57 protein-coding genes and 1 pseudogene (2 of these 58 cut by a window edge) are annotated in these 55,187 nt (G+C 59.8%); 24 read left to right on the top strand and 34 right to left on the bottom strand.

Features of this window, described 5'->3' with window-relative positions:
• Positions 1-872, top strand: the 3' portion of a protein-coding gene (locus ACA041_RS31375) for a peptidoglycan DD-metalloendopeptidase family protein (RefSeq protein WP_497439270.1). Its footprint begins 25 nt before the window's first position; 872 of the gene's 897 nt are visible here — the last part of the coding sequence; its start codon lies beyond the left edge, outside the window; its stop codon occupies positions 870-872.
• A gap of 115 nt (positions 873-987) precedes the next feature.
• On the opposite strand, the gene ACA041_RS31370 is transcribed toward ACA041_RS31375, so the two are convergent.
• The 3 genes from ACA041_RS31370 to phoB all read right to left on the bottom strand — a co-directional run bounded on the left by ACA041_RS31370 (position 988) and on the right by phoB (position 4,507).
• A complete protein-coding gene (locus tag ACA041_RS31370) occupies positions 988-2,328 on the bottom strand; it encodes a hemolysin family protein (protein ID WP_497439269.1) in 1,341 nt (446 codons plus the stop codon).
• 122 nt (positions 2,329-2,450) lie between these two features.
• Positions 2,451-3,773: a phosphate regulon sensor histidine kinase PhoR gene (phoR, locus tag ACA041_RS31365; protein WP_497439268.1), complete on the bottom strand. Its 1,323-nt coding sequence runs from the start codon at positions 3,771-3,773 to the stop codon at positions 2,451-2,453.
• Positions 3,774-3,817: 44 nt separating this feature from the next.
• The gene (gene phoB / locus ACA041_RS31360; protein ID WP_497439267.1) at positions 3,818-4,507 is read right to left on the bottom strand and encodes a phosphate regulon transcriptional regulator PhoB; all 690 of its coding nucleotides are present in this window, start codon (positions 4,505-4,507) and stop codon (positions 3,818-3,820) included.
• Between the two features lie 152 nt (positions 4,508-4,659).
• On the opposite strand from phoB, the gene ACA041_RS31355 reads away from it, so the two are divergent.
• Entirely contained in the window at positions 4,660-5,046 is a 387-nt protein-coding gene (locus ACA041_RS31355) for a COG4315 family predicted lipoprotein (protein ID WP_497439266.1), read from the top strand.
• A gap of 127 nt (positions 5,047-5,173) precedes the next feature.
• Here the strand turns inward: ACA041_RS31355 and ubiA are convergent, their stop codons facing one another.
• Positions 5,174-6,064: a 4-hydroxybenzoate octaprenyltransferase gene (gene ubiA / locus ACA041_RS31350; RefSeq protein WP_497439265.1), complete on the bottom strand. Its 891-nt coding sequence runs from the start codon at positions 6,062-6,064 to the stop codon at positions 5,174-5,176.
• Positions 6,064-6,627 (bottom strand): chorismate--pyruvate lyase family protein, encoded by a 564-nt coding sequence (locus ACA041_RS31345; RefSeq protein WP_497439264.1) that lies wholly within the window; start codon positions 6,625-6,627, stop codon positions 6,064-6,066. The genes ubiA and ACA041_RS31345 overlap by 1 nt, the downstream gene beginning before the upstream one ends.
• Before the next feature lie 200 nt (positions 6,628-6,827).
• Here ACA041_RS31345 and ACA041_RS31340 point away from each other — a divergent pair, with 200 nt between their 5' ends.
• The 3 genes from ACA041_RS31340 to ACA041_RS31330 all read left to right on the top strand — a co-directional run bounded on the left by ACA041_RS31340 (position 6,828) and on the right by ACA041_RS31330 (position 8,631).
• Positions 6,828-6,995, top strand: coding sequence for a rubredoxin (locus ACA041_RS31340; RefSeq protein ID WP_007954349.1), 168 nt, complete (start codon positions 6,828-6,830; stop codon positions 6,993-6,995).
• A 19-nt stretch (positions 6,996-7,014) separates the two neighbouring features.
• Positions 7,015-8,163, top strand: a complete 1,149-nt coding sequence (locus ACA041_RS31335) for an NAD(P)/FAD-dependent oxidoreductase (RefSeq protein WP_497439263.1) — start codon at positions 7,015-7,017, stop codon at positions 8,161-8,163.
• Positions 8,164-8,355: 192 nt separating this feature from the next.
• Positions 8,356-8,631 (top strand): HU family DNA-binding protein, encoded by a 276-nt coding sequence (locus tag ACA041_RS31330; protein WP_003177201.1) that lies wholly within the window; start codon positions 8,356-8,358, stop codon positions 8,629-8,631.
• 320 nt (positions 8,632-8,951) lie between these two features.
• Here ACA041_RS31330 and ACA041_RS31325 read toward each other — a convergent pair whose 3' ends face one another.
• From ACA041_RS31325 to ACA041_RS31310, 4 genes are all read right to left on the bottom strand, one after another.
• Positions 8,952-9,569 carry a GAD-like domain-containing protein gene (locus ACA041_RS31325; protein ID WP_497439262.1) on the bottom strand — a complete coding sequence of 206 codons (618 nt, stop codon included), beginning with the start codon at positions 9,567-9,569 and terminating at the stop codon, positions 8,952-8,954.
• A gap of 85 nt (positions 9,570-9,654) precedes the next feature.
• Positions 9,655-10,272: a GAD-like domain-containing protein gene (locus tag ACA041_RS31320; protein ID WP_497439261.1), complete on the bottom strand. Its 618-nt coding sequence runs from the start codon at positions 10,270-10,272 to the stop codon at positions 9,655-9,657.
• 10 nt (positions 10,273-10,282) lie between these two features.
• Positions 10,283-11,632 carry a DUF6861 domain-containing protein gene (locus ACA041_RS31315; RefSeq protein ID WP_497439260.1) on the bottom strand — a complete coding sequence of 450 codons (1,350 nt, stop codon included), beginning with the start codon at positions 11,630-11,632 and terminating at the stop codon, positions 10,283-10,285.
• Positions 11,633-12,106: 474 nt separating this feature from the next.
• A complete protein-coding gene (locus ACA041_RS31310; RefSeq protein ID WP_497439259.1) occupies positions 12,107-12,388 on the bottom strand; it encodes a DUF6124 family protein in 282 nt (93 codons plus the stop codon).
• A 517-nt stretch (positions 12,389-12,905) separates the two neighbouring features.
• On the opposite strand from ACA041_RS31310, the gene ACA041_RS31305 reads away from it, so the two are divergent.
• Positions 12,906-13,289, top strand: coding sequence for a helicase (locus tag ACA041_RS31305; protein ID WP_497442205.1), 384 nt, complete (start codon positions 12,906-12,908; stop codon positions 13,287-13,289).
• Positions 13,290-13,583: 294 nt separating this feature from the next.
• Here the strand turns inward: ACA041_RS31305 and ACA041_RS31300 are convergent, their stop codons facing one another.
• From ACA041_RS31300 to exbB, 6 genes are all read right to left on the bottom strand, one after another.
• The gene (locus tag ACA041_RS31300; protein WP_497439258.1) at positions 13,584-14,984 is read right to left on the bottom strand and encodes an aminoacyl-tRNA deacylase and HDOD domain-containing protein; all 1,401 of its coding nucleotides are present in this window, start codon (positions 14,982-14,984) and stop codon (positions 13,584-13,586) included.
• Positions 14,985-15,062: 78 nt separating this feature from the next.
• Positions 15,063-17,138, bottom strand: coding sequence for an ATP-dependent DNA helicase RecG (recG, locus tag ACA041_RS31295; RefSeq protein WP_497439257.1), 2,076 nt, complete (start codon positions 17,136-17,138; stop codon positions 15,063-15,065).
• A gap of 9 nt (positions 17,139-17,147) precedes the next feature.
• Positions 17,148-18,077, bottom strand: coding sequence for a hydrogen peroxide-inducible genes activator (locus ACA041_RS31290; RefSeq protein WP_497439256.1), 930 nt, complete (start codon positions 18,075-18,077; stop codon positions 17,148-17,150).
• A gap of 181 nt (positions 18,078-18,258) precedes the next feature.
• Positions 18,259-19,008, bottom strand: coding sequence for an energy transducer TonB family protein (locus ACA041_RS31285; protein WP_497439255.1), 750 nt, complete (start codon positions 19,006-19,008; stop codon positions 18,259-18,261).
• Entirely contained in the window at positions 19,005-19,433 is a 429-nt protein-coding gene (exbD, locus tag ACA041_RS31280) for a TonB system transport protein ExbD (RefSeq protein ID WP_154849310.1), read from the bottom strand. The genes ACA041_RS31285 and exbD overlap by 4 nt, the downstream gene beginning before the upstream one ends.
• A gap of 6 nt (positions 19,434-19,439) precedes the next feature.
• Positions 19,440-20,414 (bottom strand): tonB-system energizer ExbB, encoded by a 975-nt coding sequence (gene exbB, locus ACA041_RS31275; protein ID WP_497439254.1) that lies wholly within the window; start codon positions 20,412-20,414, stop codon positions 19,440-19,442.
• 189 nt (positions 20,415-20,603) lie between these two features.
• On the opposite strand from exbB, the gene ACA041_RS31270 reads away from it, so the two are divergent.
• Entirely contained in the window at positions 20,604-21,461 is an 858-nt protein-coding gene (locus tag ACA041_RS31270; RefSeq protein WP_497439253.1) for an SDR family oxidoreductase, read from the top strand.
• Positions 21,462-21,539: 78 nt separating this feature from the next.
• On the opposite strand, the gene ACA041_RS31265 is transcribed toward ACA041_RS31270, so the two are convergent.
• From ACA041_RS31265 to ACA041_RS31240, 6 genes are all read right to left on the bottom strand, one after another.
• The gene (locus tag ACA041_RS31265; RefSeq protein ID WP_497439252.1) at positions 21,540-22,280 is read right to left on the bottom strand and encodes a hypothetical protein; all 741 of its coding nucleotides are present in this window, start codon (positions 22,278-22,280) and stop codon (positions 21,540-21,542) included.
• A 56-nt stretch (positions 22,281-22,336) separates the two neighbouring features.
• Entirely contained in the window at positions 22,337-22,717 is a 381-nt protein-coding gene (locus ACA041_RS31260; RefSeq protein ID WP_003229509.1) for a RidA family protein, read from the bottom strand.
• A 37-nt stretch (positions 22,718-22,754) separates the two neighbouring features.
• Positions 22,755-24,860: a bifunctional GTP diphosphokinase/guanosine-3',5'-bis pyrophosphate 3'-pyrophosphohydrolase gene (gene spoT / locus ACA041_RS31255; protein ID WP_497439251.1), complete on the bottom strand. Its 2,106-nt coding sequence runs from the start codon at positions 24,858-24,860 to the stop codon at positions 22,755-22,757.
• A gap of 57 nt (positions 24,861-24,917) precedes the next feature.
• Positions 24,918-25,181 (bottom strand): DNA-directed RNA polymerase subunit omega, encoded by a 264-nt coding sequence (gene rpoZ, locus ACA041_RS31250; RefSeq protein ID WP_007894670.1) that lies wholly within the window; start codon positions 25,179-25,181, stop codon positions 24,918-24,920.
• Between the two features lie 167 nt (positions 25,182-25,348).
• Positions 25,349-25,969, bottom strand: coding sequence for a guanylate kinase (gmk, locus tag ACA041_RS31245; protein WP_497439250.1), 621 nt, complete (start codon positions 25,967-25,969; stop codon positions 25,349-25,351).
• A 12-nt stretch (positions 25,970-25,981) separates the two neighbouring features.
• A complete protein-coding gene (locus ACA041_RS31240; RefSeq protein ID WP_497439249.1) occupies positions 25,982-26,845 on the bottom strand; it encodes a YicC/YloC family endoribonuclease in 864 nt (287 codons plus the stop codon).
• 270 nt (positions 26,846-27,115) lie between these two features.
• On the opposite strand from ACA041_RS31240, the gene rph reads away from it, so the two are divergent.
• The 3 genes from rph (at position 27,116) to gltS (ending at position 29,777) form a co-directional block, all read left to right on the top strand.
• On the top strand, positions 27,116-27,838 hold the full coding sequence (rph, locus tag ACA041_RS31235) for a ribonuclease PH (protein WP_059403877.1): 723 nt from the start codon (positions 27,116-27,118) through the stop codon (positions 27,836-27,838).
• Between the two features lie 29 nt (positions 27,839-27,867).
• Positions 27,868-28,236, top strand: a complete 369-nt coding sequence (locus ACA041_RS31230) for a DUF4870 domain-containing protein (protein ID WP_307334689.1) — start codon at positions 27,868-27,870, stop codon at positions 28,234-28,236.
• A gap of 335 nt (positions 28,237-28,571) precedes the next feature.
• Positions 28,572-29,777: a sodium/glutamate symporter gene (gene gltS, locus ACA041_RS31225; protein WP_497439248.1), complete on the top strand. Its 1,206-nt coding sequence runs from the start codon at positions 28,572-28,574 to the stop codon at positions 29,775-29,777.
• A gap of 102 nt (positions 29,778-29,879) precedes the next feature.
• Here gltS and crc read toward each other — a convergent pair whose 3' ends face one another.
• Positions 29,880-30,659, bottom strand: a complete 780-nt coding sequence (crc, locus tag ACA041_RS31220; RefSeq protein ID WP_007934608.1) for a catabolite repression control protein Crc — start codon at positions 30,657-30,659, stop codon at positions 29,880-29,882.
• A gap of 82 nt (positions 30,660-30,741) precedes the next feature.
• Here crc and pyrE point away from each other — a divergent pair, with 82 nt between their 5' ends.
• Positions 30,742-31,386 carry an orotate phosphoribosyltransferase gene (pyrE, locus tag ACA041_RS31215; protein ID WP_253433763.1) on the top strand — a complete coding sequence of 215 codons (645 nt, stop codon included), beginning with the start codon at positions 30,742-30,744 and terminating at the stop codon, positions 31,384-31,386.
• Positions 31,387-31,589: 203 nt separating this feature from the next.
• Here the strand turns inward: pyrE and argB are convergent, their stop codons facing one another.
• The 5 genes and pseudogenes from argB to coaBC form a co-directional block, all read right to left on the bottom strand.
• Complete coding sequence (argB, locus tag ACA041_RS31210) at positions 31,590-32,495, bottom strand: acetylglutamate kinase (protein WP_008007602.1); 906 nt, start codon at positions 32,493-32,495, stop codon at positions 31,590-31,592.
• Positions 32,496-32,535: 40 nt separating this feature from the next.
• Positions 32,536-33,939, bottom strand: a pseudogene (locus ACA041_RS31205) (phosphomannomutase/phosphoglucomutase); the annotation flags it as partial.
• Positions 33,933-34,208, bottom strand: a complete 276-nt coding sequence (locus tag ACA041_RS31200) for a hypothetical protein (protein WP_497439247.1) — start codon at positions 34,206-34,208, stop codon at positions 33,933-33,935. The gene ACA041_RS31200 and the pseudogene ACA041_RS31205, both read right to left, overlap by 7 nt.
• A 33-nt stretch (positions 34,209-34,241) precedes the next feature.
• Positions 34,242-34,697, bottom strand: a complete 456-nt coding sequence (gene dut, locus ACA041_RS31195) for a dUTP diphosphatase (protein WP_497439246.1) — start codon at positions 34,695-34,697, stop codon at positions 34,242-34,244.
• A gap of 5 nt (positions 34,698-34,702) precedes the next feature.
• On the bottom strand, positions 34,703-35,911 hold the full coding sequence (gene coaBC / locus ACA041_RS31190; RefSeq protein WP_497442204.1) for a bifunctional phosphopantothenoylcysteine decarboxylase/phosphopantothenate--cysteine ligase CoaBC: 1,209 nt from the start codon (positions 35,909-35,911) through the stop codon (positions 34,703-34,705).
• 135 nt (positions 35,912-36,046) lie between these two features.
• Between coaBC and radC the strand changes: the two genes are divergently transcribed.
• Positions 36,047-36,721, top strand: coding sequence for a RadC family protein (gene radC, locus ACA041_RS31185; protein ID WP_497439245.1), 675 nt, complete (start codon positions 36,047-36,049; stop codon positions 36,719-36,721).
• Between the two features lie 135 nt (positions 36,722-36,856).
• Here the strand turns inward: radC and ACA041_RS31180 are convergent, their stop codons facing one another.
• Positions 36,857-38,443, bottom strand: a complete 1,587-nt coding sequence (locus tag ACA041_RS31180; protein WP_497439244.1) for an ABC transporter substrate-binding protein — start codon at positions 38,441-38,443, stop codon at positions 36,857-36,859.
• Positions 38,444-38,889: 446 nt separating this feature from the next.
• Between ACA041_RS31180 and rpmB the strand changes: the two genes are divergently transcribed.
• Positions 38,890-39,123 carry a 50S ribosomal protein L28 gene (gene rpmB, locus ACA041_RS31175; RefSeq protein ID WP_003176907.1) on the top strand — a complete coding sequence of 78 codons (234 nt, stop codon included), beginning with the start codon at positions 38,890-38,892 and terminating at the stop codon, positions 39,121-39,123.
• Positions 39,124-39,134: 11 nt separating this feature from the next.
• Entirely contained in the window at positions 39,135-39,290 is a 156-nt protein-coding gene (gene rpmG, locus ACA041_RS31170; RefSeq protein ID WP_007894709.1) for a 50S ribosomal protein L33, read from the top strand.
• A gap of 245 nt (positions 39,291-39,535) precedes the next feature.
• On the opposite strand, the gene ACA041_RS31165 is transcribed toward rpmG, so the two are convergent.
• Together ACA041_RS31165 and ACA041_RS31160 are read right to left on the bottom strand one after the other, a co-directional pair.
• Positions 39,536-39,748 (bottom strand): hypothetical protein, encoded by a 213-nt coding sequence (locus tag ACA041_RS31165; protein WP_497439243.1) that lies wholly within the window; start codon positions 39,746-39,748, stop codon positions 39,536-39,538.
• A 191-nt stretch (positions 39,749-39,939) separates the two neighbouring features.
• Positions 39,940-40,302, bottom strand: coding sequence for a cupin domain-containing protein (locus ACA041_RS31160; protein WP_150745156.1), 363 nt, complete (start codon positions 40,300-40,302; stop codon positions 39,940-39,942).
• Between the two features lie 238 nt (positions 40,303-40,540).
• Between ACA041_RS31160 and ACA041_RS31155 the strand changes: the two genes are divergently transcribed.
• Complete coding sequence (locus ACA041_RS31155; RefSeq protein ID WP_497439242.1) at positions 40,541-42,034, top strand: aldehyde dehydrogenase; 1,494 nt, start codon at positions 40,541-40,543, stop codon at positions 42,032-42,034.
• Between the two features lie 192 nt (positions 42,035-42,226).
• Complete coding sequence (locus tag ACA041_RS31150; RefSeq protein WP_497439241.1) at positions 42,227-43,372, top strand: MFS transporter; 1,146 nt, start codon at positions 42,227-42,229, stop codon at positions 43,370-43,372.
• Between the two features lie 26 nt (positions 43,373-43,398).
• Here the strand turns inward: ACA041_RS31150 and ACA041_RS31145 are convergent, their stop codons facing one another.
• Together ACA041_RS31145 and ACA041_RS31140 are read right to left on the bottom strand one after the other, a co-directional pair.
• Complete coding sequence (locus tag ACA041_RS31145) at positions 43,399-44,964, bottom strand: phospholipase D family protein (RefSeq protein ID WP_497439240.1); 1,566 nt, start codon at positions 44,962-44,964, stop codon at positions 43,399-43,401.
• A gap of 60 nt (positions 44,965-45,024) precedes the next feature.
• Positions 45,025-46,458 (bottom strand): aminotransferase-like domain-containing protein, encoded by a 1,434-nt coding sequence (locus tag ACA041_RS31140; RefSeq protein WP_497439239.1) that lies wholly within the window; start codon positions 46,456-46,458, stop codon positions 45,025-45,027.
• Positions 46,459-46,637: 179 nt separating this feature from the next.
• Between ACA041_RS31140 and ACA041_RS31135 the strand changes: the two genes are divergently transcribed.
• Positions 46,638-46,883, top strand: coding sequence for a DUF1127 domain-containing protein (locus ACA041_RS31135; RefSeq protein WP_497439238.1), 246 nt, complete (start codon positions 46,638-46,640; stop codon positions 46,881-46,883).
• Between the two features lie 87 nt (positions 46,884-46,970).
• Here ACA041_RS31135 and ACA041_RS31130 read toward each other — a convergent pair whose 3' ends face one another.
• Positions 46,971-48,284 carry an NAD(P)/FAD-dependent oxidoreductase gene (locus tag ACA041_RS31130; protein ID WP_497439237.1) on the bottom strand — a complete coding sequence of 438 codons (1,314 nt, stop codon included), beginning with the start codon at positions 48,282-48,284 and terminating at the stop codon, positions 46,971-46,973.
• Positions 48,285-48,431: 147 nt separating this feature from the next.
• Here ACA041_RS31130 and ACA041_RS31125 point away from each other — a divergent pair, with 147 nt between their 5' ends.
• Entirely contained in the window at positions 48,432-48,785 is a 354-nt protein-coding gene (locus tag ACA041_RS31125) for a YkgJ family cysteine cluster protein (protein WP_007947437.1), read from the top strand.
• A 140-nt stretch (positions 48,786-48,925) separates the two neighbouring features.
• Here ACA041_RS31125 and ACA041_RS31120 read toward each other — a convergent pair whose 3' ends face one another.
• The gene (locus ACA041_RS31120) at positions 48,926-49,414 is read right to left on the bottom strand and encodes an Lrp/AsnC ligand binding domain-containing protein (protein WP_003176896.1); all 489 of its coding nucleotides are present in this window, start codon (positions 49,412-49,414) and stop codon (positions 48,926-48,928) included.
• 156 nt (positions 49,415-49,570) lie between these two features.
• Between ACA041_RS31120 and dadA the strand changes: the two genes are divergently transcribed.
• The 6 genes from dadA to ACA041_RS31090 form a co-directional block, all read left to right on the top strand.
• The gene (gene dadA / locus ACA041_RS31115; protein WP_497439236.1) at positions 49,571-50,875 is read left to right on the top strand and encodes a D-amino acid dehydrogenase; all 1,305 of its coding nucleotides are present in this window, start codon (positions 49,571-49,573) and stop codon (positions 50,873-50,875) included.
• Complete coding sequence (locus ACA041_RS31110) at positions 50,847-51,200, top strand: RidA family protein (protein WP_497439235.1); 354 nt, start codon at positions 50,847-50,849, stop codon at positions 51,198-51,200. Before dadA ends, ACA041_RS31110 begins: the two co-directional genes overlap by 29 nt.
• Positions 51,201-51,297: 97 nt before the next feature.
• Positions 51,298-52,371: an alanine racemase gene (alr, locus tag ACA041_RS31105; protein ID WP_497439234.1), complete on the top strand. Its 1,074-nt coding sequence runs from the start codon at positions 51,298-51,300 to the stop codon at positions 52,369-52,371.
• A gap of 128 nt (positions 52,372-52,499) precedes the next feature.
• Entirely contained in the window at positions 52,500-53,048 is a 549-nt protein-coding gene (locus ACA041_RS31100) for a cupin domain-containing protein (RefSeq protein WP_008150195.1), read from the top strand.
• A gap of 171 nt (positions 53,049-53,219) precedes the next feature.
• Positions 53,220-53,645, top strand: a complete 426-nt coding sequence (locus tag ACA041_RS31095; protein WP_497439233.1) for a c-type cytochrome — start codon at positions 53,220-53,222, stop codon at positions 53,643-53,645.
• Positions 53,646-53,778: 133 nt separating this feature from the next.
• Positions 53,779-55,187, top strand: the 5' portion of a protein-coding gene (locus ACA041_RS31090) for an acetyl-CoA hydrolase/transferase C-terminal domain-containing protein (protein WP_497439232.1). Its footprint extends 514 nt past the window's final position; 1,409 of the gene's 1,923 nt are visible here — the first part of the coding sequence; its start codon is at positions 53,779-53,781; its stop codon lies beyond the right edge, outside the window.

The following is a 55,187-nucleotide window of genomic DNA, read 5'->3' as shown; positions in this document are numbered from 1 at the left end:
GTGGTCTTTTCCTGGCCTCCACCTCGGGTGTGGCCATGACGATCTACAAGTCCAAAGACGCCAATGGCGTGGTCTCCTACAGCGACCGCCCCACGAAGGGCGCCCAGGTGTTCGTTTTTCGTGATCGCATGGTCGAGCACCTCGACCGTCAGGTGTACCTCGACATCAAGAAGCTCAAGGGCATGGACAGCGTGTTCGTGCGCAACGACCTGTACGCCCCGGTCGAGGTAGAGTTGAGTTTCGCCGGGTTGAAGAACGTCAGCGGTGCACCGAGCCGGCCGATCCGCCGGGTGATGCCGGCGCGCAGCAACATTCGCCTGGCGCTGCTCACGGCGACGCAAGCGGGAAGGCCGCTGGCGTATACCCCGCAGTTCAAGTATTCCCTGGGCGACCCCTCAGGGACCGCCATGGCTTATCGTTATCCTCTGCCCTGGCGTGGCGGGCCATTTCGCTTGAGTCAGGGCGCCAATGGTCAATACAGTCACTTCGGCGCCAAGAGCCGTTACGCGATGGACATCGCCATGCCTGAAGGCACGCCGATCATCGCGGCGCGTGGCGGGGTGGTGGTGAAAACCGAGAACCGTCAGACCGGGCGCGGCACCGACCCGTCGGGCAATTTCGTGCGGGTGCTGCACGATGACGGGACCATGGGTGTGTACCTGCACCTCAAGCAAGGATCGGTCAGCGTACGGGAAGGTCAGAAAGTGGCGGTGGGCAGTGCGCTGGCCCTATCGGGCAACACCGGTAACAGCAGCGGTCCGCACCTGCATTTTGTGGTGCAACGCAATACCGGGTTGGGGCTGGTGTCGATTCCCTACCAGTTCAATCAGCCGGTGGGGGCGTTGCCCAACTTTGCGTTGGGCAAGCAATGAGGTGTCGTTTGGGCGGACGCCTTCGCGGGCAAGCCTCGCTCCTACAGGTTAATTTACGTATCTGTAGGAGCGAGGCTTGCCCGCGAATGGCGCGACGCCGACCCGGATCAGTCGATCAATCCAGCATCAACACCTTGGCCAGAATGATCTTCGGCCCTTTCATCTTCTTGATGATGATCCGCAACCCTTCGACTTCCAGCACTTCTTCCTCTTCCGGCACCCGTTTCAGGGTTTCGTAGACCAGCCCGGCGAGGGTTTCGGCTTCGATGTGGTCCAGGTCGATCCCCAGCAACCGTTCGACCTTGAACAGCGGCGTATCACCCCGTACCAACAGCTTGCCCGGCTGGTAAGCGAGGATCCCGCGTTCGGCCTTGCGGTGTTCATCCTGAATGTCGCCCACCAGCACTTCCAGCACGTCTTCCATGGTCAGGTAGCCGATGATGTTGCCGTCGGCTTCTTCGACCAGGGCGAAGTGCGAGCCGCCCTTGCGGAACTGCTCCAGCAACTGCGACAGCGGCATGTGCCGCGACACGCGCTCCAGTGGGCGGGTCAGCTCGGCGAGGTTGAACGATTCGGGAATGTGGTCCAGGGCCGCCAGTTCCAGCAGCAGGTCCTTGATGTGCAGCAGGCCGACGAACTCCTGGCTTTCGCTGTCGTACACCGGGTAACGGCTGAACTTGTGGCGACGGAACATCGCCAGGATTTCCTTGAGCGGTGCGTTGAACTCCAGCGTCACCAGGTCTTCCCGGGAGTTGGCCCAGTCGACCACTTCCAGCTCGCCCATTTCCACCGCCGACGCCAGGACGCGCATGCCTTGGTCGCTCGGGTCCTGGCCACGGCTGGAGTGCAGGATCAGCTTCAGTTCTTCACGGCTGTAATGGTGCTCGTGATGCGGGCCGGGTTCACCCTGGCCGGCGATCCGCAGGATGGCGTTGGCGCTGGCGTTGAGCAGGTAAATGGCCGGGTACATGGCCCAGTAGAACAGGTACAGCGGCACCGCCGTCCACAGCGACAGCAGCTCGGGCTTGCGGATGGCCCAGGATTTCGGAGCCAGCTCACCGACCACGATGTGCAGGTACGAAATGATGAAGAATGCCGTGAAGAACGACACGCCCTTGACCACTTCGGCGGACTCTACGCCGGCGGCGCTCAGCACCGGCTCGAGAATGTGCGCGAACGCCGGCTCGCCGACCCAGCCAAGGCCCAGGGAGGCGAGAGTGATACCCAACTGGCAGGCCGAGAGGTAGGCATCGAGCTGACTATGGACGGTGCGCAGAATGTGTCCGCGCCAGCCGTGCTTTTCAGCGATGGATTCAACCCGGGTCGAGCGCAGTTTGACCATGGCGAACTCTGCCGCAACGAAAAAGCCGTTGAGCAAAACCAGGATCAGAGCAAAAAGAATCATGCCGAAATCGGCGAAGAGTGTCGCGAGGGTCAAGCCAGGGGAAGGGTCCATGATGGAGTTTTGCGGGTTCCGTGTATTCGAAAAGGGGTCAATGCGGTGCCTGAAGGGCAGGCACAAGTCAGCCAATGTAGCGGCTGACCAGGTGATTGACTAGTGGCGAGTGCTGGCCGGTATCAGTCGGTGGCACTGATGACCCGGGATTTGCTGACCTGGGCCGGCGCAAAATGGCAGGTAAAGGTGCTGCCATGGCCCGGCACACTGCTGATTTCCATCCGCGCTCGGTGACGCAGCAGCACGTGTTTGACGATTGCCAGTCCCAGGCCTGTGCCGCCTGTGTTGGAGTTGCGGCTGGAGTCGACGCGGTAGAAACGTTCGGTTAGGCGCGGCAGGTGCTTGCTGTCGATGCCGATCCCGGAATCCTGCACGCTCAGGTGTGCGCCTTGCTCATCGCCCCACCAGCGAATGCGGATATTGCCTTCGGCCGGGGTGTATTTCACCGCGTTGAACACCAGGTTGGAAAATGCGCTGCGCAATTCGGCTTCACTGCCCTTGAGCAGGATCGTCGGATCGGCTTCCAGGGTGATCGTTTGATTACGCTGGCCGGACAATTGCTGGGCATCGCTCTTGATCGATTGCAGCAAGCCGTCGATGGCCACCGGCTGGTTATCCGACGGGTAATCGGTGGCTTCCAGTTTGGCCAACAGCAGCAAGTCGTTGAGCAAAGTCTGCATGCGCCCGCCTTGCTGCTGCATTTGCTGCAGGGCACGGGACCAGCGCGGGTTCACTTCCTCGACATTATCGAGCAGGGTTTCCAGGTAACCGCAGATCACCGTCAGCGGCGTGCGCAGTTCGTGGGAGACGTTGGCGATGAAGTCTTTGCGCATCTGCTCCAGCTGGTGGATGCGTGTCACATCACGCACCAGCATCAGGTGTTCGTTGTTGCCATAGCGGGTGATGTACAACTGAATGCGCAGGCGATCATTGATCGGCGACGGGATTTCCAAGGGCTCGGCATAACTGTCCTGCTCGAAGTATTCCTTGAAGCGCGGATGACGCACCAGGTTGGTCACCGGCTGGCCGCTGTCCTGGGGCGTCTTGAGGCCGAGCAGGGTTTCGGCGGCGCGGTTCCACCATTCGAGATTGCCGTCGCTGTCGAGCATGATCACAGCGTCTTTCAAGGCAGCGGTGGATTCCTGGACCCGGTCGATGACCGCTTGCAGGCGCCCGCGCACGCGTTGGTCGCGGCGTTGCAGGTGGTAGATGCTGTCGAACACTTCGCCCCACAGGCCATAGCCATCGGGCGGTGCTTCATCGGGTTTGTGCAGGCGCAGCCATTCGTGCAGGCGCAGCAGTTGCTTGAGGGTCCAGGCCAGGTACAGGCCCAGGCCCGCGGCGAGGCTCCAGCCGTAATAGCCGGAAATCAGGCCGATCACCAGGCAAGCGGTGACCAGCAGCAGCATGTGGCGGATCAGGGTGCCATGCCAGTTTTGGTTCACTTGAAGCGCGTCCTTGTCAGCTTGTCGGGCGGGAAAAATCCGGATCAGGCTTTGGTAGAAAACCGGTAGCCGGTGCCACGCACGGTTTGTACCAGATTTTCATAGGCGTCACCGAGGGCTTTGCGCAGGCGGCGGATATGCACGTCGACGGTGCGTTCCTCGACATAGACGTTGCCGCCCCAGACCTGATCCAGCAGCTGGCCGCGGGTATAGGCGCGTTCCTGGTGAGTCATGAAAAATTGCAACAGACGGTATTCGGTCGGGCCCATCTCGGCGGGTTTGCCATCGATGGTCACGCGGTGGCTGATCGGGTCCAGCAGCAGGCCGCCGATTTCGATCGGCGCTTCACCGTCGGTGGGCCCGGCACGGCGCAGCACCGCCTTCAGGCGCGCCACCAGCTCGCGTGGGGAAAAGGGTTTGGTGATGTAGTCGTCGGCGCCGACTTCCAGGCCCTGGATCTTGTTGTCCTCTTCGCCCTTGGCGGTGAGCATGATGATCGGGATGTCCCCGGTGAGTTCATCACGCTTGAGGCGACGGGCCAGCTCGATGCCGGACGTGCCCGGCAGCATCCAGTCCAGCAGAATCAGGTCCGGCTTGCGGTCGACGATGATGGCGTGGGCCTGCTGCGCGTTCTCCGCCTCCATGCAGTCGTAGCCGGCCATTTCCAACGCAACGGCGATCATTTCGCGAATGGGCGCTTCGTCGTCGACGATCAGAATGCTCCTGCCAACCATGCGTTAATCCTCTTGTCATTTAACTGTCTTGCGCCGCATTAGATAACGGAATTATTGCAGTCGTGTGACAGTATTTTAGTCGCCCGGCGATTGTCATGATCCTGAACTAAGCTCTAAGTCCGAATCCTGACAACCACAAAAGGAAGGTTTCCATGAAGCACATCGCTCAATCCTGGAAGGCTCTGCTGGTCACTGCCGCGCTAGCACTGCCGACCATGGCATTCGCCGAAGACCCCGGCATGGTCAAAGACGGCATGTTGGTCGACCACAAGGGCATGACGTTGTACACCTTCGACAATGACTCGGGCGGCAAGTCGGCTTGCACCGGCAAGTGCGCGGAAAACTGGCCACCGCTGAAAGCCGCTGCGGCCGACAAGGGTGAAGGCAAATGGTCCATCATCAAGCGTGACGATGGCACCATGCAGTGGGCGTTCGACGGCAAGCCGCTGTACTACTTCGTTCAGGACAAGAAGCCAGGAGACATGACAGGCGACAAGAAAATGGACAAGTGGCACGTCCTCCAAGGGCCGAAGATGTAGCTTTCTGCAGGAGCGAGCTTGCTCGCGATGAACGTGAACGATGACGCGGGCTGTCTGGAAAAATGCGTCGCCCTCAAGTTCATCGCGAGCAAGCTTGCTCCTACATGGCGCGGTTAACCTCGTTGCCTCAGCGCAATCCATAATCCAGCACAATCCCCACAAAAATAGCCAACCCGGCCCAGTGGTTGTGCAAGAACGCCTTGAAGCAGCGCATCCGGTCCTTGCCCCGGGTGTACCAGAACTCCCACGCAAAACATCCCGCCGCGGCCAGCAAGCCAAGATGGAACCAGCCGCCCAACTCGAATTTCGATCCTGCCAGCAGCAGGCAACCCAGCGCCAATCCCTGCAGGGTCAGAATGATGACGCGGTCCGCCTCGCCGAACAGAATGGCCGTGGATTTCACGCCGATTTTCAAATCGTCGTCGCGATCGGTCATGGCATAATACGTGTCGTAGCCTACTGTCCACAGCAGGTTGGCGATCCACAACAACCACGCTGCGGCGGGAAGTTCGCCGGTTTCGGCGGTGAACGCCATCGGCATCCCCCAGGAGAACGCCGCACCCAGCACTACCTGCGGGTAATAGGTGTAGCGCTTCATGAATGGATAACTGAACGCCAGCGCCAGGCCGCCAAACGAGAGCCAGACCGTGGTTGCGTTGGTGCAGAGCACCAGCAGGAAGCTCACGCCCATCAGCAGGGCGAAGAACGCCAGGGCTTCTCTGGAACTGATCTTGCCGCTCACCAGCGGTCGCTGTTCGGTGCGCTTGACGTGACCGTCGACTTTACGGTCCGCCCAATCATTGATCACGCACCCACCGGCCCGCGTCAGCACCACGCCGAGGACAAAAATCACGATGTTGGTCAGTGAGGGTGAACCCTTGCCGGCAATCCACAGTGCCCACAACGTCGGCCACAGCAGCAGATAGATGCCGATCGGCTTGTCCATGCGCGTCAGCTGAATGAAGTCCCAGGCCCGAGGATTCAAGCGGTTCAGGGACTTGAGCAGGCTCTGGTACATCAGCAATTCTCCGGATGGGCGCGGGCGGCGCGCCACAAGGTCGGCAGGAAAATCTCGGCCACCAGCACGCTCAGGGCGCCCCGGTCGAAGCGCGAACGGCGGCCCCACAACCCAGGCGCTCGGGAATCGGCCGGCAGCCACTCCTGAGGATAGTGACAAACCTCGATGGCCCGGCGCTGGAACGCCTGATCGCAAAACAGCAACTCACCCAGCGAGCGGCTGCCCAGTTCGTCCATATGCAAACCATCGCCCTGCAACGCACTACGCGACGCGACGCTACGGGCGAATACCCAGGCTTCGCCATGCCCGCGCAAATACACTTCGCGCACCCAGCCCTCACTGCCTTCGGCCAGGTCCAGCGCGGCACATTCGTCGGTGCGCAGTGGCTGCCAGCCTTCGAACAGCGGCGTGACACTGAAACCGTCATTCGACAGACGGGTCAGCCGCCGGGTCAGCGAACCTTCATCGAACAACCAGTCGAGCGTAGACGCGTCGGGTAGGGGCGCCAGTTGGCTTTGGGAAAGCCAGAGCGACGTCGCGCAGGGGGATTTTGAGTGTTGCACAGTGAGTCATTATTGGCCGCAAATGAGGCGGCGAGCTTACCATGGCAGTCGGCGATTTTGATTGATCCGCCCCTCGTTGTGCCGACAGGCTTGCATCTGTCGGGCCCGATCAGTACAAAACGCCCCTGAGCCGGACGGCAGCGCTTCCCACCATCGACCGTTCGTGCCGGCAAAAGTCTGAATCCTGAGGATGTACCTGAATGAAAAAGTGGCAATGTGTGGTTTGCGGCCTGATCTATAACGAAGCCGACGGCTGGCCGGATGACGGCATTGCGCCGGGCACCCTCTGGCAGGACGTGCCGGAAGACTGGCTGTGCCCGGATTGCGGCGTGGGCAAGATGGACTTCGAAATGATCGAAATCAACTAAGACACCAGAGGAGTAAGGAATGAACGCACCTGTCGTGATCGTCGGCACCGGGCTGGCTGGCTACAACCTGGCCCGGGAGTTTCGCAAACTCGATGGCGAAACCCCGCTGCTATTGATTACCGCAGATGACGGACGCTCCTACTCCAAGCCGATGCTTTCCACCGGCTTTGGCAAGAACAAGGACGCCGACGGCCTGAGCATGGCCGAACCGGGCGCCATGGCCGAACAGCTGAAGGCCGAAGTGCGTACCCACACCCGGATCAGCGGCATCGATCCCGGCCACAAACGCTTGTGGATCGGCGAAGAATCGGTGGTCTACCGCGACCTGGTGCTGGCCTGGGGGGCAGAAACCGTGCGCGTGCGCATCGAAGGTGATGCCGCCGATTGTGTGTTCCCGATCAACGACCTGGAAGACTATGCCCGCTTTCGCGTGGCAGCCGCCGGCAAGCGCCGGGTGTTGTTGCTCGGCGCCGGCCTGATCGGTTGTGAGTTCGCCAATGACCTGATCGTCGGCGGTTACGAGGTGCAACTGGTCGCACCCTGCGAGCAGGTAATGCCGACCTTGCTGCACCCGGCGGCCGCCGCGGCGGTCCAGGCCGGTCTGGAAAGCCTCGGTGCACGTTTCCACCTCGGGCCGGTGCTCAACCGCCTGCAGCACGTCGCTGACGGGCTCGAAGCGCATCTGTCCGATGGCCAGGTCATCCTTTGCGATGTGGTGGTGTCGGCGATTGGCCTGCGTCCGCGCATCGACCTGGCAGCCGCTGCCGGCGTGCAGGTCAATCGCGGTGTGGTGGTCGACCGCCACCTGAAAACCTCCCATGCCAATATCTACGCGTTGGGGGATTGCGCCGAGGTCGATGGGCTGAATCTTCTGTACGTCATGCCCCTGATGAGCTGTGCGAGAGCGCTGGCACAGACCCTTGCCGGAAATCCCGTCGCCGTGAGCTATGGCCCCATGCCGATCACCGTGAAAACCCCGGTTTGCCCATTGGTGGTATCGCCGCCGCCACGGGGCACCGAAGGCCTCTGGACAGTCGAAGGGCAGGGCACCGACCTGAAGGTTTTATGCCGCGATGCCAATGGAAAATTGCTCGGTTATGCACTGACAGGCGCGGCAGTCATGGAAAAACTCGCACTGAATAAAGAGCTTCCGCCACTGCTGGCGTAAATACCGGTCGTTCTGTCGGAATCACCCCGCTTTTGCCCCTACAAAGGTCGCGCCGAGACTGGCGCGGCTCTTCCGTGCGTGCCATCCTCACTCCCGTCTGCCGCAGAGTAGAGCACCTGCGGCGCCTTAGGCGCTGTTCCAACGAGAACAGCACGGACATAACAACAAAAAACCGTCAAAGGGGCTTCACTAATGCGTAAACCAGAACTCGCCGCTGCAATTGCGGAAAAAGCAGACCTCACCAAAGAACAGGCCAATCGCGTTCTCAACGCCGTCCTCGAAGAAATCACCGGCGCTCTGCACCGCAAAGACAGCGTCACGCTGGTGGGCTTCGGCACCTTCCTGCAACGCCATCGCGGTGCACGTACGGGCAAGAACCCGCAGACCGGTGAGCCAGTGAAAATCAAGGCCAGTAATACCGTTGCGTTCAAGCCGGGTAAATTTTTGAAAGATAGCGTTAATCCGTAATCCGTCCCGACTTCCGCGTAGCGGGAGAGCGGGATAAAAAATGGGCACGCCAACGAGGTTGGGTGCCCATTTTTTATCCGGCACGACGCTGGTCTTTGTAGGAGCTGGCTTGCCAGCGAAGGCGGTGTGTCAGGCGACATCAATATTGAGCGATGCGCCGCCATCGTCATTTCGGGCTCATCAGATGATCCGGCACTCGCTCCACCAACAAAATGCACCCCCGTCGGCCATGCGACTGAGCGCCAGGGCTCAGAGTGGTGTGAATTGTCCACATCTTCAGCGATGGCGCTGATGGACTGTGGATCTTCTGAGCGGATCTCTCAAAGGTCTGAAAAGCTGTAGGGCTGAAGCTCGGCGATCTGAGACAGAAGTGTCAGATGCTCCACCGCCTTTACTTTCTCTAGATAAGCGAGAGTGTCCGGACCGCCGAACATCAGCGCTGGAACAAAACCGTACATCTCGTCGTGACGCAGGGTGCCGAGCTTTTTCTTTGCCGGTTTGAACAGGTCGCCATAATCGTTGGAGTCCACATTCCTAGAGAGCACAAAACTTTGTAGTTCTCTGTCCATCTCCTCACTCGTAATGTCGAATTTTTTAATAACAACTCGAGAAAGAACACTGGTTATCTTAATCGAAAATCCCGTCTTTTCACCCCAGAGGTACAAGTCGCCAAAGGCGCTACGGGCAATCAGGTGATAGGTATCAAAAGTTTCAAATTCCGTCCCCTCAAGCCAGGACGCCACCACTCCCTCGTACTCTTGAGGATTCACTATCCAGAAAATGCCGTCACCGTAACCGCACCAGCCGTGTTCGGCCCAATATTCCAACAACTGATTAGGCAGCTTGCCTCTATAGCGTTCGATGCTTGACGCGGGCACTTCCTGCCGATCAACAGGTCCGCCAAACGTCTCCAGAAAAATTGAAAACACCTCATCCATCGCTTTTTCCTTAACATTTATGAAATCTGACAATGAGATAGGTGTTAATGATCGGTGATTTCTTGGAAGTCTGCGCTTTGATGCTTTAAAGATCTGAAAAGCTATACGGCTGAAGCTCGGTGATCTGAGACAGCAGCGTCAGATGCTCCACTGCCTTTACTTTCTCTAGATGACCAAGGGTGTCCGGGCCTCCGAACATCAGTGCTGGAACAAAGCCGTACATCTCATCGTGTCGCAGGGTGCCGAGCTTTTTCTTCGCCGGCTTGAAAAGGTCGCCATAATCGTTAGCATTCACATCGATCGACAACAGGAAGGACTGAAGGCCCTTATCCATTTGGTCTCCTGTATATATAGAAGTGTGTGTTGCATAACGAGAAAGGTGGCTTGTTATGTCAAGAGAAGCTCCCGTTTTCTCACCCCAGAGGAACAAATCGCCAAAGGCGCTACGGGCAATCAGGTGGTAGGTGTCAAAACCCTCAAATTTCGTCCCCTCAAGCCAGGATGCCACCACCCCCTCGTATTCTTGAGGATTGACTATCCAGAAAATGCCTTCGCCGTAACCGCACCAGCCGTGTTCGGCCCAGTATTCCAGCAACTGATTGGGAAGCTTCCCTTTATATCGCTCGATGCTTGACGCCGGAACTTCCTGCCGATCAACTGGCCCGCCAAACGTCTCCAAAAAAATGGAAAATATCTCATCCATTGTTTTCCCCTTAACATCTGTGAAGTTTGACATTGAGATATACGTCGCTGCGTAAGGTCGCTGGCACTGTCTCTGCGGCCTTTTTCAAATTCGCAATTTTTGGCCTCCACTGAGGGCCAATGCTGGAGTTGACTTGTCGATCACCGAAGTCCGCAATGATATCTCTGCCGCCAGCGCGAAGATCTGGATTATGCAGTCCCGCAAGATTTGACATCGTTTCCTTGGCTTTTCTCACACTCTCTGCTTTCGCAACTCTGGCATTCATCGTTTGCAAAAACTCTTCGTTAAATCGTCTTTGCAAGGTGGTTTGTAAGGTTTTGCGAGCTTGTCTCGCAGCCGCCTGGCTACGTTTCACCGGATTAGCAATATTCTCCAGGTACTCACCAACCGTCAGCCGATTCAGCCCATCCTGTTGCCCCTTCAATTGCCGCTCGAACTCTCCAATTTTAGACGCTGGCAGCTTGTCCGCTTTGAAACATTCGACTTTATGAAGCGGCATCGCGTTCGGTTTGTCACGGGGGGAGTCTTTTTCTTTTCCTGATGGACGGTGTGCGGGTGGCCCCGGGTCCTGCGGGCCAAGTGCGCCTTTGCGCGGTGCCGAGGTTTGCAGGTCGGGTCGTTTTTTCAGTGCGGCTTCATGCTTGAGCATCCATTCGCCCAGCCGCGCACCCTTGGGGCTTGCTCGCATTTCCTGGGCAAGGACGTGGGCATTGCCTCGTCCACGGGTGATGTAAGCAACGATGGCGCCCAGCAGCAGGGCGACGACCTCCACATGCCCCAGCGCGATGTCATGTGCGGCGCTTCTTTGGGCGAACGGATCGTCCCGGCCGAACGGGTTTAACCCTTCCTCGCCGCGTGGGCCTTCCCACGCGATGTTGATGCCGGTCAGGTAATACTCGCCAATGCGCGGCAAGCCTTCGACGAAAAACTCGGCGATGGACGTCAGGCCGAGTATCCCCAGTATCCAGGTGCTGACTTGCAACCCCATCGCGGCGCCGGCGGCTCCCATGGGAATGGCGCCAGCCCCGCCCAAAAACGCGCCTGCACCTGCACCGATTGCCCCACCGGTCAGCACACTGCCGGCAACGATCATTGCCATCTGGGTGACGACGCCGATCAGTTCGTTGAGGATGCTGGCGATGTCGAGGTCAGCGAACCGTTGCCTCAATAGGCGGCCAGTTTCCCACTCCGCCTGGATGAACGCTGACCTGACGCTATTGATGCGACGGATGTTGAGAGAGAGTGAGGGGGCCGGCTCGTTGGAATGTGTGCGATAGCTGGCTCCTCCCTGGAACCCCATCTCATGCGTTATACGGTTTTCAATCTCGTGCCACGTGGGCACGATGTGCAGTAAAAACATTCGAGAGTCTTCCTGACAATTCGCCCGTTAGTGCGTTGATAATTCCGGTGTCCATTACCGAATTACGCTAACAAGTTATTGAAAGGGGTGATGTAGGAAGGCTCTTTTGCCACTGTGGGAAACTTCCCTTATTTCGGGATGTTGCATCCGCGACCAGCAATGGCACGCTTCGAACTGTAATTTGTTTGAGTGCCGCTGGGCTGTATGACGCGTGTTGTTTCTGAAGCGAGCTTGCTTGCGATGGATAGGTAGGCGGCGCATTTTTAAAGGCAGTACGCGTAATCGTTCTCGTCCATCGCGGGCAAGCCCGCTCCTACAGGATTTTGTGTCGGACACAATCTTGGTGCGCGGCAGCGATTCCTGTGGGAGCGGGCTTGCTCGCGAAAGCGGACTGACATCCGACATTGATGTCGGCTGACACGGCCTCTTCGCGGGCAAGCCTCGCTCCTACAGGTGAATAACCCTGATATCTCTTTACGCCTTGCCCGGAGGTGCCGCCGGATTGGATGAGTTGATGTGATCCAGTGCTCGTTCCACCAGTAGATACACGCCGTCGGCCATTCTGCTGATTGCCAAGGCAACGGAACGGCTTCGGCCTTCTACGTCGTCGGCCAGGTCTGCGGCGATGGCACTGATGGACAGCAGGTCTTCGGAGGCGTTGGCCAAGAGGGCTTCGGTCTGGATGTCTGGAGAAACGGTGAAGAGATGGCCGTTTCGGGGGCTGGGTCTTGGGGGGTTGGGTGTTGGTTTGATCATTGGAGTAGTACCGATATTAAGGGGCTAACACCAATTCGCTTGCACTTCGAAAGAGGTGGCAGCTGTGTATAGGTGTGCAAGACCGGAATCGGCAAACCGGCAGACCCGAAGGTCTCCCACACACAGCCGCCATAACAATCCGCGAGCATAGAAAAACGCTCGATGAATAGCCATAAACGATTGTGCCGATTCAGGACTTGCACGTCCGAGTCACCAATCTTTCGGTGACGGCCAGAGGTTATCGGCGAAAGCAAGGGGCGGGTAGTTCATGGATGGCGCCGCGTATTGCAGGAAATTTCCGAAAAGATTGAGGGAACCCAGAGTCAAAAGATTTCAGCCTGCGGCAACTCCTACGCAAAGGTCGGAGTCGTCGCCGCTGTGGTGAGTTCCGTCAATGACTTGGTAGTCATCGGCGTCAAAAAGTAGGGCATCTTCTTCTAACGTAACGCAATGATGGTGTTCTCGCTTGAAGCCGCTACACTGCGCCGGCCGTTCATTTTTAATTGAGGCTGTGCGTATGAAATTTCGTTTTCTTCTATGGGTTTTGGGTCTGTTGATGGGTAAGGCCAGTCGGACTAATCCTGCGTTTCAGCAGCAGTTGGCTGACAAGGATCTGGTGTTCCAGCTGCAGACACTGGATGGAAAAGTGGCGCGGCATTTCCGGGTGAAGGATCAGCGCATTACCAGCAAGGCCGGTGTGTATGCCGAGCCGGCGTTTGCGATTGCTTTTAAAGACGCCGCCTATGGCTTTGCCACGATGCAGGCGAAGAATAAGCAGTTGGCGTTCATGACGGGGATTCAGGACAAGTCGATCCAGATCAAGGGCAATCCGGCGCTGGTGATCTGGTTTCAGGGGTTGACCAAGTATTTGAAGCCGAGGAAGGCGAAGGCCAAGGCTTGAGTTCGAGTAATTTAAGGCTGTGGCGAGGGAGCTTGCTACCGCTGGGCTGCGAAGCGGCCCCAAAAATCTGGGATTGGGTTGAATCAGGCATATCGAGTTGGCTGGTTTGCGACTGCTGCGCAGTCGAGCGGGAGCAAGCTCCCTCGCCACAGGGGATGGGGTGTTTCAGTTAGACCAAGGTGGGTTCATCGCGGGCAAGCCACGCTCCCACAGGATTTGCGTCGTTCCCAAATGGGTTGAACGACACGATCCTGTGCGAGCGGGGTTGGTCCGGCGGCGATCCGACGATGCTTTTCAGGCCGGGGTGAATTGCGAAGCCAGTTCGCGCAACAACATTTCAGCCTCAAGCACTTTACTGACGACATCATCGGCTTTGTCCCGACTCAGACCCAGGCGTTCCAGCAGGACGTCGGGGATGTCTTCGACCGGGCCGGAGCCGACGCCGCGGCTGCGCAGCAGACGCACTGCCAGGCATACGAGGTTCGGGTATTCGGCGTAAGCGCCGTCGTAGCTCGGGTCGTGCTGGAAGCGCAGGGCGGTGGCCAGTTCATCGGGCATGTCCCAGTAGCGCATCAGCCACGCGCCGATCTGTTCGCGACTGATGCCCAGCAGGTGTTGCTCTACAAAACTGTGGCTCAGGTGCGGGTTGACCTCCAGGTGGCGGCAGATCAGCGAGAAGTGCGGTGGGAACACGTGGGCCAGCAGCAGGTAGCCGAAGTTGTGCAGCAAGCCCGCGAGGTAGGTCAGGCCGGCTTCGGGGCGCTGGGCGCGGGGCATGGCGCGGGTCAGGCCTTCAATCACGGCGGCGGTGTAGATCGACTGTTGCCAGTATGGCGTGGTCTGTTGCGGGTGATCCTTGGGCAGGCTCAGGGTTTTGCCCAGGGCCAGGCCCAGCGCCAGGTTTATCACCAGGTCGAAACCCAGCACCCGGACGATAGCGTCTTCCACCGAGCGGATCTTGCCTGGCGAGGCGTAGTAGGGTGACGCCGCCCAGCTGACGACTTGCGCGGCCAGGGCCGGGTCGGTTTCGACGACGCCGGTAATGTCGTCGATGGTGGCGTTGGGGTCGACCCGCAGCTTGATGATTTTTTGCGCGGTCGTAGCCAGGGGCGGAATTTCGATGGTCGCTTCCAGGCGTTGCTGAATGCGTCGTGCAGTAAACGCCTGGACGGCCTGGGTGATTTCCTGGCGGTCATCGTCGGGCCGATCGAGGTTCGGGCGGATGCTGGTCAGGGTTTCGCCGAAATGGGCAGCGCTGGCTTTGCTCAGCAGTGTTTTGAAGTCTTCGCTGCTGACTTCGAGCAATACACCGGGCGCACCCGAGTTGATCAACAACTTCGGTTCGCGCAGCAGGCTTTCTTCGTACAGGCACGGCGAGCTGGCCAGCGCCGGCAGGCCGGGTAGCAGGCTCAGGTTGTGTTTGCCGAGCATTTTTACCCGGCGTTCGGTAGACACGGCGGTCAGGCGGCGGCCTGTGAGTTCGGCGAGTCGGTTGAGGTCCAGCAATTGGTTTTGAGCAAACAGCACCATGAGTGTGCCGACCGCATCGTCGACCAGAACCGCCTGCACTTTGCGCGCGGCGTTCAGGCCCTGGTGGTCGAGAACTTCATCAAAGGCAATGCCCAGCTTGCCCAGCAGCAGCCGAATTGCAGACGAAGTATGCGGGGTTTCGGGGGCGAGGGCAGCGTCAGTCATGAGATGGATCCGGTCTCGAACAGTTGCAGGAGTATAACCATCATGTTTAACACGGTGGTCCGGAAACTGCGACGGTGCTCACACTTGGCCGTATTGCTGTCCATGACGTAGCCAGCGGTCGAGTAACGGGCTGACGTGATCGGGCCAGCGTTCCAGCAGCGCCTGCGCAGCGTCGCGCACGGCAGGCAACAGGTCGGCGTCGCGCATCAGGTCCGCGACCTTGAATTGCAGCAGGCCGGTCTGGCGTGTGCCGAGCATCTCGCCGGGGCCGCGCAGTTCGAGGTCCTTTTCGGCGATGACAAAACCGTCGTTGGTTTCGCGCATGATGCCCAGCCGCTGGCGACCGATTTGTGACAGCGGTGGATGGTAGAGCAATACGCAATGGCTGGCGGCACTGCCCCGTCCGACTCGACCGCGCAACTGGTGCAGCTGCGCGAGGCCCAGCCGTTCGGGGTTTTCGATAATCATCAGGCTGGCGTTCGGCACGTCTACGCCGACTTCAATCACCGTGGTGGCAACCAGCAGTTGCAGGTTGCCGGCCTTGAATTCGGCCATGACGGCGGCTTTCTCGGCGGGTTTCATGCGACCGTGGATCAGCCCGACCTTTAACTCGCCAAGGGCGGCTGTGAGGTCTTCGTAGGTGGTTTCGGCAGCCTGGCAGGTCAGCTCTTCCGACTCTTCGATCAGCGTGCACACCCAATAGGCCTGCCGCCCCTCGGCACAGGCACCGCGCACCCGTTCGATGACTTCGACGCGCCGGGTGTCGGTGACCAGCACCGTGTTGACCGGCGTGCGGCCGGGCGGCAGCTCGTCGAGGATCGAGGTGTCGAGGTCGGCGTAGGCGCTCATGGCCAGCGTCCGCGGAATCGGGGTGGCGGTCATGATCAACTGATGCGGACACATCCGTCCGCCGACGCCTTTCTGTCTCAGCGCCAGGCGCTGTTGCACGCCGAAGCGGTGTTGTTCGTCGATGATCGCCAGCGCGAGGTTCTTGAACTGCACTTCGTCCTGGAACAGCGCGTGGGTGCCGACCACCATCGGCGTGCCGTTGGCGATTTGTTCCAGTGCGGCCACGCGGTTCTTGCCCTTGAGCTTGCCCGCCAGCCACGCCACTTCGATGCCCAGCGGTTCGAGCCAGCGCTTGAAGGTGATGAAGTGCTGCTCGGCGAGGATTTCGGTGGGCGCCATCAGCGCCACTTGATACCCGGCCTCCAGCGCCTGTAGGGCGGCGAGGGCGGCGACCACGGTTTTGCCTGCGCCGACGTCGCCCTGAATCAGCCGTAACATGGGTTCGTGCTGGCTGAGGTCGTAGGCAATCTCGTTGCCGACCCGTTGCTGGGCACCGGTCGGGGTGAAGCCGAGGTTGGCCAGGTATCTGGCTGGCAACCGGGTGGCTTTGGGCATCGCCGGCGCGCGCAGGGAGCGCATGCTTTCGCGCAGGCGCTGCTGGGACAGTTGATGGGTCAACAGTTCTTCGAAGGCCAGACGGTGCTGCGCCCAGTGATGACCGAGGGCGAGCTCGTCGACATCGGCATCGGCTGGCGGGTGATGCAGGTAGCGGATCGCATCGGCCAACGGCGCCAATTGATAGTCCCGCGCCAGTTCGGTCGGCAGCCAGTCGGGCAGGCTGGTCGGGCCGAGCATCGTCAGGGTTTGCATGCACAATTGGCGCAGGCGCTGCTGGGTCAGGCCTTCGGTGAGCGGGTAGACGGGGGTCAGGGTTTCGTCCACCGGCGCAGGCTCGTCGCCGGTGATGGCGCGGTATTCCGGGTGGTAGATTTCCAGCCCGGAGGCACCGGGCCGGGCTTCGCCGTAGCAGCGAATCCGCGTGCCCCGTTTGAGGCCTTCTTTCTGGGCGTTGCTGAAATGGTAGAAGCGCAGGCTGAGCCCGCCGGTGCCATCTTGCAATCGCACCACCAGGCTGCGGCGTCGACCCATGACCACGTCGGCGCCGCTGACGGTGCCTTCGATCACTGCATCTTGCCCGGGTCGCAAGTGGCCGATCGGGACCACCCGGGTACGGTCCTGATAGCGCAGGGGCAGGTGAAACAGCACGTCCTGGAGGTTTTCCAGGCCGACCTTGGCCAGCTTCTCGGCCATGGCTTCGCCGACACCCTTGAGTGCCGTCACCGACACTTGCGACAACTCGGTCATGGCTGCGGCTTACCCGGCAACCACCGGCGCTGGCGGCTTGGCCACCGAGCACAGGCGTATCGAGTCAGCGAGGATCTCGATGGCTTTGGGCCGCGGAAAGCTCGCGCGCCAGGCGATGGCCACGGTACGGAACGGCACCGGTGCCGTCAGTGGGCGTACTTCGATCACGCCGGGGGCGTAATGATGACTGTCGACGGCCGAGAGCGGCAGGATCGAGATGCCGAGGCCGGAAGCGACCATGTGGCGGATGGTTTCCAGGGAGCTGGATTCCACCGTGGTGTGTTTGGCGCCGTCGTTGCCTTTGGCCAGGGTCGGGCAGGCTTCCAGCACTTGATCGCGGAAGCAGTGGCCTTCGCCGAGCAGCAGCAGGCTCTTGTCGTTGAGCAGCGCGGCGTCGATGGATTCTTTCTGGGTCCACGGGTGCTGGGCCGGCATCAGGACGTAGAACGGCTCGTCATAGAGCTGCAAGGTCAGCACGTCGGCTTCGTTGAACGGCAAGGCGATAATGATCGCATCGAGCTCGCCGTTGCGCAGTTTGTCGCGCAGCACGTGGGTGAAATTTTCTTCGATGTACAACGGCATCTGCGGGGCGACCCGGTGCAGTTGCGGAATCAGGTGCGGGAAGAGGTAGGGACCGACCGTGTAGATGGCGCCGACTTTCAACGGCGCGGTCAGCTGGTTCTTGCCGGCCTGGGCCAGTTCGCGGATGCCTTGGGCCTGCTCCAGGACTTTCTGCGCCTGGGCGACGATGCCTTCGCCGACCGGGGTCAGGCGCACGGCGCTTTTGCTGCGCTCGAAAATCAGCACACCGAGTTCATCCTCGAGCTTTTTCACGCCCACCGACAGCGTCGGCTGGCTGACATGGCAACGCTCGGCCGCATGGCCGAAATGCTGCTCTTGGGCGAGGGTAACGATGTAGCGTAATTCTGTCAGAGTCATAGCGAGCGTCCATGAAGTTGCGGGCCAAGCATACCGGCTGCAATCGATAGACGCACGTTATCAGACGTAGGAGCAAGCTTGCTCGCGAAAAACCTGAGACCGCCGCGGGGTTTCAGGTTTCGAGCGTTATCGTTCGCCTCCTTCGCGAGCAAGCTCGCTCCTACAGAAGTTCAGCGGTGTTTTAACGCCGGCGTTTTTCCAGCGAGTAAACAAAGGGTGCAACAATTTCGATGGAGCCGTTGTTCAGCATGTCGGCCGGAGGCTTGGGCAGCGGCTGGGCGCGCTTGATCATTTCCAGGGTGGCCCGGTCCAGATCGGCGTTGCCGGAGCGGCCCACCAGTTCGAACGACAATACGTTACCTTCGGCGTCCACCACGAAGCGCAGACGGTTCAAACCTTCCTTGCCCCGCGCCTGAGCACTGGCCGGGTACTTTTTGTACTTCGCCAAGTGAGCGAGCAGGGTGCCCTGCCAGCTGGCCTTGGCCGCTTGTTGCGCCGCCGAGGGGCCCGGTGCCGGTTGTGCGGATTTCTCCGTCGGTGCCTGGGTCGGCTGGGTGTCGGCCGGTTTTTCCTCGGAAGGTTTTTCCTTCGGCGGTTCCGGTTTTTTCTCCACAGGCTTGGGCGGTTGAGGCTTGGGCTTGGGTTTGACCGGCTTGGGCACGGCAATCTCGGCCTTCGGCGCTTCAGCCAGTTTCGGGATCGGCAGTTCTTCCACCGGGGCCGGTGGCTGTGGTGGCGTTATCACCTTGGGCGGTGCCGGCGGTGGCGGGGCTGGAATCGGCGCCAACTCGACCATCATCGCCTGCGGCGGCAGCTCGATCGGTGGGCGTGACGTCCAGTTCAGCGCCAGCGCAATGGCCAGCGCATGGACGCCCAGCACCACGGCCAGGCTCCCGCTGTAACGCGTCAGCTTATGGCGCGTCGTGATCATTTCTTGACTGCCGTCTCAAGTCCGACCAGACCCACCTTCAGGTAACCGGCGGAACGCAGGTTATCCATCACGCTCATCAGGTCGCCGTAATCCACACCTTTATCGGCCTGGAAGAAGATCGTCGTGTCTTTCTTGCCCTTGGTCCTGGCGTCCAGCGTGGCACCGAGCGTTTCGGCCTTCACTTCTTCTTCACCGAGGAACAGGCGTTGGTCGGCTTTCACGCTGAGGAACACCGGTTTCTCTGGCCGAGGCGCAGGTTTGGCGGTGGAAGCTGGCAGGTCGACCTTGATGTCCACGGTGGCGAGCGGGGCGGCCACCATGAAGATGATCAACAGCACCAGCATCACGTCGATGAACGGCGTGACGTTGATTTCGTGGTTCTCGGCCAGATCGTCGTCTGCGCCTTCTTTCAAATGCAGGCCCATGGCCGATTACCCCACTTTCACCATGTGCGGTTGCGAGCTGCGCTCAGGCTGGTGGTCGAGGTCACGGCTGACCAGCAGCAGGACTTCTGCCGACGCGTCGGACACCTGCGCCTTGTAACCGGCGATGGAGCGGGCGAACACGTTGTAGATCACCACCGCTGGAATCGCGGCCACCAGACCCAATGCGGTTGCCAGCAGTGCTTCGGCGATGCCGGGCGCAACGACCGCAAGGTTGGTGGTCTGGGTTTTGGCGATACCGATGAAGCTGTTCATGATGCCCCAAACGGTCCCGAACAGGCCGACGAACGGCGCGGTGGAACCGATGGTGGCGAGTACGCCGGTGCCGCTGCTCATGTTGCGACCGCAGGCTGCAACCAGGCGCTCGAGGCGGAAGGCGACACGCTCCTTGATGCCTTCTTTCTCGCGGCTGTTGGTCGACAGGCGCATTTCTTCCAGGGCGTCGTGCACCAGCAGGTTGGCGAGGGTGCCGGCCTTGGCGGCCGACGCGCTGGCTTCTTTGAGGGTGGTGGCTTTTTTCAGGTGCACGATCTCATTGCGCAGACGACGCTTGGCGCCCATCAGCTCGAAGCCCTTGGCGATCCAGATGGTCCAGGTGATGATCGAGGCAATGGCCAGACCGATCATCACGATTTTCACAATGATGTCGGCGTTTTGATACATGCCCCATGGCGACAGGTCATGGGCCATGCCCAGGGTGTTGTCGGCCTCGAGGACTTCAGGAGCGTCTTCGGTGATGGTGTCTACAGCCTGGGCCGGGTCAGTCGCGGCCGGGGTCACGGCAGGAGCGGCAGCTGGAGCCTGGTCGGCGGGTGCAGCAGCCGTAGCGGCCGGGGTGGCGGGCGCTTGTGCGTCAGCGAAAGCGGCGGTTGGCGCCAGCATCAGGCTGAGCAGCAGGGCGGCCACTGCGCTCCAGGCGCGAGGTCGTTTGGTTGGCGAAGCGGGGAATTGATTGCGTGTCATGCTGGCCGGACCTGAGAAAGAAAAACGGTAGATGCTCTTCCAGGCCTCGTGAGGCCGAGAACAAAAGTGGCGGGCATTATTGCAAGTAATTCTTGTTAACAGAAGTAATAGAGTATCTTTTTTTCCTTCATTGCTAGCCGCTCGTCCATTGCCGGCGCTAGTCTGTGGCTTTGTGATAGGAGTTTTTTGATGTCCGTTCCTTCTGTTTTGATCGCCGGCTGCGGTGATGTCGGCAGTCGTCTGGCCACGCAATTGCTGGCCTCAGGGTGGGAGGTCCATGGCTTGCGGCGTGACGTCTCGCGCCTGCCCGAGGGAGTCATTGGCGTTGCCGGCGACTTGTTCAAGGAAGACTGCCCGGAGACCTGGCCGGTCGGTGCAGTGGATTACCTGGTGTATTGCGCGGCGGCCACCAATCACGACGAAGCGGGTTACCGTGCCGCCTATGTCCAGGGCTTGCAGCATGTGCTGGAGTGGCTGAACGACTACGGGCAGGTGCCAAATCGCCTGCTGTTTGTTTCCAGCAGCAGTGTGTATGGCCAGCAGGGCGGCGAGTGGGTCGACGAGACTTCGCCAACCATTGCCGAAGGTTATTCGGGCCGATTGATGCTGGAGGCTGAGCAAATAGCACTCCAAAGCGGCATCCCGGCGAGCGTCGTGCGCCTGACCGGCATTTACGGCCCGGGCCGCGAATGGCTGCTGACGCAGGTGCGTCGCGGCTATCGCGTGGCCGTTGACCCGCCGCTGTACGGCAACCGCATCCACGCTGACGATGCGGCGGGGTTGATGGCGTTTCTGCTTGAGGCGGATAGACGCGGGGTGGCGTTGGATGACGTCTACATCGGCGTGGACGACGCGCCTGCGCCCTTGGCCGAAGTGGTGGGCTGGTTGCGTGAGTATCTGGGCGTGACCGAGTGGGCTGACGACGCGAGCGTGCGGCGCACAGGCAGCAAGCAATGCAGCAATGCCAGGGCGAAGGCCTTGGGCTGGGCGCCGAAGTACCCGAGCTATCGCGAAGGCTACGCTGCCATCCTCGAAGGCCGCTGCTGACTTCCCATCACCACAAACCAAATGTGGGAGCGAGCAGGCTCGCTCCCACATTGGTTTTGTGTTGGCTTCAGGGTCGGGTTACTGCTTTTCCAGCAACCACTTGCGCTCACCGGGCGTGAACTGCGGCATTTCATCTGCCTTCGCGGTGTTCACAGCCTGGAGAATCTCCAGCTCCTTGCCCTTGCGCGCAAAGATCCAGGTGTTGCCCTGGCCGTTTAGTTGCAACCACATGTTGTCGTTACCGCCGCTCATCGAAGCGCAATCGCCAGCCAGGCACAGGGCATAACGATCCGCACCAGGCAGGCCGGCAACCTGACCGTCAGCCTGGAATTGCACGGTATTGCCTTCACCGGGGCCGCTGACGACTTTCCAGCTGCCGCCCATGTAGCCCGAATACAATGCGCGTTCAAAGCTGGCGCCGAACGGCGCGCCGTCCGGCACCGGGATCAGCGCGCGGTCGAAGACCTGCTCTGGTTCGTTCTCGCTCGCGGATTGGCTCAGTTGCTTGCCATCGCGCTTCAGCTCGCTACCGGAGCTGCCATAAAAATCGACTTTCCAGGCACCGGACTCTTCGCCCAGCAGCTTGCCGTCGACGTTTTCAAAACCGTTGGTGTAGCGGGCTTGGCCGGCCTTGGTGTTGACGTCCCATTCCAGGTTCGGGCCATAGGCCTGGAGTGCTTCACGCAGGGGGGCGCCTTTGGACGCAGCATCGATCGCCACCTGGTTGATCCAGGTGCCGCTGATGTCACGGTCGGCAGGGTTGCTGGCACATCCGCCCAAGAACAGGGCGAGCAGCGAGAGAGCTAGCGCTTGGCGCATGGTGGAATCCTTTCAGAACAGAATCGGCGCAGCCTCAAAAGACTGCGCCGGACGCATTACTCGATGACCAGAATGGCATCCATTTCAACCTGCGAACCCTTTGGCAGGGCGGCCACACCGATGGCGGCGCGGGCAGGGTAAGGCTGGTCAAAGTACTTGCCCATGATCTCGTTGACCTTGGCGAAGTGGCTCAGGTCGGTGAGGAAGATGTTCAGTTTGACGATGTCCTTGAACGAGCCACCGGCAGCTTCGGCCACGGCCTTGAGGTTCTCGAACACCTGGACGGTCTGGGCTTCGAAGCCCTCGACCAGTTCCATGGTTTTTGGGTCCAGAGGAATTTGACCCGACATGTAAACGGTGTTGCCAGCCTTGATCGCCTGGGAATAAGTACCGATGGCGGCCGGGGCCTTGTCGCTGGTGATAACAGTCTTGGTCATTGATGACTCCTTGTAATGGGTTGGCTACGTTGGCGAGCTATGCACGCATGCGGGTGATGCGGATCACCCCGGTCAGGGCGCGCAGTTTCTTGATCACGCGGGCCAGGTGCACGCGATCGTGCACGCTGACCACCAGTTGGACCACGCTGATGCGACCGTCGCGTTCGTCCATGCTGATTTTTTCGATATTGCCATCGGCCGCGTTGACGCTGCTGGCCAGCAGGGCGATCAAGCCGCGCTGGTGTTCCAGCTCGACGCGCAGTTCGACGTTGAATTCGCCGGTGACATCCTTGGCCCACGAGAGCTGGATGCATTTTTCCGGGTTGTGGCGGATTTCACTGATGTTGCGGCAGTTGTCCAGGTGCACGACCATGCCTTTGCCCGCAGACAGGTGGCCAACGATCGGGTCGCCCGGGATTGGCGTGCAGCATTTGGCATAGCTGAGCACCAGGCCTTCGGTGCCGCGGATCGCCAGCGGACCTTCCGCGCTCGGCAGTTGTTCGCCTTCGCCGAGCAGGCGGCGGGCGACCACGTAAGCCATGCGGTTGCCCAGGCCGATGTCTTCGAGCAGGTCTTCGATCTGGTCGAGGCGATACTCGGTGAGCATGGCTTTGACGCGCTCGGCCGGGACCTTGTCCAGGGCGCTGTCGAAACCGTTGAGGACCTTGTTCAGCAGGCGTTCGCCAAGGCTGATGGACTCGGAGCGGCGTTGCAGTTTCAGTGCATGGCGGATGTGGGTCCGTGCCTTGCCGGTGACCACGAAGTTGAGCCAGGCCGGGTTCGGCCGTGCACCCGGAGCGCTGACGATCTCGACCGTGGAGCCGCTTTGCAGCGGTTCGGACAGCGGTGCGAGACGACGGTTGATCCGACAGGCAATGCAGCTGTTGCCGACGTCGGTGTGCACCGCGTAAGCGAAGTCGACCGCCGTGGAGCCTTTGGGCAGCTCCATGATCCGGCCTTTGGGCGTGAACACGTAGACCTCGTCCGGGAACAGGTCGATCTTCACGCTCTCGATGAATTCCAGCGAGTTGCCGGCGCGTTGCTGCATCTCCAGCACGCCCTTGACCCACTGGCGGGCGCGGGCGTGAGTGCCTTTTGGCTGCTCGTCGCCGCTGGATTTGTACAGCCAATGGGCGGCAATGCCGTTGTTGGCCATCTCTTCCATTTCACGGGTGCGGATCTGGATCTCGATCGGAACACCGTGCATGCCGAACAATGTGGTGTGCAGCGACTGATAGCCGTTGGCCTTGGGGATCGCGATGTAATCCTTGAAGCGGCCCGGCAGTGGTTTATATAAGTTATGCACAGCACCCAGCACGCGGTAGCAGGTATCGACCTTGTCGACGATGATCCGGAACGCGTAGACGTCCATGATCTCGTTGAAGGCCCGACGCTTGCCGCGCATTTTCTTGTAGATGCCGTAGAGGTGTTTCTGGCGACCGCTGACCTCGCCCTGGATGCCGTCGATGGCCAGGCAGTGGCTGAGGGATTCTTCGATCTTGTTGACGATTTCCTTGCGGTTGCCCCGGGCGCGTTTGACCGCCTGGTTGATCCGCGCGGAACGCATCGGGTGCATCGCCTTGAAGCCGAGGTCTTCGAATTCTATGCGGATGGCGTGCATGCCCAGCCGGTTGGCGATGGGCGCATAGATTTCCAGGGTTTCCTTGGCGATGCGCCGGCGCTTCTCACCGGACAGTACTTCCAGGGTGCGCATGTTGTGCAGGCGGTCGGCGAGCTTGACCAGGATCACGCGAATGTCGCGCGCCATGGCCATGGCCATTTTCTGGAAGTTTTCGGCCTGGGCTTCGGCTTTGGTCTCGAAGTTCATCTGGGTCAGTTTGCTGACCCCGTCGACCAGTTCGGCCACGGTTTCGCCGAACTGCGCTTGCAGCGCTTCCTTGGCAATGCCGGTGTCTTCGATCACGTCATGCAGCATGGCCGCCATCAGGCTCTGATGGTCCATATGCATGTCGGCAAGAATGTTCGCAACCGCCAGTGGGTGCGTGACGTACGCCTCACCGCTGCGGCGGCGTTGGCCGTCGTGGGCTTGTTCGGCGTAGAAGTACGCTCGGCGGACCAGGTTGACCTGGTCCTTGCCGAGGTAGGTCGATAAGCGATCGGCGAGGGCGTCTATGCTCGGCATGATGACTCCTGCCGTTCGCTGTGACCCCGCGCCGTGCTACGTCGACCAGGCATAGGCTTAGACGGCCTCGTTGGACTCGTCCTCGAACGCTGCGAACAGCGGTTCGTCTTCGACGATTTCAGCATTGGCGATGAACTCATAGCTCATCAGGCCTTCAGCGATTTCACGCAGCGCTACAACGGTAGGCTTGTCGTTTTCCCACTGAACCAGTGGCTCTTTGCCGCCGGTGGCCAGTTGACGGGCACGTTTGGTGGACAGCATGACCAGCTCAAAACGGTTTTCCACGTGGTTCAGGCAGTCTTCAACGGTTACGCGGGCCATGGTATTCCTCGGAGCGAATGCAATATGCGCGCTGCCCGGTTGGGCGAGCGGACTCAACAGTTTAAAAAATCACCAGCGTTTAGGGAAGCGCTGATTTTTTGACCAAGCCCTTCGACGCGCTGCATGTGCCAATGTAAAGCCCTTGCAACGGTTTTGGGAAGAGCTGTTTAGCCGAGCAATTCGGCCAAAAGTTTTCCGTTACGCTGCTGCTGACGCTTCTGATGCAGCTGATTGGCACGGAAAATCGCCTGCAAGTCCTTCAGGGCATGGGCGAAATTATCGTTGATGATCAGGTAGTCGTAGTCGACGTAATGGCTCATCTCGCTGACCGCTTCACGCATCCGGCCATCGATGATCTCGTCGCTGTCCTGGCCGCGGTTGGTCAGGCGCTGGTGCAGGGCCTCAAGTGAAGGCGGCAGAATGAAGATCGAGCGCGCCTGAGGCATAAGCTTGCGCACTTGCTCGGCGCCCTGCCAGTCGATTTCCAGAATCAGGTCGTGGCCTTCGTCCAGGGTCTGCTGCAGGTGGCTTTGCGAAGTCCCGTAGAGGTTGCCGAACACTTCGGCACGCTCGAGGAAATCGCCGTGCTCGATCATCTTCACGAACTCGCCGCGCTCGACGAAGTGATAGTTCACGCCGTTCACTTCACCGGGGCGCATGGCCCGGGTGGTGTGGGAGACCGAAACGCGGATCTCCTGATCAGCGTCGGTCAGGGCCTTGACCAAACTGCTCTTACCCGCGCCCGAAGGGGCGGAAATGATGTACAGGGTGCCGGTGCTGTGGGTCATGTCGGGGTAGCCTTACTCAATATTCTGCACTTGTTCGCGCATCTGCTCGATCAACACTTTGAGGTTGACCGCAGCCTGGGTGCTGCGCGGGTCAAAGGCTTTGGAGCCCAGTGTGTTGGCTTCGCGGTTGAGTTCCTGCATCAGGAAGTCCAGGCGCCGACCGGCAGCGCCGCCCGACTTGAGTACCCGGCGGACTTCGATGATGTGGGTGCTCAGGCGATCCAGTTCTTCGGCGACGTCGCTTTTTTGCGCGAGCATGACCATTTCCTGCTCCAGTCGCTGCGGATCCATCTCGGCCTTCATGTCGGCAAAGCGGTCGAGGACTTTCTGGCGCTGGGTAGCGAGCATCTGCGGGACCAGTTCACGCAGGGTCAGTACATCGCCTTCGATGGAAGACAGTCGATCGTTGATCAGTCGCGCCAACTCCGCGCCTTCGCGTTCCCGGCCGGCCTTGAGTTCTTTCAAGCCTTCGTTGAACAGCGCCAGGGCTTCGGCATTCAGGGCTTGCGGGTCCGTCGCGTCGCCCACCAGCACCCCAGGCCAGGCCAGGACTTCCAGCGGGTTCAGGGCCGCCGGATTCTTGATCAGGCCGGCGATGGTCTCGGCCGCCGCAACCAATTGCGCGGCGCGCTCGCGGTCGACTTGCAAGGGTTTGTCGGTGTTTTCTTCGGTGAAACGCAGGGTGCACTCGAGCTTGCCCCGGGAGATTCCCTGGCGCAGCGCTTCGCGGACCGCGCCTTCGAGCTCGCGAAACGATTCCGGCAGACGCAGGTGCGGCTCCAGGTAGCGGCTGTTGACCGAGCGCAGTTCCCAGCTCAGGGTGCCTTGGGCGCCTGCTTTTTCGACGCGGGCGAAGGCGGTCATGCTGTGCACCATGGAGGTACCTCGCAAAATGCAGGTTCTTGCGTTACCAAAGGTTTCGCAGACCCGATCAATATGAATTTAAGCCCAGAGGCAGCAAAGGCGCAGGATTGTAGCGCAGTGGGGGGAATGGGCCCAAACACACAGTGTCACAAAGAGCTGCAGGCCGTCGGCTATGCTCTATTGCGGGCCTTCAGTCGTCGGCTGGATTTTTTAGAAGTGCCCAGGCGCGGCCCACGGCTCTATAATGTTCGGCAGTTTTCCGTCCCCGTACAGGTATTCCCTATGAAACGTCCAAGTGGTCGCGCTGCCGATCAGCTCCGCTCGATCCGCATTACCCGCAACTACACCAAACACGCCGAGGGATCTGTACTGGTCGAGTTCGGTGATACCAAAGTCATCTGCACCGTCAGCGTCGAGAACGGCGTGCCACGGTTCCTCAAGGGTCAGGGGCAGGGCTGGTTGACTGCCGAGTACGGCATGCTGCCGCGCGCCACCGGCGAGCGTAACCAGCGTGAAGCGAGCCGCGGCAAGCAAGGCGGCCGCACCCTGGAAATCCAGCGCCTGATCGGTCGTTCCCTGCGCGCTTCGCTGGACATGTCCAAGCTGGGCGACGTCACCCTGTACGTCGACTGCGACGTGATCCAGGCCGACGGCGGCACCCGCACCGCGTCCATCACCGGTGCCATGGTTGCGCTGGTCGACGCCTTGAAAGTGATCAAGAAGCGCGGCGGCCTGAAAGGTGGCGACCCGCTCAAGCAAATGATCGCTGCCGTTTCCGTTGGCATGTACCAGGGCGAGCCTGTGCTCGACCTCGACTACCTGGAAGACTCGGCTGCCGAGACTGACCTGAACGTGGTAATGACCAGCACTGGCGGCTTCATCGAAGTCCAGGGCACCGCCGAAGGTGCACCATTCCAGCCTGAAGAACTGAACGCCATGCTGGAGCTGGCGAAGAAAGGCATGAACGAAATCTTCGAACTGCAAAAGGCTGCACTGGCCGACTGATCGAACCCGCTCCAGGCAAGGAGGACGTTATGAGTGACGAGCAACAGCTACTTCCCACGCCGAGCAAAGAGGTGCGGCAATGGGCGATGTTTTGTCACCTGTCCGCCTTGCTGGGGATCTGGATTCCTTTCGGTACGCTGATCGGCCCGCTGATTCTCTGGCAGATCAAGCGTGAGATGGACCCGTTTGTTGATGCGCAGGGCAAGGAGGCCCTGAACTTTCAGATTACCGTCGCGATTGCCTCGGCCATTTCCATCTTGCTGATGGTGGTGGTCATCGGGTTCTTCCTGATCGGTCTGGTGGCGATCGGTGCGCTGGTGCTGACGATCATTGGTGGCGTGAAGGCCAATGAAGGGGTGCCTTATCGGTATCCCTTCACCTGGCGGTTGATCAAATAAAGATCAACACAGTTACCCGCGGCTTAAAGCAAATGCCCCGACTAGTCGGGGCATTTGCTTTTTTGAAATTAGATGAGCCTCTCCAGTTGTGTGCGACGGTGGATTACACTTTTAGTCACAACTGCACAGCTTCAGCACCGTCTATGTGCTTGGCAATGACGCTCGGCGATTGATAAAGTTGTACTAAGTAATATTTATCAGAAAATATTTCGATCCTTTCAGACCATAGACGGTCCCTGAATCTAAAACCAATCAGTGTTGATACCCATCAACCTGTTCAAGAGGCGTGTCCGGGTAAAAAGTTCGCCTCTGAATGTATATCCAAGAATATCCCAATGCTTCAGCTCGATTTTTACGGAACACTTGTGGCCGCCTCTTTAGTACTTTTGCTGGGGCGCGGACTTGTCGCACGTGTCGGTTTTTTACGCGTTTACAATATCCCCGAGCCTGTAGCAGGCGGCCTGGTAGTTGCCCTGGTTCTCCTGGCCATGCGAGCGCTTGATATTGAAGTTCGATTTGATACTTCACTGCAGACACCCTTGATGTTGGCGTTTTTTGCCACCATTGGCTTGAGCGCAGACTTCGCCAGCCTGAAGAAAGGCGGACGCGTAGTGGGGATTTTTCTACTGGCGGTCATCGGGCTGTTGGTGGTCCAGAATGCCATGGGCATCGGGCTCGCGAAGGCGTTGGGGCTCGATCCGTTGATGGGCCTGCTGACAGGCTCGATTACCCTGGCGGGCGGGCACGGTACAGGCGCTGCGTGGGGGACGACGTTCAGTGAGAAGTACGGTCTGGCGTCCGCCTCTGAGCTTGCGATGGCCTCTGCGACCTTTGGCCTGGTGCTGGGCGGCTTGATTGGTGGTCCGGTCGCTCGCCTGCTCATCAAGCGTGTGCAGACACCCGGTTGCGAGCACGAAAAGCCACGGCTGCCAAAGGGCTTTGAGCAGCCGAACAAAGAGCGCTCGATCACGCCATTTTCGTTCATCGAGACACTCGCTCTGATTGCCGTCAGCCTATTGGCAGGCTCCCTGCTGAATAGTCTGCTCCACGAGACCGCGTTTGAGTTGCCGACGTTCGTTTGCGTCTTGTTTGTGGGTGTACTTTTACGCAACGGACTTTCAGCACTTGGCCTGTATCAGGTGTTTGAGCGTGAAGTTTCGGTGCTGGGAAATGTCAGCTTGTCGCTGTTTCTGGCGATCGCCCTGATGTCGCTCAAGCTGTGGGATCTGGCGGCACTGGCGTTGCCGTTTTTAATCATTCTGGCTGCGCAAACCTTGGTCATGGCGCTGTTTGCGATTTTCGTGACGTTCAGAGTAATGGGCAGTAACTATGATGCGGCAGTACTGGCGGCCGGACACTGCGGTTTTGGACTAGGTGCCACGCCAACGGCCATCGCTAACATGCAAGCAGTGACACAGCGTTACGGGCCTTCGCAGATAGCGTTCCTGGTGGTGCCAATGGTGGGGGCTTTCTTCATCGACATCATTAACGTCATCGTGATCAAGTTGTACCTTGCGCTGCCGTTTTTCGCCGCTGCTTGAAGTTCAGGTCGCTGAGCTTGCATAAATAAAAAATGCCCGTATCTCGCGATACGGGCATTTTCTTCAGTCTGGGCAATGTCGCTTTTAGCTGCGAAACGACGCTTAAATGGTCAGCGTCCAGTCGTAGTCCACGATCAGCGGCGCATGCTGCGAGAACCGTGGCTGGCGTGGCAGGCGTGCGCTACGTACGAAGCGGCGCAGGCCCGGGGTCAGCAACTGGTAGTCGAAACGCCAACCGAGGTTGAGCATTTCCGCCTGTTCGTTGTCCGGCCACCAGCTGTACTGGTCACCTTCACGGCTGACTTCGCGCAGGGCATCGACATAGCCCATGTTGCCGACAATCTCGTCCATCCAGGCACGTTCAGGTGCCAGGAAGCCCGGGGATTGCTGGCTGTCGCGCCAGTTCTTGATATCCAGCTTCTGTTGCGCCACGTACAGCGAGCCACAATAAATGTACTCGCGACGTTTGCGTCGCTGTTTATCCAGATAACGGGCGAAGTCGTCCATTAGCTTGAACTTCTGGTTCAAGTCTTCATCGCCGTTCTGCCCCGAAGGGAGCAGTAAGGTCGCGATGCTGACCTTGTCGAAATCGGCTTGCAGGTAGCGCCCGTAGCGGTCGGCCGTCTCGAAGCCGAGACCGCTGATGACTGCCTTCGGTTGCAACCGCGAATACAAAGCCACGCCACCTTGGGCGGGAACTTCGGCTTCGCAGGCATAAAGGAAGTAGCCATCCAGTTGGAAGGCTGGATCGTCCAGTTCAAAGGCGGAGGCGCGGGTGTCCTGCAGGCAGATGACGTCGGCATTCTGTGCTTGCAGCCAACTGAGCAACCCTCGCTCCACTGCAGCCTGAATACCATTGACGTTCACACTGATGATCCGCATAAATGGCCCCAAAAATCGCGTGCGTGTATGATACACGGCGTCAACCTAATTAGCTAAATCCGTGGTATTTGGGGTTTTTTTCATGCAAGCGTATCAGCGCGATTTCATTCGTTTTGCCATCGATCGCGGCGTTTTGCGCTTCGGCGAGTTCACCCTGAAGTCCGGGCGCACCAGTCCTTACTTCTTTAATGCCGGGCTTTTCAACTCGGGTTCGGCCCTGGCGCAGCTGGGTCGTTTCTACGCGGCAGCCATCGTCGAGAGCGGCATTCCCTTCGACGTTCTGTTCGGTCCGGCCTACAAAGGCATCCCTTTGGCGGCAACCACCGCTGTGGCCCTGGCCGAACACCATGAACGTGATTTGCCATGGTGCTTCAACCGCAAGGAAGCCAAGGCCCACGGCGAAGGCGGCAGCCTGGTAGGCGCACCCTTGACCGGCGACGTGCTGATCATCGACGACGTGATCACCGCTGGCACCGCCATCCGCGAAGTGATGCAGATCATCGCGTCCCAGGACGGTGCCAAGGCGGCCGGTGTGCTGATCGCGCTGAACCGCCAGGAGCGTGGCAACGGCGAGTTGTCGGCGATCCAGGAAGTGGAGCGTGACTTCGGCATTCCGGTGATTAGCATCGTTTCGCTGAACCAGGTGCTGGAGTTCCTGGCGGACGATCCGCAGCTCAAGCAGCATTTGCCGGCTGTTGAAGCCTACCGCGCCCAATTCGGCGTCTGACCCAATCCCCCTGTGGGAGCGAGCTTGTATGGCGAGGGAGCTTGCTCCCGCTGGGCTGCGTAGCAGACCCAAGGATTTTGTGAGCGCTGCGCACTCAAGCGGGAGCAAGCTCCCTCGCCACAAAAAGTGGGTTGCCACAGGGATCGCAGGCAAAAAAAGACCCCGCTCAGCCAGGCTGAGCGGGGTCTTTTTGTACGTATTGCTTAGTGACGCTTGCGATTGCTGATCAACGTACCCACACCGGTATCGGTGAAGATCTCCAGCAGAATCGCATTAGGCACCCGGCCATCGATGATCAACGAGCTGCCCACGCCACCTTGTACCGCTTCCAGTGCGCAACGGATCTTCGGCAGCATGCCGCCGTAGATGGTGCCGTCGGCGATCAGATCGTCGACTTGCTGGGTGGTGAGGCCGGTCAGGACCGTGCCCGACTTATCCATCAGGCCGGCGATGTTGGTCAGCAACATCAGCTTCTCGGCTTTCAGCGCTTCGGCGACTTTACCGGCCACCAAATCGGCGTTGATGTTGTACGACTCGCCGTTGGCGCCGACGCCGATCGGCGCGATCACCGGGATGAAGTCGCCTTTGACCAGCAGGTTCAGCAGGTCGGTGTTGATCCCCACCACTTCACCCACCTGGCCGATGTCGATGATTTCCGGCTGGGTCATCTCTGGCGTCTGGCGGGTCACGGTGAGTTTTTTCGCACGAATCAGCTCGGCGTCTTTACCGGTCAGGCCGATGGCGCTGCCGCCATGGCGGTTGATCAGGTTGACGATATCCTTGTTGACCTGGCCACCGAGGACCATTTCCACCACGTCCATGGTCTGCGCGTCAGTGACGCGCATGCCATCGATGAAGTGGCTCTCGATCGACAAGCGCTTGAGCAGGTCGCCGATTTGCGGGCCGCCGCCGTGAACCACCACCGGGTTGATGCCGACAGCTTTCATCAGCACGATGTCGCGGGCGAAGCCGGTTTTCAGCTCCTCGCTTTCCATCGCGTTGCCGCCGTATTTGATCACCAGCGTCTTGCCGACATAGCGGCGAATGTAAGGCAACGCTTCGGACAGGACCTTGGCGGTGTTGGCGGCGGCTTCGCGTTCGAGGGTCATTCAGGGCTCCGGCACTTCGATAAAAAGGCGCTTCAATAAATCAAAACGGTAGTTGGAGATCAGGTGCAACACGCTTCAACTGGACTTTGAACACGTCCTTGATGCGCTGCAATTCCGCCTCGTCATCAGCCTCGAAGCGCAGCACCAGCACCGGTGTGGTGTTGGACGCGCGCACCAGGCCCCAGCCTTTGGCGTAGTCGACTCGCACGCCGTCAATGGTGGTCAGGTCGGCGCCTTCGCCCCACTTCGCGTCGTGCAATGCATCAATGATGCTGAATTTGCTCTCTTCGGTCACATGGATATTGATTTCAGGCGTAGAAATATCGTTCGGGAAGGTCGCAAACAGCTCTTCCGCGGTGGATTTCTCTTTGCTGAGGATCTCCAGTAGGCGCGCAGCGCTGTAAATGCCGTCGTCAAAACCGAACCAGCGCTCCTTGAAGAAGATGTGCCCGCTCATTTCGCCGGCCAACAGGGCGCCGGTTTGTTTCATTTTCTTTTTGATCAACGAGTGACCGGTCTTCCACATTAGCGGACGACCGCCGTATTCCTTGATCAATGGCGTCAGGCGGCGGGTGCATTTGACGTCGAAGATGATTTCCGCGTCAGCGTTGCGCGCCAGTACGTCACGGGCGAACAGCATCAGCAGGCGGTCCGGGTAGACGATGCTGCCGGTGTTGGTCACCACGCCGACGCGGTCGCCGTCGCCGTCGAAGGCCAGGCCCAGGTCAGCGTTGGTTTCCTTGACCTTGGCGATCAGGTCGACCAGGTTTTCCGGCTTGCCCGGATCCGGGTGGTGGTTCGGGAAGTTGCCGTCGACTTCGCAGAACAGCGGGATGACTTCGCAGTTCAGCGCTTCGATCAATTGCGGGGCGATCACGCCGGCGGCGCCGTTGCCGCAGTCGACCACGACTTTGAGGCGGCGAGCCAGTTTGATGTCCTGGACGATTTCGGTGTTGTAGCGATCGAGGATTTCGACCTGGGTGATGCTGCCCTTGCCGCTGCTCAGATTGTTGGTCTTGAGGCGTTCGTGCAGGGCCTGGATCTGTTCGTTGGCCAGGGTGTCGCCCGCGATGACGATCTTGAACCCGTTGTAGTTCGACGGGTTGTGGCTGCCGGTGAGCATGACACCGGATTTGCCGGCCAGTACGTTGGCGGCGTAATACAGCGCAGGCGTTGGCACCAGGCCGACGTCGCTGACGTGGCAGCCGCTGTCGGCCAGGCCCTTGATCAGTTGTTCAACCAGCTCCGGGCCGGACAGGCGCCCGTCGCGGCCAACCGAAACGTTGGGTTCGCCCTGGGCCAGGCTCTGGGAACCGATGGCGCGACCAAGCCAATAAGCTGTTTCAGCGTTCAAGAATTCCGGGACGGTGCCGCGAATGTCGTAGGCGCGGAAGATGCTGTCGGGGAACTTGGGTGCGACTTGTGCTGGGGTGCTCATTACTGGAAATGCTCCATCTCTAAAGTGGCTGGACCTGCCGGCGAAAAACTCGCCAGCTGGCTCAAACTGAAGGGTATGACGGTGTTTTCGGCAGAGAGTTCGTGGTGTGTAAAGGCCATGCCACCTGCATTTGCGAGGAAATCACCGGCCAATGCCTTGATTTTGAGCCGTAGACCTTTCAGATGAACTTTGTGCAAATTGTGGCAAGGGAGCTTGCTATCGCTTGCGTGAGCAGCATTCACAGAATCGGGCCGCTTCGCAGTCAGCGCGAGCAAGCTCCCTCGCCACAAGGGGTGCCATCTTTCGGATCAGTGGCTACCGGAATGACCAAAACCGCCGGTACCGCGCTGGGTTTCGACGAACTCATCGACCATCTCGAAGTGCGCTTGAACCACCGGCACCAGCACCAGCTGAGCCAGGCGTTCGCCGACAACCATGTTGAAATCGGTCTGGCCACGGTTCCAGCACGACACCATCAGCGGGCCCTGGTAATCGGAGTCGATCAGACCGACCAGGTTGCCCAGCACGATGCCGTGCTTATGGCCCAGGCCGGAGCGCGGCAGAATCAGTGCCGCCAGACCCGGATCGCCGATGTACACCGACAGGCCGGTAGGAATCAGCAGGGTTTCGCCGGGCTTGATGACGGTGTCTTGTTCCAGCATGGCGCGCAGGTCGAGGCCGGCGGAGCCTGGCGTGGCGTATTGCGGCAGCGGGAAATCGGTACCGATGCGAGGGTCGAGGATCTTGGCTTGCAAAGCGTGCATGTAAATTAAACCTGGGTCAGACGTTCGGCGATAAAGGTGATCAGCTGGCGGGCAATCTTGCTCTTGCTGGTCTGGGCGAAAAGTGTGGCGTGCAGTTCACGGTCGATCACGCTGCAGGCGTTTTCTTCGCTGTTGAAGCCAATGCTCGGATTGGCCACGTCGTTTGCGACGATCAAATCGAGGTTTTTGTCTTTCAACTTGCGCGCAGCGTAATCGAGCAGGTGTTCGGTTTCGGCGGCGAAACCGACACTGAACGGACGGTCGGGGCGGGTGGCGATGGTGGCCAGGATGTCCGGGTTGCGCACCATCTGTAGCAACAAGCCGTCGCCGTTCGTAGGATCTTTCTTGAGTTTCTGTGGGGCGACGACTTCGGGGCGGTAATCTGCGACGGCTGCCGAGGCGATAAACAGATCGCAGGGGATCGCCGCCTCGCAAGCGGCGAGCATGTCCCGGGCGCTGACCACGTCGATGCGGGTGACGCGATCCGGCGTTGGCAGGTGCACCGGGCCGGTGATCAGGGTCACACGGGCGCCGGCTTCTACCGCGGCTTCGGCCAGGGCAAAGCCCATTTTACCGGAGCTGTGGTTGGTGATGTAGCGCACCGGGTCGATGTTCTCCTGGGTCGGGCCGGCAGTGATCAGCACGTGTTTGCCGGTCAGTGCCTGGCGCTGGAAGCAATCCGCCGCGCATTGGGCGAGGTCGGTGGCTTCCAGCATGCGACCAAGGCCGACGTCGCCGCAGGCCTGGCTGCCAGAGGCTGGGCCGAAGACTTTGAGGTCGCGGTTTTCGAGGGTCTGCAGGTTGGCCTGGGTCGCCGGATCGCGCCACATGGCCTGGTTCATCGCCGGTGCAACTGCGACCACGGCGTCGGTGGCCAGCACCAGCGTGGTCAGCAGATCGTCGGCAATCCCTTGGGCCAGGCGGGCGATCAGGTCCGCGGTGGCGGGGGCGATCAGCACCAGGTCGGCCCATTTGGCCAGTTCGATGTGGCCCATGGCAGCTTCGGCCGCAGGGTCCAGCAAATCGAGGTGGACCGGGTGCCCGGAGAGGGCCTGCATGGTCAGCGGTGTGATGAACTCGCTGCCGCCACGGGTCATGACCACGCGCACTTCGGCGCCCTGGTCCATCAAGCGGCGAACCAGGTCGGCACTCTTGTAGGCAGCAATGCCGCCGCCGACGCCCAGAACGATGCGTTTCCGATACAGCCGCTGCATAGGTCTGCCTTTCATTTCGTTGATGACTGCAGGGCGATACCCCCTCCCCAGGGATGAAATCGCCCGCAAAAAGATGGGCTACGATATCACAGCGACCGCTACGGAGCAGCGGCGCCCACATACCAGGGAGGTGCTATGAGTATTCGTGATTGGCCGGCGACCGAGCGGCCGCGGGAGAGATTGCTTCAACTGGGGGCTGCGAGTCTTTCGGATGCCGAACTGCTGGCCATTTTTTTACGCACTGGCGTGTCCGGCAAAAGCGCGGTGGACCTGGCGCGACATTTGTTGAACCAGTTTGGCAGCCTGCGCTCGTTACTCGAAGCTGATCAGACAGCGTTCAGCAGGCAGTTGGGGCTCGGGCCGGCAAAATTCGCTCAGCTGCAGGCGGCACAGGAAATGGGCCGGCGGCATTTGGCTGAACGTGCGCGGCAAAAATCGGCACTGGAAAATCCGCAGGCGGTCCGTGATTACCTGAAGTCGATGCTGCGCCACGAGCCTCACGAAGTGTTTGGCTGTCTGTTTCTGGATTCCAGGCATCAAGTGCTGGCCTTCGAGGCGTTGTTTCGCGGATCGATCGACAGCACAAGCGTTCATCCCAGGCAGGTCGTCAAGCGGGCCCTGGCCCACAACGCCGCAGCGTTGATCCTGTGCCACAACCATCCATCCGGCAATACCAACCCCAGCCAGGCGGATCGCACGCTCACCAAGCGCCTGCAAGAGGCGCTTGAGCTGATCGATGTGCGGGTGCTTGACCATTTCATCATCGGTGATGGCGAGCCGCTGTCCATGGCCGAGTATGGGTGGATGTGAGGAGGGCGGTGGAGCTGAGCAAGTCCCTGTGGGAGCGAGCCTGCTCGCGAAGGCGTAGTGTCAGTCGATATCAATGTCTACTGACAGAATGCTTTCGCGAGCAGGCTCGCTCCCACAGGTTTTGTATCGGGCGGATTATTTGAGGTTGACCTTGGAGTAGTCCTGGCGACCAAACGGGCTCACCGAGTACCCCTCGACATCCTTGCGCGTCAGCGCGAAGGCGGTCGGGTGGGCCAGCGGCAGCCAAAGCGCCTGCTGCTGGATCTGCGCCTGGGCCTGTTCGTAGAGCTTGGTGCGCACACCTTGCTCGCCGGTGGTCTTGCCGGCACTGATCAACTTGTCCAGATCCTGGTTGCAGTAGCGGGCGAAGTTGGTGCCCGACTTGACCGCAGCGCAGGAAAACTGTGGCGTGAGGAAGTTGTCCGGGTCCCCGTTGTCACCGGCCCAGCCCATGAACAGCAGGTCGTGTTCGCCAGCCTTGGCACGGCGAATCAGCTCGCCCCATTCGATCACCCGGATCTCGGCCTGAATGCCGATTTGCGCGAGGTCGGACTGCAGCATTTGCGCGCTGAGGCTCGGGTTCGGGTTCAGCAGGCTGCCGGAAGGGCGGGTCCAGATGGTGGTCTTGAAACCATCATTGAGCCCGGCCTTGGCCATCAGAGCCTTGGCCTTCTCGACGTCGTACGGATAGCCCGGCAAGCCTTTGGCGTAGCTCCAGGTGTTGGGTGGGTACGGGCCGGCGGCAGGCTCGGCGGTGTCTTCGAACACGGCTTTGACGTAGTTGGCCTTGTCGAATGCAAGGTTGATCGCCTGGCGCACTTCAGGTTTGTCCAGCGGCGGATGCTGGCTGTTGATGCCGACGAACGCCGTCATGAAGGCGTCGGTCTTTTCGACTTTCAGCGTCGGCTCTTTTAACGCTGCCTGTACGTCCAGGGGCTTGGGCGACAGGGCGATCTGGCACTCATTGCGGCGCAACTTCTGCAGGCGCACGTTGGCATCCGGGGTAATGGCGAAGATCAGCGGGTCCACCGAAGGCTTGCCACGGAAGTAATCTGCGTTGGCCTTGTAACGGATCGAGGCATCTTTCTGAAAACGCGTGAAGATGAAAGGGCCGGTGCCGATCGGCTGGTTATTGAGCTTCTCCGGGGTGCCGGCCTTCATCAGTTTGTCGGCGTATTCGGCAGAGTAGATCGAAGCGAAGCCCATGCTCAGGGTTGGCAGGAAGGTCGAGTCGGGATGGTCGAGGGTGAAGCGCACCGTCAGCGGGTCCAGCGCGTCGATCTTCTTGATCAATGCTGGCAACTGCATCGACTGAGCATGCGGGAAGCCGCTCTGGGCCACTTTGTGCCATGGGTTTGCAGGGTCGAGCATGCGGTCGAAGCTGAACTTCACGTCTTCGGCCGTCAGGTCGCGAGTGGGGCTGAAATAGTCGGTACGGTGGAACTTCACCTTCGGATGCAGCTTGAAGACATAGGTCAGGCCGTCGGGGGTGACTTCCCAGCTGTCCGCGAGGCCGGCGATCACTTTGCCGCTGGTCGTATCGAAATCCACCAGGCGGTTCATCAGCACGTCGGCCGAGGCGTTGGTGGTGGTCAGCGAGTTGTATTGCACCACGTCGAAGCCTTCGGGGCTGGCCTCGGTGCAGACACTCAAGGCCGCTGCCATAGCCTGTGGGGCCAGCAGAAGCGGGGCAAGCAACAGCGGTAGGGCAGCGAGGCGCATGGTCGGATTCCTTTACAGATCGAAGGCCCATCTGCAAGTGCAGTCTGGAAAAGGCTTACCCTAGTGGGCTCTTTTGTAAATGACTATCCCCTTTTTCATTTTAGGGGGACTATAGGCGATTGATTTACGCGTGCGGCGGTTGGCAAAAACCTGGATTGGTAGCCCGGTCGATTTTCTGCGACGAGCGGTCGCTATCGACGATAGCCTTTGTCCTAGGCGCTCGGAGCCCGAAAAAAGGGGTTTTTATCAACTCGGCGCACACTGAATGTTGTTGCTCTTCAGTCTTTCTGGTATAAAGCAGCGCTCTTTTCTAGGGGCCCGGTTCCTTCGTTTGTAGGTGTAGCCGGTAAGACCCTTAAAGAAACGCGGCGCCTGGCGCCAAATGACTGAGAGATTAAGCGGCCAACCCATGCCGGGTTGGGCATGTGGTTTTAGAGGGCTGAGGCATGTCGAGAGTCTGTCAAGTTACCGGTAAGGGTCCGGTGACTGGGAATAACATTTCCCACGCAAACAACAAAACCCGTCGTCGTTTCCTGCCGAACCTGCAGCATCACCGCTTCTGGGTTGAAGAAGAGAAACGTTTTGTGCGTCTGCGCGTATCTGCCAAAGGCATGCGTATTATCGACAAGCGTGGCATCACTGTCGTGCTGGCCGAAATCCGCGCCGCTGGCAAGATCTAAGGGAGCTAATCATGCGTGAATTGATTCGTTTGATTTCGAGCGCCGGTACTGGTCATTTCTACACTACCGACAAGAACAAGCGTACTACCCCGGACAAAATCGAGATCAAGAAATTTGATCCGGTTGTTCGCAAGCACGTGATCTACAAGGAAGGCAAAATCAAGTAATTGATTTTTGCTCTCTTACAAAAAAGGCCCGTATCTCGCGATACGGGCCTTTTTTGTTCAGCGCAAAAAACTGCCGGTTTTTTAGCCGCACTGAATGCTGACGATGATTTTGTTGGCATCGGTCAGTAGGCTGATACTTGCCATGCGAAACGCCCGACGCAATACATCGGGTGTTTCGTATTGCTATGTGCGCCTGTCCACATCAGTCCGTTCCAGGGCCAATGAGTGCATGGCGCAGGGCGGAATCAATTGCCCATGGTGGCATGGGTGATGATTTCGTTGGCAACCAGCAGATTGATGCGGGCAGGATTGTAGTCTCTGGTCATGATGTAGCCGTCGCCTCGCGCTCGTACCGCCAGGCCGGTCTTGTTGGCGAGTTCTGCACGCAGCTCCTCGGAGTATTGCTTGCCGATGTACTGTTTTGCGGTGTCCAGATGTTGTTGCAGATCAATGCTCATGTATTGCTTCCTTGCGATAGGTGGGAATGAGCGAATGCGCTCCCGTCATCCGTCATGGATGGCGTGGGGGGATTCTGGAATAACACCGATCAATTTTCATCCGATGGACTGTGTCGCGATATTTGCCCCTGCCTGGTCCATAAAAAAGCCCATCACCAGGGATGGGCTTTTGGTAGCTCAATGGCCCGGCTTCAGGCTTTTTGTTCGAACACCACGTAGATCTTGCGGCACGGTTCCAGCACCTCCCAGGTGCCCCTGAACCCGGCCGGGATCACGAAGCGATCGCCTACTCGCAGGGTCTTGCCATTGCCGTCGTTATCGCGCAGCACGGAAACACCCTGAACGATTTCGCAATATTCGTGCTCGGTGTAGTTCACATGCCACTGGCCGACTTCGCCCTCCCAAACACCCGCACTCATCTGGCCGCAAGGGCTGTTGTAGTGGTTGTACACCGCTTGCTCGGGGTCGCCCTTGAGGACTTTCGCCGGGTCCGGCCGGTAACGATCGGGCTGGGTGGTGGCCTGGCTGAAGTCGACGATGTCCTGGATGCTCATGGTTGTAATCCCCCGTGATTGCGGCGCGATGACCGGAAAGCCCAAAGTCTATGTTTATTAAAATGAACACCGCAAGGCCGTTTGCCCGCCTTATGTCAAATATATTGAAACAACCCCGGCCACTGGTTTAGGGTGGCGGTTGCCCTGGGCCGAAAAGTGTTGGCTGGCCGGGCAGAATTCCTGGGATCGCCCGCGAAGAACGCGGGGCGCTCGTATTCAACAAGAGGAGGACACTCGTATGACCACCCTGACTCGTGCCGATTGGGAACAACGGGCTCGCGATCTGAAGATCGAAGGCCGCGCCTACATCAATGGCGAATACACCGATGCCGTCTCCAGCGAGACCTTCGAGTGCATCAGCCCCGTCGATGGCCGTCTGCTGGGCAAGATCGCCAGCTGTGACGCCGCCGACGCCCAGCGCGCTGTTGAAAACGCTCGCGCCACGTTCAACTCCGGCGCCTGGTCGCGCCTGGCACCGACCAAGCGCAAAGCCACCATGATTCGTTTCGCCGGCCTGCTCAAGCAGCATGCTGAAGAACTGGCCCTGCTTGAAACCCTGGACATGGGTAAGCCGATCAGTGACTCCCTGTACATCGACGTTCCCGGCGCGGCGCAAGCCCTGAGCTGGAGCGGTGAAGCCATCGACAAGATCTACGATGAAGTCGCCGCGACCCCGCACGATCAACTCGGCCTGGTCACTCGCGAACCCGTGGGCGTGGTCGGCGCCATCGTGCCGTGGAACTTCCCGTTGATGATGGCCTGCTGGAAACTCGGCCCGGCGCTGTCAACCGGTAATTCGGTGATCCTCAAGCCGTCCGAGAAATCCCCGCTGACCGCTATTCGCATTGCTGCGCTGGCTGTCGAAGCCGGCATCCCGAAAGGCGTGCTGAACGTCTTGCCGGGTTATGGTCATACCGTGGGCAAGGCCCTGGCCCTGCATAACGACGTCGATACCCTGGTGTTTACCGGTTCGACCAAGATCGCCAAGCAGCTGCTGATTTACTCCGGCGAATCGAACATGAAGCGCGTCTGGCTCGAAGCCGGCGGCAAGAGCCCGAACATCGTGTTCGCCGATGCGCCGGACCTGCAGGCCGCCGCCGAATCCGCCGCCAGCGCCATCGCTTTCAACCAGGGTGAAGTCTGCACCGCCGGTTCGCGCCTGCTGGTCGAACGTTCGATCAAGGACACTTTCCTGCCGCTGGTGATCGAGGCCCTCAAGACCTGGAAACCGGGCAACCCGCTGGACCCGGCGACCAACGTCGGCGCACTGGTGGATACCCAGCAGATGAATACCGTGCTGTCCTACATCGAATCCGGCCACACCGACGGCGCCAAACTGGTGGCTGGCGGCAAGCGCATTCTTCAGGAAACCGGTGGCACCTACGTTGAGCCGACGATTTTCGACGGCGTGAACAACGCGATGAAAATCGCTCAGGAAGAAATCTTCGGTCCGGTGTTGTCGGTGATCGCGTTCGATACCGCCGAGGAAGCGATCCAGATTGCCAACGACACGCCGTACGGCCTCGCCGCAGCGGTATGGACCAAGGACATCTCGAAGGCCCACCTGACCGCCAAGGCACTGCGCGCCGGGAGTGTCTGGGTCAACCAGTACGACGGTGGCGACATGACGGCCCCGTTCGGTGGCTTCAAGCAGTCCGGCAACGGTCGCGACAAGTCGCTGCACGCGTTCGACAAGTACACCGAGCTGAAGGCGACCTGGATCAAGTTGTAAGCCAGTTGGGGGAGCCTGTGCCCTGACAGGTTCCCCCAGACGACGCGGATCCCCTGTGGGAGCGAGCCTGCTCGCGAAAGCGGTATGACAGTCGACGTCAATGTTGAATGTTGCTCCGTCTTCGCGAGCAAGCCCGCTCCCACATTTGTTTTGTGTGGTCTGTGAAAAATAATATCCACAGGAGCGTGGAACATGCGTTGGGCGACTTATTTCGCCGTGTTGGCGTCTGTCCTGAGTGTCGGCCTGGCCCTTGGCGTCAGCATGCCGTTGGTGTCGTTTCGCCTCGAAGGCTGGGGTTACGGTTCGTTCGCCATCGGCGTGATGGCGGCGATGCCGGCCCTTGGCGTGCTGCTGGGTGCGAAGATATCCAGCCATCTGGCGGCGCGTCTTGGTACGGCCAATCTGATGCGCCTGTGCCTGTGGGCCGGGGCGTTGTCCATCGGTTTGCTGGCGCTGCTGCCGAGCTATCCGGTGTGGCTGGTGTTGCGGCTGATGATCGGGGTGATCCTGACCCTCGTGTTCATCCTCGGAGAGAGCTGGATCAACCAGTTGGTGGTCGAGCAATGGCGCGGGCGACTGGTGGCGCTGTATGGCAGTAGCTACGCACTGAGTCAGTTGGCCGGGCCGCTGCTGCTGGGCGTGCTGGGCACGGAGCATGATTACGGTTTCTGGGTTGGCGTCGGTTTGCTGACGGCGGCACCGTTTCTGTTGCTGGGTCGCAGCGGTGCACCGACCAGCGAGGCCTGCGGCGTGACCTTCAGCGACTTGTGGAATTTCTGCCGGGGCCTGCCGGCGATTGCCTGGGCGGTGTCATTGTTTGCGGCGTTCGAAGCGATGATCCTGACCTTGTTGCCGGTCTACTGTCTGCGCCAGGGTTTCACCACCGAAATTGCCTTGGCGATGGTCAGTACGGTGGTGGTGGGCGATGCCTTGCTGCAATTGCCGATTGGCGCGCTGGCGGATCGCTTGTCGCGGCGCACGCTGTTCACCGGCTGCGCGGTGGTCTTGCTGGTGTCGAGCCTGGCGATCCCGTTGCTGATCGACACGTTGCTGATCTGGCCGTTGTGGGTGTTGTTCGGCGCCAGTGCCGGTGGACTGTTCACCTTGTCACTGATCCTGATCGGCGAGCGTTATCGCGACGACGCGCTGGTGCGCGCCAATGCGCATATTGCGCAGCTGTGGGGCATTGGTTGCCTGATCGGACCCTTGGCTGCCGGTGCTGGCAGTCAGTGGATCAGCGGCCACGCGTTGCCATTGTTGATGGCGGCAGGGGCATTCGGATTGGTGATCTTATTGTCCAGACAAGGCGCGTTCGGCACGGTCGCCGAGCCTGCTTGACGCAAAACTGCTCGTCAGCCACCGGGTTACAACAGGCGCTCCAGGCCGACCGCGGTACTGAACCATGAATTGAACTGCCGCCACCAGCTCCCCGGCTCTTTGGTCAATACGTGCATCTTGCCGTCGTCTTCGGTCACCCAGACGACTCGGTCATTTTCCAGTTTCACCTGATAGCTCAGCGGCGGCGCCATACCTTCCAGGGCCGCCTTTTGCACGTACGCGGCAAGGTCCGGGCTGTCCACCAGCACGCCGACTTCGGTATTCCACAGGACCGAGCGCGGGTCGAAATTGAACGAACCAATGAAAGATTTCTGCCGGTCGAAAATAATTGCCTTGCTGTGCAGACTGGAGTCGGAGCCGCGGAAAGACCTGCTGTAAAAAACAGGCCCGCTGCCGCCACCTTCTCCGGGCTGGCGGCGCAATTCGTAGAGCTTCACCCCATGCTCGAGCAACGCCTTGCGATAGGGCGCGTAGCCGCCATGCACCGCCGGTACGTCGGTGGCTTCAAGCGAGTTGGTCAACAGGCTCACCGACACCCCGGCATCGGCCCGGCCGGTGAGGTAAACCAATCCCGGCTGGCCGGGCACGAAGTACGCCGAAATCATGATCAACTCTTTACTGACACCCGTCAGCTCGGGCGCCAATTGGGTGGTCAGCAGCAAATGCGGGTCGGGTTCACCCTTTGACAGCACTTTGCTGGGGGCATCCCACAAGGCTTGGTTCCAGGCCCAGATCAACTCGCGGCGCCAGATATCCATTCGTGGATTGGTGGTGAAGGTCATCAGTTGTTGATACAGCGCATGATTCTGTTTGCGCGTCTCTTCCAGGGATTGTTCCAGGCGAGTCCGGCTGTTCTGCAGATCCTTTTGCGTCGGTTTGCGCGACAGAAACTCATCGATCGGTTTGCTCAGCGCGCTGTTCCAGTATTGATCGAAGCTGTGTCCGAGCTGTTCGGCGACCGGACCGATGCCGAGCATGTCGATGTCGGTAAAGTTCAGGTTAGGCTCGGCATCAAAATACTCGTCGCCCAGATTGCGCCCACCCACGATCGCCGCGCTGTTGTCCGCCAGCCACAGCTTGTTGTGCATGCGCCGGTGCTGCAACGACAGGTTGAACAACCGACCCATGGCTCGGGTTACGCCCGTGGCACGGCCCAGATGTAGCGGATTGAACAAGCGGATCTCGATCTGCGGATGTGCTGCCAGCGTGCCGATAGTCCAGTCCAGGCCGTCGCTGGTGGTGTCGTCGAGCAGGATCCTCACCCGAACACCCCGGTCAGCGGCCTTGAGCAGTTCTTCCACCAGCATGCGAGTGCTGATCCCGTCGTGGACAATGTAGTACTGCAAATCGAGACTGCTTTGGGCGTTACGAATCAGTTCGGCGCGGGCAGTGAAGGCTTCACTGCTGTTGGACAGCAAGCGAAATCCGGATTTGCCTTCATGGGGCGCGGCCTGGGCCTGGATCGAGCGACCGAACGCCGAGTCGCTGGCAGGCAGCGCCTGGCTCGGTTCGCGCTGAACCTCGAAGCTGGCGCAACCGCCCAGGAACGAGGCGAGTAGCAGAAGAACGAGCAGGGGCTGTCTGACTCTCACGTGGGAACGTTCCGTTTGGCGGCAGGTGTCGGCATATGGACGCTGGTTTCCCGATAAAGGTCAGTCAGTGATGCTGTCAGTTTCAGCAAGCAGCTTGATGGCTGCGGTGCCGACCTTGCGCACCGCTTCTTCAATCTGCGGTGTTGGTTTGGCAGCGTAGTTCATCCGCAGGCAATTGCGGTACTTGCCCGAAGCGGAAAAGATGCTGCCGACGGCAATCTGTACGCCCTGGTCGTGCAAGGCGCGATTGAGTTTCAGGGTGTCGAAGCCATCTGGCAGTTCGACCCAGAGCATAAAGCTGCCTTGCGGACGACTGGCGCGGGTGCCCGCCGGAAAATAACGGGTGACCCAGTCGATCATCGCATCGCGATTGCGTTGGTATTGGGTGCGCATTCGGCGCAGATGCGGTTCGAAGTGCCCGGCCTTGAGGAATTCGGCAATGGCGATCTGCGGTTGTGGCGCGGTCGAGCCGGTGCTGATGTATTTCATGTGCAGCACCCGTTCCAGATAACGGCCCGGTGCCACCCAACCGATGCGCAGGCCCGGTGCCAGGGTCTTGGAAAATGAACTGCAGAGCAGGACGCGGCCGTCTTCGTCGAAGGACTTGATCGTGCGCGGTCGTGGATAGGTGTAGGCCAGTTCGCCATACACATCATCCTCGATGATCGCCACGTCAAACCGCTGTGCCAGTGTCAACAGAGCGCGTTTGCGCGATTCGGGCATGATGTAGCCCAGCGGGTTGTTGCAGTTGGGGGTCAACTGTATGGCCTTGATCGGCCATTGTTCCAATGCCAGTTCAAGGGCATCGAGGCTGATTCCGGTGAGCGGGTCGGTCGGGATTTCCAGGGCTTTCATGCCCAGGCCCTTGAGGGTCTGCATGGCGCCGTGAAAGCTTGGCGAATCCACGGCCACGATGTCGCCCGGCTCGCAAATGGCGCGGATGCTGGTGGACAACGCTTCGTGGCAACCGGTGGTGACCACCAGGTCGTTGGCGCTCAACTGGCAGCCGGAGTCGAGCATCAGTCGGGCGATCTGCTCGCGCAGTTCGAGGGTTCCGTGGATGTTGTCGTAATACAGGCCGGGCATGTCCTGTCGCCGACTGATCCGGGCCAGGCCGCGCAGCAGCGGTTTCATGGTCGGCGTGGTGATGTCCGGCATGCCGCGACCCAGTTGCACCACGTCCTTGCGTGGCACCGCGCGGATCAATTCCAGTACCTGGTCCCACTGGGAAATATCCACCGGCCGCTGCGCCGGACGACCGATCGCCGGTAGCTCCGGCAGCTCTCGACTCACCGGCACGAAATAGCCCGACTTGGGTTTCGGCATCGCCAGGCCGCTGTCTTCCAGCATCCGATAGGCCTGCTGCACGGTGCTCAGGCTGACGCCGTGCTCGACGCTCAACGCCCGCACCGACGGCAGCCGGTCACCGGGGCGATAGAAGCCCTGTTCGATACGCGTGCCGAGCAACTCGGCGAGGTTGACGTAAAGGGTCATGGCGCAGTCTCGGTGTGGATGATTCGGTAAACCAATACAGATAAGGCAAAAAATTTCGATTCAGTGGTTAAAACATCGAATCTGTATGGAGTTAATACTTTTCCGTTGAATCTGTAATGCTTTTCGCCGTCCTCGCATCATGAAAGCTCTGGCTACCCAAGTAAACAGGAGCAATCACAATGAACGGCTTGAGCGATGTGCGGCTGACGTTACACAGTCAGGAACTGGCGGCAGGGCAAAAAAACGGTGCAGGCGAGGCGGATATGCGCAACGCGCCGTCCGGCCTGGGTCGCTGGGGCTTGTTCTGGCACCGTCTGCACACGCGCAAGGCGTTGCTGACGCTGACGCCGGAGCAGCTCAGGGATGTGGGGTTGAGTCGGGAGCAGGCGCGGGAGGAGGGGCTCAAGCCGTTCTGGCGGATCTGAGTTCTGTGGTGTTTTTCAGATCCATTCGCGGGCAAGTCGGCGATCCGACTTGCCCGCGAAAGCGTCCTCAAGCACGCAACGAATCCCTCAGACCAACTCCTTAAGCCGATGCCACAACATCCCCAACGCCAACAACGGCGAGCGCAAATGCCTGCCCCCCGGAAAGGTAATGTGCGGCACCTGGGCAAACAGGTCGAAGCCACCACTGTGCTGCCCACTGATCGCCTCAGCCAGTAACTTGCCTGCCAGATGCGTGGCGTTCACCCCATGCCCGGAATAAGCCTGGGCGTAATACACATTCGGATGATCCTTTAGCCGCCCGATCTGCGGCAGGCGGTTGGCGCCGATGCCGATCATCCCGCCCCATTGATAATCGATCTTCACGTCGCCCAACTGCGGGAAAACCTCCAGCATCTTGGGCCGCATGTAGGCGGCGATGTCTTTCGGATCGCGCCCCGAATAATGGCAGGCGCCGCCGAACAGCAAGCGCCGATCCGCCGAAAGCCGGTAGTAATCCAGCGCCACCCGTTGATCACAGACCGCCATATTCTGCGGCAGCAGGGAGTGCGCCACTGCTTCGCTCAAGGGTTCAGTGGCGATGATGTAGCTGCCGGCGGGCAACACCTTGCCGCTGAGTTCGGGGTTGAGATCATTGAGGTAGGCGTTGCAACCCAGCACCAGCGTCTTGGCGCGAACCGAACCCTGAGCAGTGTGAACCTTGATCTCGGGGTCGTACTCGATGCGGGTTACGGCGGATCGTTCGAACAGCTTCGCACCCAGTTGCTGCGCGGCGGCCGCTTCGCCCAAGGCCAGGTTGAGCGGATGCAAATGCCCCGAGCCCATGTCGATCAGGCCGCCAACGTAACGGTCGGAACCCACTACCGAGTGCATTTCGTTGGCTTGCAGCAGCCGGGTCTCGTAGCGGTAGCCGAGGCTGCGCAGCTCTTCGGCATCTTCGGCGAAGCCTTCCAGGTCTCGCGCCTTGTTGGCGAGGTCACAGTAACCCCAGGTCAGGTCACAAGGGATCTGAAAACGCTCGACCCGCTGTCGGACGATTTCCACCGCTTCCAGGCCCATGAGTTTCATCTGACGCACGCCGTCCGCGCCGATCACGTTGCTGAACTGATCGAGGCCATGGCCGACGCCGCGAATCAATTGCCCGCCATTGCGGCCGCTCGCGCCCCAACCGATCTTGTGAGCTTCGAGCAGGATCACGCTGAGGCCGCGTTCGGCCAGTTCGAGCGCAGTGTTTAAACCGGAAAACCCGCCGCCGACCACGCACACGTCCGCCACCAGATCGCCTTGCAGCACTGGGTGCTCAGGCTGCGGCAGGCTGCTGGCGGCGTAATAGGAAGCCGTGTGCCGATGACTTGGTGCAGGTTGCTGAGCACGGGCATTCATGTGCGTGTTCCTGATTCTTGTGTATAGAAAATTTGACGGAGCATAAGCCGGACCTTCCGACACGGGCAACACTGGTCGGTTGATGCTGTCTGGATCGGGGCTTTTACGTCAGAATCCCGGTCTATTCCGCCTTCGGTCAACGCTTCGATGAGCTGCAACAGTCAGAAAATTCGCACGCTGCGCCAGCAGATTCCCTCGTTCGAGTGCGTCCCCGGCTGCCATGACTGCTGTGGGCCGGTGACCACTTCGCCGGAAGAAATGTCCCGACTGCCGCGCAAGACCCGGGCCGAGCAGGATGCCGCGATGGATGAACTCAATTGCGTGCACCTGGGACCCAACGGCTGCACCGTGTATGACGAGCGGCCGCTGATTTGTCGATTGTTCGGCACCACTAAAACTTTACCGTGCCCCAATGGGCGAGGGCCGGTGGAGCTGATTCATCCGCGGGTCGAGAAGCAGATTCATGAGTACATGGCGTCGACCCGGCAGGTCCTCGTCTGAGGGAAGACCGAGTCGCCTGTAATCGCTAGCAGGCTAGCTCCCACACTGGATCTGTGTCATGCACAGAATGTGTGTCCGCAGAAGATCAACTGTGGGAGCTAGCCTGCTAGCGATGGGGTCTGAACAGGCACCACAAAGTCTCAATCCGGAATCGGCAGATTCAAACTCTCCTTCACCTCTTCCATCACGATATAGCTCTTGGATTCGCGCACATGTGGCAGCTTGAGCAGGATATCGCCCAGCAATTTTCGGTACGAAGCCATCTCGGAAATCCGCGCCTTCACCAGGTAATCGAAATCCCCTGACACCAAATGGCATTCCAGTACGTGGGGCAGTTTCAGCACCGCGCGACGGAACTCTTCGAAAGTATCGCCGGATTTGTAGTCGAGGCTGATTTCGACGAACACCAGCAGGCTGCCCTTGAGATGCTGCGGATTGAGCCGGGCGTTGTAGCCCATGATGATCCCTTCGCGCTCCAGCCGCCGGACCCGCTCGGTACAGGGCGTGGTCGAAAGCCCGACCTTTTCCCCAAGCTCGGTAAAGGAGATCCGTCCGTCCGTTTGCAGGATCCGCAGGATGTTACGGTCGATCTTGTCCAGCTCACGTTTGGTCTGAGTGTTGGTACGCATAGGGGATGCGCCTCCGTGAAAAGGGTTTTTGCCGAGAATTGTCGCCAAATATAGGCATTTATATAGTGAAAAGCACTGGCTAATCTTTTTTACACTGCCCACATCTACGGTCTGAACAACAAACGTCAGCGGCAAGCCGCGATGAGGGATATGAAAATGCGCGTTATGGTCTTGGGTAGCGGCGTCATCGGTACCACCAGTGCTTATTATCTGGCCCGTGCCGGGTTTGAAGTGGTGGTGGTAGACCGTCAGCCGGCTGCTGCCATGGAGACCAGTTTCGCCAACGCCGGGCAGGTCTCGCCGGGCTATGCCTCGCCGTGGGCCGCGCCGGGTGTACCGCTCAAGGCCATCAAGTGGCTGTTGCAGCGCCACGCGCCTCTGGCGATCAAGGCCACTGCCGACATCGACCAATACCTGTGGATGGCGCAGATGCTGCGTAACTGCACCGCCAGCCGCTATGCGGTGAACAAGGAGCGCATGGTGCGCCTGTCCGAGTACAGCCGCGACTGCCTTGACGAATTGCGCGCCGAAACCGGCATTGCCTACGAAGGTCGCAGCCTCGGTACTACTCAATTGTTCCGCACCCAGGCTCAACTCGACGGCGCCGCGAAAGACATCGCCGTGCTGAAAGAGTCCGGCGTGCCGTTCGAACTGCTCGACCGCGCCGGCATTGCCCGGGTCGAACCGGCCCTGGCCGGCGTCACTGATATCCTCAGCGGCGCGCTGCGCCTGCCGAACGACCAGACCGGTGACTGCCAGATCTTTACCACCCGCCTGGCCGAAATGGCCGTGAAACTGGGCGTGGAATTCCGTTTCGGCCAGGACATCCAGCGCCTCGACTTCGCCGGTGAGCGCATCAACGGCGTGTGGATCGACGGCAAGCTGGAAACCGCCGACCGCTACGTGTTGGCCCTCGGTAGCTATTCGCCGCAACTGCTCAAGCCGCTGGGCATCCGCGCGCCGGTGTACCCGCTCAAGGGTTACTCCCTGACCGTGCCGATCACCAACCCGGCGATGGCCCCGACTTCGACGATTCTCGACGAGACCTACAAGGTCGCAATCACCCGTTTCGACAACCGCATCCGCGTCGGCGGCATGGCTGAAATAGCCGGTTTTGACCTGTCGCTGAACCCGCGTCGACGCGAAACCCTGGAGATGATCGTCAATGACCTTTATCCTCAGGGCGGCGATCTCACCGAGGCAAGCTTCTGGACCGGTCTGCGTCCGACGACCCCGGACGGCACGCCGATCGTTGGTGCCACACCTTTCAAGAACCTGTTCCTGAACACCGGCCACGGCACCCTCGGTTGGACCATGGCCTGCGGCTCCGGTCGTTTGCTGGCTGACCTGATGGCGAAGAAAACGCCGCAGATCAGCGCCGAAGGTCTCGATATCTCTCGTTATGGCAACAAAACCCAGGAGTCCGCAAAACATGTCAATCCAGCGCCAGCTCACCAATGAGCGCATGAGCCAGATCGTTGTCCACAGCGGTACCGTGTATCTGGCAGGGCAAGTCGGTGACGATATGAACGCCGGGATTGAACAGCAGACCCGTGAAACCCTCGCCAACATCGAGCGCTTGCTGGATCTGGCCGGGACCGACAAGACCCGTCTGCTGTCGGTGACGATTTATTTGAAAGACATTGATGCGCACTTCGAAGGCATGAATGCGGTCTGGGACAAGTGGCTGCCAAAAGGCGTCGCACCGGCTCGCGCCACGGTGGAATCGAAGCTGTGCGAACCGGAAATCCTGGTGGAGTTGTCGGTTGTAGCCGCTCTGCCATAAACGAGTCAGACAGATCTCTCTCCCGGCGCTGTTGGCGGTTTATTCCCTCAGCCAGCGCCGGTTTTTCTTCCCATTGACCGACCAGAAGTCTGCCGCCATGCGTCCTGCCCGTGCCCTGATCGACCTTCAAGCCCTGCGCCACAACTACCAGATCGCCCGTGAAGTCACGGGAGCCCGTGCCCTCGCGGTGATCAAGGCCGATGCCTATGGTCATGGCGCGGTGCGTTGTGCCCAGGCTCTGGAAGCCGAGGCGGACGGGTTCGCCGTGGCCTGCATCGAAGAGGCCCTGGAGCTGCGCGCCGCGGGCATTCGTGCGCCGGTGTTGTTGCTGGAAGGGTTTTTCGAAGCCGATGAGCTGTCGCTGATCGTCGAGCATGATTTCTGGTGCGTGGTGCATTCGCTGTGGCAGCTCGACGCCATCGAGAAAGCTGCACTGAGCAAACCGATCACGGTCTGGCTCAAACTCGATTCGGGTATGCATCGGGTCGGTCTGCATCCGAAGGACTACCAGGCGGCCTATCAACGGTTGCTGGCCAGCGGCAAGGTCGCGAAGATTGTGCTGATGAGCCATTTCGCCCGCGCCGATGAGCTGCACGACCAAAGCAGCACCGAGCAGGTCGCCGTATTTGAAGCCGCGCGTCAGGGTTTGTCGGCCGAGATCAGCCTGCGCAATTCGCCGGCGGTGCTCGGTTGGCCGCAGATTCCAAGTGATTGGGTGCGTCCAGGCATCATGCTCTACGGTGCGACCCCTTTCGAAGAAGCGAATGCCGTGGCATCACGCCTGCAACCGGTGATGACCCTCGAATCGAAAGTCATTTGCGTACGTGAACTGCCGGCCGGCGAGCCGATCGGCTACGGCGCCAGATTCATCACCCCCAAGCCCATGCGCGTCGGCGTGGTGGCCATGGGGTACGCCGATGGGTACCCGCGTCAGGCGCCGACCGGTACGCCGGTGCTGGTCGCCGGGCAGCGCAGCCAGTTGATCGGCCGAGTGTCGATGGACATGTTGTGCATCGATCTGACCGATGTGCCGCAAGCGGGGCTGGGTTCGACCGTGGAGTTGTGGGGCAAAAATATCCTCGCCAGCGACGTGGCCAAGGCCGCAGACACGATTCCTTACCAGATCTTCTGCAACCTGCACCGGGTACCGAAGCTCTATTCCGGGGCTTAGCCCAAGGCACCCCGGACCGAAAGTCGCCTCGCCGCACGGGATTCAGGCCCAAGTGTTGTAAATACTGAACGCTGTCGCCATGATAACGCTCAATGTTTCTACAACCTGAATCCCTGGAGGCTCCAGTATTGGACGTCGGTGAACGACTGCAATCGATCCGTAAGCTCAAAGGCCTTTCCCAGCGTGAACTCGCCAAGCGGGCGGGCGTCACCAACAGCACCATTTCGATGATCGAGAAGAACAGCGTCAGCCCCTCGATCAGTTCGCTGAGGAAAGTGTTGGGCGGGATTCCCATGTCCATGGTCGAGTTCTTTTCCGAAGAGATCCTGCAGGAAAAACCGACTCAGATCGTCTACAAGGCCAACGAGCTGATCGATATTTCCGATGGCGCAGTGACCATGAAACTGGTCGGCCGGGCACACCCGAGCCGGGCGATCGCGTTCCTCAATGAAATCTACCCGCCAGGCGCCGACACCGGTGACGAGATGCTCACCCATGAGGGCGAGGAAACCGGGATTTTGCTTGAAGGAAGACTGGAACTGGTGGTAGGGCTTGAAACTTTTGTGCTCGAAGCCGGCGACAGCTACTACTTTGAAAGCACCAAGCCACACCGTTTCCGCAATCCGTTCGATGCGCCGGCGCGACTAATCAGCGCAGCTACACCGGCGAATTTTTAACAAAAGAGGCGCCCTGCCAGCATGGCGGAGGTACCCGAGCTGTTTTTTCCTCTGCACAACAAGACCCCTTCGACTTTGGGGTTGTTTCAGTGTGGCGGGCTTACCGTTATACTTGCGCCCGCCTGCGAACCGTGGCCGTGGGCGTGACTAGCCACCATTGAGGGTGAACGCGTGAATCTAATTATGAAAATGCTGGCCGTACCAGCAACCGTATTGGCCCTATGGGCAGTCAGCGCTCAAGCTGCGACTAACGACGATATTGCAAAACGCCTTGAACCCGTCGGCAAGGTCTGTGTACAGGGGCAAGAGTGCAAGGGGATGGAAGTGGCCGCTTCCGCGGGTGGCGGTGATGCCAAAACCCCGGACTCAGTGATCGCCAAGCATTGCAACGCTTGCCACGGCACCGGCCTGTTGGGCGCGCCAAAAGTGGGTGATGCCACCGCTTGGGGCGAGCGCGCCAAGAAGGAAGGCGGCCTTGACGGTTTGCTGGCAAAGGCGATCTCCGGCATCAACGCGATGCCGCCTAAAGGCACTTGCGCCGATTGCTCTGATGCCGATCTCAAAGGCGCCATCGAGAAGATGTCCGGGCTGAAATAAGGCTTCATCTTCCGCGAAAAGCCGCTTCCAAGCGGCTTTTTTGTGCCTACGATTTGCGTTGGGACTATTCTTTGCAGCAAAGGCCCGGCAAGCCCGGTCCAACCCGATTCACGGAATGTAAAGGGAGGATCAGATGGTGCAGCTGTGTTCTATCGAGCAGGCGGTCGATGACGTATTGGCACGATTGCCGGCGCATATCCACATGGGCTTGCCCCTCGGCCTGGGCAAACCCAACCACTTCGTCAACGCGCTGTTTCAACGCATTGCGCAACTGCCCGAACGGCGGCTGACCATCTACACCGCCCTGTGCCTCGGTCGTCCTTCGCTAGGCGACGGTCTGCAAAAGCGCTTCCTCGAACCCTTCATCGAGCGGGTTTTCGGCGACTACCCGGAACTGGATTTTCTTGCGGGTCTGCACCAGGACAACCTGCCGTCCAACATTCATGTCCAGCAATTCTTCCTGCAGCCCGGCAGCCTGCTCAACAGTGCACCGGCGCAGCGCGATTACGTCAGCAGCAACTACAGCCATGCCGCCCGGGACATCAACGCCGCCGGTTTGAACCTGGTGGCGCAGCTGGTGGCCAGTCATGGCGAGCACCCCGACCGCCTGAGCCTGAGCTGCAATCCGGACATCACCCTCGACCTGTTGCCGATGATCGCCAAACGCCGGGCAGCAGGGGAGACGATCCTGCTGCTAGGGCAGGTGCACAACGATTTGCCGTACATGCCGGGCGACGCGGAAATCGGCATCGATGCCTTCGACCTGTTGATTGACGAGAAAGACAGCACGACACTGTTCTCCACGCCGAACATGCCGGTGGGTTTTCAGGATCACTTCATTGGCCTGCACGCCAGTACGCTGGTGCGCGATGGCGGCACCTTGCAGATCGGTATCGGCGCCATGGGCGATGCCCTGACCGCCGCGTTGCTGGCGCGACAAGCCGACAATGACGGTTACAAGGCGTTGCTCGCGGACGTCAATCTCAGCCAGTGGGCGCAACTGATCGATCGCGAGGGTGGGGTTGAACCCTTTGCCAAGGGCCTTTACGGCTGCAGCGAAATGTTCGTCAACGGTTTGCTGGTGCTGGCTGACGCCGGGATCGTGCGGCGCAAGGTCTACCCCGATGTACCGACCCAGCAACAGGCGAATGCCGGCACCCTGGATGAGGCCGCGCAAACTGACGGCATCTCGGTACACGGTGGCTTTTTCCTCGGGCCGCGCAATTTTTATGAGCGCCTGCGGGAGTTGCCCCAGAGCAAGCGACTCGAATTCAACATGACCCGCATCAGTTACATCAACGAGCTTTATGGTCAGGAAGAGCTCAAGCGTTTACAGCGACTCGATGCGCGTTTTATCAATACCGTATTTACCATGACCCTGTTGGGTGCCGGGGTGGCGGATCAGCTGGAAGACGGGCGGGTGCTCAGCGGTGTGGGCGGGCAATACAACTTTGTCGTCCAGGGCCATGCGCTGGAAGGCGCGCGTTCGGTGCTGCTGCTACGCAGTTGGCGCGAGTCGGACGGTGAGGTGAGTTCGAACAT

It is taken from the genome of Pseudomonas sp. LBUM1676 (assembly GCF_059695605.1).
This window is presented reverse-complemented; position numbering and strand designations above follow the sequence as displayed.

Bases quoted from the DNA above. Each gene is read 5' to 3' on its own strand.
- ACA041_RS31370 (WP_497439269.1), bottom strand. From the start codon at position 2,328: ATGGACCCTTCCCCTGGCTTGACCCTCGCGACACTCTTCGCCGATTTC.
- phoB (WP_497439267.1), bottom strand. From the start codon at position 4,507: ATGGTTGGCAGGAGCATTCTGATCGTCGACGACGAAGCGCCCATTCGC.
- ACA041_RS31355 (WP_497439266.1), top strand. From the start codon at position 4,660: ATGAAGCACATCGCTCAATCCTGGAAGGCTCTGCTGGTCACTGCCGCG.
- ubiA (WP_497439265.1), bottom strand. From the start codon at position 6,064: ATGTACCAGAGCCTGCTCAAGTCCCTGAACCGCTTGAATCCTCGGGCC.
- ACA041_RS31340 (WP_007954349.1), top strand. From the start codon at position 6,828: ATGAAAAAGTGGCAATGTGTGGTTTGCGGCCTGATCTATAACGAAGCC.
- ACA041_RS31335 (WP_497439263.1), top strand. From the start codon at position 7,015: ATGAACGCACCTGTCGTGATCGTCGGCACCGGGCTGGCTGGCTACAAC.
- ACA041_RS31330 (WP_003177201.1), top strand. From the start codon at position 8,356: ATGCGTAAACCAGAACTCGCCGCTGCAATTGCGGAAAAAGCAGACCTC.
- ACA041_RS31325 (WP_497439262.1), bottom strand. From the start codon at position 9,569: ATGGATGAGGTGTTTTCAATTTTTCTGGAGACGTTTGGCGGACCTGTT.
- ACA041_RS31320 (WP_497439261.1), bottom strand. From the start codon at position 10,272: ATGGATGAGATATTTTCCATTTTTTTGGAGACGTTTGGCGGGCCAGTT.
- ACA041_RS31315 (WP_497439260.1), bottom strand. From the start codon at position 11,632: ATGTTTTTACTGCACATCGTGCCCACGTGGCACGAGATTGAAAACCGT.
- ACA041_RS31310 (WP_497439259.1), bottom strand. From the start codon at position 12,388: ATGATCAAACCAACACCCAACCCCCCAAGACCCAGCCCCCGAAACGGC.
- ACA041_RS31305 (WP_497442205.1), top strand. From the start codon at position 12,906: ATGAAATTTCGTTTTCTTCTATGGGTTTTGGGTCTGTTGATGGGTAAG.
- ACA041_RS31300 (WP_497439258.1), bottom strand. From the start codon at position 14,984: ATGACTGACGCTGCCCTCGCCCCCGAAACCCCGCATACTTCGTCTGCA.
- recG (WP_497439257.1), bottom strand. From the start codon at position 17,138: ATGACCGAGTTGTCGCAAGTGTCGGTGACGGCACTCAAGGGTGTCGGC.
- ACA041_RS31290 (WP_497439256.1), bottom strand. From the start codon at position 18,077: ATGACTCTGACAGAATTACGCTACATCGTTACCCTCGCCCAAGAGCAG.
- ACA041_RS31285 (WP_497439255.1), bottom strand. From the start codon at position 19,008: ATGATCACGACGCGCCATAAGCTGACGCGTTACAGCGGGAGCCTGGCC.
- exbD (WP_154849310.1), bottom strand. From the start codon at position 19,433: ATGGGCCTGCATTTGAAAGAAGGCGCAGACGACGATCTGGCCGAGAAC.
- exbB (WP_497439254.1), bottom strand. From the start codon at position 20,414: ATGACACGCAATCAATTCCCCGCTTCGCCAACCAAACGACCTCGCGCC.
- ACA041_RS31270 (WP_497439253.1), top strand. From the start codon at position 20,604: ATGTCCGTTCCTTCTGTTTTGATCGCCGGCTGCGGTGATGTCGGCAGT.
- ACA041_RS31265 (WP_497439252.1), bottom strand. From the start codon at position 22,280: ATGCGCCAAGCGCTAGCTCTCTCGCTGCTCGCCCTGTTCTTGGGCGGA.
- ACA041_RS31260 (WP_003229509.1), bottom strand. From the start codon at position 22,717: ATGACCAAGACTGTTATCACCAGCGACAAGGCCCCGGCCGCCATCGGT.
- spoT (WP_497439251.1), bottom strand. From the start codon at position 24,860: ATGCCGAGCATAGACGCCCTCGCCGATCGCTTATCGACCTACCTCGGC.
- rpoZ (WP_007894670.1), bottom strand. From the start codon at position 25,181: ATGGCCCGCGTAACCGTTGAAGACTGCCTGAACCACGTGGAAAACCGT.
- gmk (WP_497439250.1), bottom strand. From the start codon at position 25,969: ATGACCCACAGCACCGGCACCCTGTACATCATTTCCGCCCCTTCGGGC.
- ACA041_RS31240 (WP_497439249.1), bottom strand. From the start codon at position 26,845: ATGGTGCACAGCATGACCGCCTTCGCCCGCGTCGAAAAAGCAGGCGCC.
- rph (WP_059403877.1), top strand. From the start codon at position 27,116: ATGAAACGTCCAAGTGGTCGCGCTGCCGATCAGCTCCGCTCGATCCGC.
- ACA041_RS31230 (WP_307334689.1), top strand. From the start codon at position 27,868: ATGAGTGACGAGCAACAGCTACTTCCCACGCCGAGCAAAGAGGTGCGG.
- gltS (WP_497439248.1), top strand. From the start codon at position 28,572: ATGCTTCAGCTCGATTTTTACGGAACACTTGTGGCCGCCTCTTTAGTA.
- crc (WP_007934608.1), bottom strand. From the start codon at position 30,659: ATGCGGATCATCAGTGTGAACGTCAATGGTATTCAGGCTGCAGTGGAG.
- pyrE (WP_253433763.1), top strand. From the start codon at position 30,742: ATGCAAGCGTATCAGCGCGATTTCATTCGTTTTGCCATCGATCGCGGC.
- argB (WP_008007602.1), bottom strand. From the start codon at position 32,495: ATGACCCTCGAACGCGAAGCCGCCGCCAACACCGCCAAGGTCCTGTCC.
- dut (WP_497439246.1), bottom strand. From the start codon at position 34,697: ATGCACGCTTTGCAAGCCAAGATCCTCGACCCTCGCATCGGTACCGAT.
- coaBC (WP_497442204.1), bottom strand. From the start codon at position 35,911: ATGCAGCGGCTGTATCGGAAACGCATCGTTCTGGGCGTCGGCGGCGGC.
- radC (WP_497439245.1), top strand. From the start codon at position 36,047: ATGAGTATTCGTGATTGGCCGGCGACCGAGCGGCCGCGGGAGAGATTG.
- ACA041_RS31180 (WP_497439244.1), bottom strand. From the start codon at position 38,443: ATGCGCCTCGCTGCCCTACCGCTGTTGCTTGCCCCGCTTCTGCTGGCC.
- rpmB (WP_003176907.1), top strand. From the start codon at position 38,890: ATGTCGAGAGTCTGTCAAGTTACCGGTAAGGGTCCGGTGACTGGGAAT.
- rpmG (WP_007894709.1), top strand. From the start codon at position 39,135: ATGCGTGAATTGATTCGTTTGATTTCGAGCGCCGGTACTGGTCATTTC.
- ACA041_RS31165 (WP_497439243.1), bottom strand. From the start codon at position 39,748: ATGAGCATTGATCTGCAACAACATCTGGACACCGCAAAACAGTACATC.
- ACA041_RS31160 (WP_150745156.1), bottom strand. From the start codon at position 40,302: ATGAGCATCCAGGACATCGTCGACTTCAGCCAGGCCACCACCCAGCCC.
- ACA041_RS31155 (WP_497439242.1), top strand. From the start codon at position 40,541: ATGACCACCCTGACTCGTGCCGATTGGGAACAACGGGCTCGCGATCTG.
- ACA041_RS31150 (WP_497439241.1), top strand. From the start codon at position 42,227: ATGCGTTGGGCGACTTATTTCGCCGTGTTGGCGTCTGTCCTGAGTGTC.
- ACA041_RS31140 (WP_497439239.1), bottom strand. From the start codon at position 46,458: ATGACCCTTTACGTCAACCTCGCCGAGTTGCTCGGCACGCGTATCGAA.
- ACA041_RS31135 (WP_497439238.1), top strand. From the start codon at position 46,638: ATGAACGGCTTGAGCGATGTGCGGCTGACGTTACACAGTCAGGAACTG.
- ACA041_RS31130 (WP_497439237.1), bottom strand. From the start codon at position 48,284: ATGAATGCCCGTGCTCAGCAACCTGCACCAAGTCATCGGCACACGGCT.
- ACA041_RS31125 (WP_007947437.1), top strand. From the start codon at position 48,432: ATGAGCTGCAACAGTCAGAAAATTCGCACGCTGCGCCAGCAGATTCCC.
- ACA041_RS31120 (WP_003176896.1), bottom strand. From the start codon at position 49,414: ATGCGTACCAACACTCAGACCAAACGTGAGCTGGACAAGATCGACCGT.
- dadA (WP_497439236.1), top strand. From the start codon at position 49,571: ATGCGCGTTATGGTCTTGGGTAGCGGCGTCATCGGTACCACCAGTGCT.
- ACA041_RS31110 (WP_497439235.1), top strand. From the start codon at position 50,847: ATGTCAATCCAGCGCCAGCTCACCAATGAGCGCATGAGCCAGATCGTT.
- alr (WP_497439234.1), top strand. From the start codon at position 51,298: ATGCGTCCTGCCCGTGCCCTGATCGACCTTCAAGCCCTGCGCCACAAC.